Raw genomic sequence first — 48228 nt, 5'->3', positions numbered from 1 at the left:
ACGCTGAGGCAAGGCGGAGCCCGGGGCGGCACGAGGGAGCATACTGAAGTATGTGACTGAGAGACGGGAGGGTGACAACGCTGCATCAGTGAAAAAGATTCGTTTCATGCACAAAGAATTTGCCTGGCGGCTTTAGCGCGGTGGTCCCACCTGACCCCATGCCGAACTCAGAAGTGAAACGCCGTAGCGCCGATGGTAGTGTGGGGTCTCCCCATGCGAGAGTAGGGAACTGCCAGGCATCAAATAAGCAGACAAGCCTCATACGAAAGTATGAGGCTTTTTTGTGCTTTGAATCTGGCGATAATCGTCGATCTGACACGAAATAGTCTGAAGCTGTCACTACTGACCCAGGTTCCATAATGCATAGCCGGTGGCAGCACCGGCGACATCCCAGCTAAAATCCTTCCAGCTCCAGCCGCTTCCACCCTCTCTGCTATCGTACAGCTCTTTTACCGCGCCGAGGCTAATTGCAAGCATCACCCCGAAGCTGCCGCTATGGCCTTCACGCCAGTTTTGATGTTCTCCATAGGCGTTTCCGGCGGCTGAAAGAAAAGCGGATGAGAGAAAATGCTGGGCTTTATCACGCCCGGTCCACTCATCCTGGGCCATATGAGTACAGCCACTGCAAAATAATACAGCAGCCAGCAGGCAGATACGCATACATCCTCCCATAAAAAAGCCCCGGCTGAGCGGGGCGCGAAAACAGAGGCAGATTACAGAATACGGCTGATTAACCGATCGATACGAATACGTCGTAAGCGGCGGATAAGCTTACGAACTTTCACCGGATAATCCGCAATGCTTTCCAGATCGTGGAAATGCTGCACGGTGGTGGTATGTTGACGGATCAGGTTTAGCTCGTGATCGCGCTGCGCGGTCAGTTGTTGGAGGGGATCGTGGATCAGTACAGCATTTTCCAGATCCAGGCGCCAGGCGCGCGGATTCAGGTTATTCCCCGTGACCATCATCCATTCGTCATCAACCCACAGCCCTTTAAGGTGGTAGCTATTCTCACCATCTTTCCACAAGCGTACGGTGAGTTGCCCACTGTTGACATAGTACTGTAAGCGGCTGAGGAAACGACGCAGGTTAATCTCATAAAGATAAGGCAGCGCGCCGATGATCTTGAATGGCTGATCTTCCGGGATATAGAAATCGTTCGCTGTTTTGTCGCCAACAATAATCTCGACATCCTTACCCTGTCGCAACAGATAGATAATGTTACGCACCAGAATAGCGGGGAGATTGAAGTAGGGCGTACAGATCGTCAGCTTCTGCTCGGCGCAGGGCATCAGATGATAGATGGTTTTGTTCAACAGGCTACGTTTACCGAGGCCAACCAGAGGCGTAACCGCCAGCTCTTCGTTGTTGGCATCCCCGTTAAACTGGTAGTCGAAGCCACGCAAATCCTGACGGAATTGCCGGGTTTCGTTTTTTATTTCCGGGCTTTTTGGCCGCTCATACTGATCAAGACGATTGACCGCTTCCGCCTGAATCAGATTGTTTTCAATCCAGTCAAACATGGTATCTGCCAGCGTGCGATTACCGATCAACTGGTAGCGGTCATAGCGATATCTGTCTTGCTGATGCAGATAAACATCGTTAAAACTGGCCCCGGTATACAGCACGGTATCATCAATGATGGAGCCTTTCAGGTGTAAAACACCGAGTGCTTCACGCGTATTCACCGGAATGCCATAGACTGGAATCGCCAGACCGGGGTGCTGGGCCGCCATGTCACAATACCAGTCGGCATTGGTTGCTCCAGCCGCCGCGCCGATGCGCCCACGCTGGGCACGATGCCAGTCGACCAGAACGCGAATATCCAGTTCAGGGCGCTGCTGTTTTGCTGCATAAAGTGCAGACAGGATGGCGCGACCACCCTCATCATTTTCCAGATAGAGGGCCACGATGCAGATACGCCGTGTGGCAGACGCAATTTTTTCCAGCAGCGTTTCGCGAAATTCTGCGGGTGAATACAGCGTGGTGAAATCAGCAACTGACTGAGCTATTTTAGGCAGTTGCGCAAGGTGCTGTTGGTGTTTATTGCGTTTAAATTTTGACAACATCACAGTGCGTTTCTTCTCTGTTCATAGAATGGCCTTTTGCCATAAAATCATGACCCTAACCGCGAATAATACCACTAGTTGGTCATGATGCTATCAGATTTACTTTTCGTCGCCTGTGTGAGTGTTTTGCAACAGCAGTGACAGGCCGACAATGCCATCTTCCAGTTGGATGTCGATGGCAAAACCCAGCTTACGTGCCAGAGTGACCATACCTCTGTTACCCGGCATGGTAATGCCGTTCAACTGCTGTAAGCCATGCTGCCGGGTATAGATGATCATCTTTTCCAGCAGACGCCTGCCGAGGCCAAGTCCTTTCAAATCTGAGCGTACCAATACCGAAAATTCGGCATCAATGTTATCGGCATCAGAGATGGCACGGGTCACCCCGATGATCTCATCCTGCCCCTGATGCTGGCGTACTGCGACAATCGCCATTTCACGATCGTAGTCGATCTGCGTCATGTTAGCCAAATCGTCATGGGTGAACTCGTTGATCTCACTAAAATAGCGGTAGTAGAGATCTTCTTTCGTTACCTGAGCAATAAACTGCTGCAGCAGCGGTTCATCCTCTGGCAGAATAGGCCGGAACAGACACTGCTGGCCATTTTTTAACTGCACGGCCTCTTCCAGTTCATGAGGATAAGGGCGGATCGCCAGCCTGGCTTCGGCATCTCCGTTGAACTCAGCCAGCTGGAGCGTCACATCCAGCAGAGTAAATTCATCATGACTGGCCAGTAACGGATGAATATCCAGCCGCACGATTTCCGGGCAGTCAACCACCATGTTGGATACCCTGACCAGCACCTGGCTCAGGCCCACAATATCCAGTGGATGAAGCGCGCTGCGGCCACGTATTTTTCCCTTCTTAATGGCCTGAATCACCAGATAGCGCGCCAGGGTCATATTCAGCGGCGGCAGGGCGATAACCGCTTGCTTGTCGGCATGCCAGGTCACTCCGCCTTCTCCCAGCATAATCACCGGCCCGAACAGCGGGTCCTGCTCCACCACGATGCGCAGTTCCTGCGCTCCGGCACGGTTCGCCATGCTTTGTACCAGCAATCCCTGGATGCGAGCCTGCGGCCAGGCGAGCTGCACGCGATCGATAATGGCTTCGGCAGCCTGTTGTACCTCGTCCGGGGTACGCAGATATAACATCACCCCCTGCACCTCAGATTTATGCGGAATATCCGGCGAGCGCAGTTTCAGCGCTACCGGATAGCCAATCTGCCCGGCGATCTGCACGGCTTCTGCGCTGTCGCTGGCAATCCAGGTGGGAAGTGTGGTCAGGCCGAAGGCTTGCAGAATAGGCTGAACTTCATGCGTATCCAGCGAGGTGGCACCGTCTTTTAATGCCTGATGGATCAAACGATGTGCATCGGTGGTATTTGCGGTCAGGTTGGCGGGCAATGCAGGCGTTTCACGTAGCTGTTTCTGGTTACGGCGGTACTCTACCATATGCATAAAGGCCGTCACCGTCCCTTCGGGGGTGCGATACGTTGGAATACCGGCATCATTAAACAGACGACGTGCGTCCAGTGATGAATACTCACCACACCAGTTGGTCAGCAAGGTGAGCTGTTTACCGCGCGGATGCTGTTTCACCAGGGCGATAATCTTCTGGGCTGTCAGTGTGGGCGGTGCGACTGCGCTGGGCGCATGAATGATCAAAATGGCATCCAGGTCATGGCTGGAGAGCAGCAGGGACAATGCCTGTAAATAGTGCTCCGGGGTGGCATCATCTTTCAGATCGAGCGGGTTACCTGGCGTGACACCTTCCGGGAGCAGTGAGGCCATTTCAGTGAGTAAAGACTCACTCAGCGTAGCAAGCTTACCGTTACGGGCATAGAGTGCATCCAGTGCCAGTGCCGCCGGTGCCGCACCGTTACTGATGATCATCAACCGCTCCCCACGTAGTGGGCGCATATGGCTGAGTGTCTCCACCGCGGAGAACAGTTCATGGGTATCCTGCACACGCAATAGACCCGCACGTTGAATGGCGGCATCCCAGGCGGCGTCCATCCCACCGTGGGTTTTCAGTAACTTTTGGGCATGGGGGCTGCGGCCACTTTTAATCACCAGAATCGGCTTATTACGCGAAGCGCTACGGGCGGCTGAAACAAAACGACGGGCATCGCTGAGATGCTCAAGGTACAACAAAATGGCGCTGGTTTTCCCGTCTCTCGCCAGGAAGTCCAGCAGATCATCGGCATCAATATCCAGGCTGTCACCTAACGCGATAAACCAGGAGAAACCCAGTTGTCGTTGTTGCGCCCAATCAAGAATGGTATTGGACACCGCCGCAGACTGGGAAATAAAGGCCAGCTTGCCAGGGGTAATAGGCACCGGGGAGAAGCTGGCATTCAGCCCCTGCCACGGCGCAAGCAAACCCAGGCTATTAGGGCCAAGGAGTCGAATTTGCCAGCGGCTGGCACAGGCTTTCAGTTCAGCAAGCTGCTCGGCAGGAGCAGAGAGAATGATACAGGCTTTACAGCCACGTTCGCCCAGTGCCGTGAGCAGCTCAAGATTGCGTTTTGCATGGGTGCAGATAATGGCGAGATCGGGAGAGAGTGGCAGGCTGGGAATATCAGGCCATGCCAGCACACCACAAACCGCCTGATATTTGGGCGTTACCGGGAGTACCGGCCCGCTGAATCCCCCGGCCAGCAGGTTACGCATCATCAGATAGCCGGCACGTTCAGGCCGGGTGGAGGCACCGATCACCGCAATGGATTTCGGTTTAAGCAGGGCTTCTAATCCTCGTTGACTCATCTCCGCTCCCTTCGAGAATGACCCGCTATGCTGCCGGGCAAAGTAGCTTGAGTTTACTCCGGGTCTGACGAAGATGCTGGATTGCGTATCAGTTAATTGATCGCAGCCAGAATTTATTCATCATTTTCAGCCATCTGCTGTGGGTGATGGGGTTTTCCAGCGAGGTAACGTTGGCGGAACAGATCAAAGTGGCGAAACAGAGCCTCACCCGCAGCGGTGTCGCCCGCCTGTAACAGCAACTCGGCGGCGACTTCTGCCGTGCAGTGCTGGCCTTCGGCGTGGGCGACGCGTAACTGATAGTTAGAAGGGCGGGTCAGGGTCAACGACATCACCGGGAGAGTGTCCAGCCACGGGCTTTTGCGAAACATTTTACGCGCTTCGGTCCAGGTGCCGTCCAGCATGATAAACAGCGGTGGTTTTCCGCTGGTGGGTGGGCTGTTCAGTACTGCACGGCCAGCGTCGGCATAGGATTCCGGGAAAACGACAACGGGCTGATAACGCGGGTCGCGTACGGCTTCAAGCAGGGCGGCATCGGGTGCGGTCCGCGACCAGCCAAACGCCAGCGTATCCGGCAGAATATCTGCGATCAGCCGTCCGGTGTTACTGGGTTTCAGGGGTTCGCTGTCAAACATTACCAGACAAAAGCGGCTGCGTGCCTGCTGGCTATCAATGGTGTCGCACAGGCAATTTTTTTGCGGCAGCAGACAACGCTGGCAGCGCGTAATGCGATTACCTCGGGCAAGGAAAGGACGGGTGGCTCGGGCAAGGCGTGCAGCGCGCAGCAACAGAACGGCGTTATCGGTCATGATCGGTCATCAAGGAAAAACGCTATTCTAACGGATTCTGGCCGGGCGTGCCCGGCCAGATGGTTACAGATTTTCGTCCAGCCAGGCTTCGAAAGGCGCTTTTGGCATCGCACCGTTTAACATATCCGCCATCTGGCCCTGTTTAAACACCATAATGGTCGGAATGCTGCGGATGCGAAAGCGTGCACTCAGTTCTGGCTCAGCTTCGGTATTTACTTTCAGGAAACGAATCTTACCGTTACGTTCCTGCGCCACCGATTCATACACCGGGGCAAAATTAACGCACGGGCCGCACCAGGGGGCCCAGAAGTCGATCACTACCGGCAGGTCATCCTGCAGGTATTTGTCCAGAGTTGCGGCGGTGGCATTGACCACATGGCCGTCAAATAGCACGTGACCACAGCGGCCGCATTTGGCGCCGTCAGTCAGCCGTTCAGCCGGTACGCGGTTGGTCGCCTGGCAGGATGCACAAACCGTATTCATTATTCACCTCAGTTCAGGAGTAAGTGATTACTTACTGCGATTCTTAGTAAATCAGCCAACATTATGCTGTCGGGTGAAGAGGCTAACAACGAGATTTGTTCAATGGGTATAATAGGTAATGTCTCATAACAATGATGCGGATTAGCGGCTACTGGCTTTTATTGGAAGTTGATAGCTAAGTGCTGCCACATCAGGTAATCTGCGCGCTTCGCGCTCAGGCCAGGTGGAGGAAAAATGAACGACGAATTTAAAGGTAAGAGCGGCAAGGTCAAAGTGATGTATGTCCGCGGTGATGACGAGAGCAGCAACAAGGGCGGGAATCCCCGTACCGGTAAAGGCGGCCCACGTCAGCAGGATGGCGCACGCCGTCCTTCACGTAATGCAGACAGCAAGCCACGTGGCGGGCGCGATCGCGACGAAGGGCACTCTGACTCTCCGTGGCGTACCGTTTCCCGTGCGCCAAATGCTGCGCCCGCTGTTGATGATAAACCGGACCATGGTGGCATCAGCGGTAAAAGTTATATCGATCCCGAGCAGATACGCCGTCAGCGTATGGAAGAGACGCGTGTGTATGGCGAAAATGCCTGCCAGGCCCTGTTCCAGAGCCGTCCGGAAAGTATTGTGCGTGCCTGGTTTATCCAGAGCGTCACACCGCGTTTCCGTGAAGCGTTAAAATATATGGCGGCCAACCGCAAGGCTTACCACACTGTGGATGAAGCCGAGCTGCAGAAAGCTTCCGGCACTGAACACCACGGCGGTGTTTGCTTCCTGATCAAAAAACGCGTGGGCATGCCCGTTAGCGAATGGCTGGCAACAGCCGGTGAGAAAGATTGCGTGCTGGCATTGGAAGATATCGGCAACCCGCACAACCTCGGCGGCATTATGCGTAGCTGCGCACACTTTGGTGTGAAAGGTTTGCTGGTGGATGATGCTTCCCTGCTGGAGTCGGGCGCCGCTGTGCGTACTGCTGAAGGCGGCGCAGAGCATGTTCAGGCAATTAGCGGCGAGAACTTTGCCGCAGGTCTGAGCGCGTTCCGCAAAGCAGGCTATACCATTGTTACCACGTCCAGCCATAAAGGTGTGCCGCTCTCACGAGCTGAATTGCCGGCAAAAATGGTCCTGGTACTGGGTCAGGAACGTGATGGTCTGTCTGACAGCACCTTCGATCAGGGCGACCTGAGCGTTTCTATCGGCGGGACCGGGAAAGTAGAAAGTCTGAACGTTTCCGTCGCAACCGGTGTACTGCTGGCCGAATGGTGGCGTCAGAACGTCTGATCCAGGCATGAACGAACGGCAATAAAAAAGGGGGGGGCCTTCAAACGGGCCACCCCCTGATTCCAGGGGCAGATCAATGATCTGCCCCTTTTTTAATGGGCGCCGCCCCCGCCCCCGCCAGCACCAAACGGTGGACGGGCAAACCACACCAGCACCAGCAGCAGGATAAACACCCCCGCAGAAGCCCAGAAGATCTCATTGGCTGAGATGATGAGCCCCTGATTGGTGATCTGCTGTGCAAGGTAGGCTGATGCCTGGTCATGGGTCATACCCATTTGTTCCAGCTTCGCGTACATCTGTTGCGAGTTTGTACTGTATGGCGTTACCGACTCTGTCAGATGGGCATGATGCAGCGACTCACGATCGGTCCACATGGTCGTGGTAATCGAGGTGCCAATCGAACCGGCCAGCGTTCGGGTAAAGTTCGACAGGCTGGATGCCGCCGCCAGCCTTTCCGGTGGCAGCCCGGAAAGGGTAATGGTTGTCAGTGGCATAAAGAAGCAGGCCACCGCAAACCCCTGGATAAACTGCGGCCAGGCGGAGGCAGCAAAGTCCATGCCCGGTTCAAAGGTATAGGCGCGCCAGTAGAAGCACACCGCATACATAATGAAGCTGAACGTCACCAGCCGTCGCATATCCAGCTTATGCGCAAAACGGCCGATAATCGGTGACAGTATGACCGGAATAATCCCCACCGGTGCCGAGGCCAGCCCCGCCCAGGTGGCCGTATAGCCGTAGACCTCCTGTAGCAATTGCGGCAGCAGAACGATTGAACCGAAATAGAGCATATAGGCAAGGCTGATCGACAGACAGCCGATGGTGAAGTTGCGCGATTTAAACAGCGACAAATCCACGATCGGGTGATCGTCGGTCAACTCCCACACCAGTAGCACCACCAGGGCTACGACGGCGATGACCGTTAATGTGATGATTTCAGGGGAACTGAACCAGTCCAGCTCTTTACCGCGATCCAGCATGACCTGCAGACAGCCGATACCGACCACCAGTAGCACCAGACCGACGGTATCTATCGGACGGATGACCGTTTCCGTTTCGCGATGACGTAATGTCTGTAAAGCCAGGATCACCACCACCACGCCGATAGGCACGTTGATAAAGAAGATCCATCCCCAGTGATAGTTATCACTGATCCAGCCGCCCAGAATAGGGCCGCAGATCGGCGCGACGATCACGGTCATTGCCCACAGCGACAGTGCGACACTACGTTTCGCGGGGGGATAATTGCTTAACAGCAGGCTTTGTGACAGCGGGATCAAGGGACCCGCGACGATCCCCTGGATCACGCGGAAGAAGATCAGCATGCTCAGGCTTTCGGACATGCCGCATAGCCAGGAGGCGATGACGAAGGCCACCGTCGACCACAGGAACAGTTTCACTTCCCCGAAACGCTTGGCCAGCCAGCCGGTGATCGGAATCGAAATTGCGTTAGCTACGCCAAACGAGGTGATCACCCAGGTCCCCTGGGAGTTCGAGGCCCCCAGGTTCCCGGCAATGGTGGGGATCGCCACGTTAGCAATCGTGGAATCCAGCACCTGCATAAAAGTAGCCAGCGACAGCGCAATGGTCATCAGAACCAGTTGCGCGCCTTCAAGCGGTTTACGCGCCATAACAGTCTCCCGCCGTTTTAGCCGGCATTGGCACGGATAATATCGCTAATCAGCTGATTCGCTGGCGTCAGGTCCAGTGCCAGTGCATCACTTTCGTAGGCAGGCTTGCTGCGTACGCTGGTGGCGAGTACGGCACCTTCACTGTTGCTGGTATCGATTTTGACCAGCGTCGACAGGCCAATGCGCAGTGGATGTTTCGCCACTTCCTGTGGGTCAAGTTCGATACGTACAGGCAGACGCTGAACGACTTTGATCCAGTTGCCGGTGGCATTTTGCGCCGGTAACAGGGAGAACACGCTGCCCGTTCCCATATCAAGGCCGACCACTTTGCCCTTATACACCACGTCATCACCGTAGATATCACTGACCACCGTGGCTGGCTGGCCGATACGAACGCCTGCCAGCTGCGTCTCTTTGAAGTTAGCATCCACCCACAGATTATTGGCCGGAACAATCGCCAGCAGCGGCGTGGTTGTACCGATTTGTGAACCTACCTGCACGCTGCGACGCGACACATAGCCATCAATGGGGCTGATGATGTTGGTACGTTGCAGTGCCAGCCAGGCATCACGCAGGGCGGCGGCGTTCTGTTTCACTGCGGGTTGGTTTTCCAGTGACGTATCCAGAATCATCGCCTGGTTCGCGTTGTACTGCTGCATGGCCACATCAAGCTGAGCTTTCGCTGTGGCAACCGCATCGCGGGCATGTTGCAGATCTTCTTTGCCAATCAGGTTGGATGCACCCAGTGGTTCGCGACGACGTAAATCCGCCTGAGCCTGTTCGAGGGCCGTTTTCTGCAAGCCGATAGTGGCCTGATACTGTCGGCCATTGATAATCAGCTGGTGTGTCTGACGTACGCTGGTTGCCAGTGCCGTCTGTGCTTTCTCGAAAGCCTGTTCAGCATCGGTACGATCCAGCGTGACCAGCACATCACCTTTTTTCACGAAGTCAGTATCGTCAAACCAGACTTTATTGACGCTGCCGGAGACTTGCGCCATCACCTGTGCCTGATTTCCGGCAATATAGGCGTCATCTGTTTCCTGAAAATGACGTAATACCAGGAACCAGTACGTCAGATAAGCCACCCCGATAATGACGAACAGTACAGCCAGAAAAATCAGTGCATTTTTGCGCGTCTTTTTCTTATTGCGTGGCTGTTGCGGGTCTTGTGTCACCGCGCTTGCACTCATGATGTTCTCCTGATTCTCTGCCATTCGGGGCCGCTATCATCAATACGTGCGATCGCCCGAGTCTAAAATGCCAGCGGGGTAAGCGCTGGCATGAATGTGTTCTAAAGGGGCTTAAAGTAGCGATTTCCAATAAATGGTGTGTCGCACATTATGCTATTAGTGGATCAATTATCTGGAAAGGGAGGCGACAACTTCCTCTTCATCCATTTTATCGAGACGGTTCAACAGTTTGCGGGTGATTTCCTCAAGCTGTGATTTTTCTGATGAGCTCAGTGCTGACCACAATAGTTGCAGGCACTGATGCTGTGGTGGCAGAAGTTGACGCAGGAACTCGTGTCCTTTTGGCGTCAGATGCAGATGCAGACAACGGCGGTCGTTATCGCTTTCACGACGCTCAATCCAGCCGCGTTTTTCCAGCTCATCGGCAATACGCGTGGCGTTAGTGCGGGATGAACCTAGCGCAGAACTCAGTTCTGACGGTTGAATGCTGTGATCTTCCTGCGCATCCAGCGTAATTAATGCCATAAACAGCGTTTCGTTGATCCCCTGTGCCTTCAGCATTTTGTTGCGGTTTTCCAGCAACTTACTCTGCATGTGCATACACAGACGGGTCAGCATAATTTCCTGTAACGGGAAATCTTTCTGACGATTAGCACGAAAATTCAGCATCTGTTCAATGGGAGTAAACGAACTTTCCATTATGTAGGAACCTCACTAGTTGCAACTGGTATAATAACAATGATGATTAATAAAGTAATTCCACTTCTCTGCAGACGGTGATTCACTCACGTTTATGCTGCCATCATCAGTAGTTTCCAGGTCACTCCGTAACCCAGGGCGCTCAACAGCATTGAATAAACAATGCTGCGCGAAAAATAGAAGGTAATACTCAGCAAGCCGAAACCCACAAGGGTTGGCAAAATCGCTAAAATATCGGTCAGTGACGAAGATGAAACAGAAGCTTCAGATGGAGTAAAACCAGGACGGGAGGCATTCAGACCAAAGGCAAATGCGACAGGCAGGTAGCCAATCACCCTCGGCAGGCTGTCTGTTTCGCCTTCACACCCACTGGCGCGGGGAAGATTTTCATCTGTAACCAGGTTCTGATGCTCAGCCATGAGCTAATGTTACTCTACTGTTACTGAATAATTTCATCTGAAAACATCACCAGCCTGAATAAATTGCGCCTAACCTTACCAGAGTACGAAATGTCTTAACAGGCAGCAGGCATTGAAAAAACTTCATTTTCACCGCAAAAAATCAATGCAATTCAGCCTCATAATGATGACTTCGCCACCAGTTAAATAGATTAACTAAGGTTAACAGAGCACCGACTGTGCAGACACCATACCAGCCTGCCGTCTGAAAAGCGGATGCGGAAAGCAGTGAGCCGGCGGCACCGCCGATAAAATAGCTGGTCATATAGCCGGAGGTCAGTCGGTTACGTGCTTCCGGCATATGACGATAAATCACGCTCTGATTGGTAATATGCACGCCCTGTACGGCCAGGTCGAGTAGGATAATCCCGATAATCAGAGCGATTAATGAGTGTGCACCAAACGCGATAATGCCCCATGAAGCCAGCAGGATCAGCAGGCCTGCGCTGGTGGTAAGGCGGGCTTTGCCTTTATCGGCCAGTGACCCTGCTTGCCGTGCTGCCAGAGCTCCCGCTGCGCCAACCAGACCCAGAAGACCAATCTCACCTTCGGAATAATTCCATTCTGGCGATGACAGCAGAAACGCCATCGAGGTCCAGAGCACGCTGAAGTTAGCAAACGCCAGGCAGCCAGTAATGGCACGGGTACGCAATATCGGATGCTGTGCGAACAGGGTGAAAATAGATCCCAGCAGCTGGCCATAATTTAACGGAACCGATTGCTTATAACGAGGCAGCCAGCGCCACAAGGCCAGTGCCATCATTACCATCAATACACTCGCCACCCAGTAAACCAGTCTCCATCCGCCTAACTGCGCCAGCCCCCCTGCAACGGTGCGTGCCAGCAGGATGCCCAGTAACAGGCCGCTCATGACGGTACCGACGACTTTTCCCCGTTTTTCCGGTGCCGCGAGACTGGCAGCCAGCGGTACCAGAAGCTGCGCGACCACAGAAAACAGCCCGGTCAGAACGGTACCCAGTAGCATCATCATCAGCGAACCTGACAGCGCAGTGATTACCATACCGCCGGCAGCCAGCAGGCTCATGATGACGATCAGCCCCCGGCGCTCAAGCATATCGCCGAGCGGCACCAGCAGAAGCAGCCCGGCGGCATAGCCTAACTGAGCGGTGGTGACGATAAATCCTGCCTGATGGAATGAGAGATCGAAGGTCTGAGCGATGGTTGCCAGCAAAGGCTGCACGTAATAGTTACAGGCAACGGATAGGCCTGTAGCGATGGACATCAGGGCGACAAGTGCAGAATTCAGGCCGGGACGTGGGGATGTCATAACAACCAGTATGAGTGTGAGAATTATCTGAGTGGCTAATAATAACCTAAAAAACTATTTCACTCACATGATAATTGACAGGACAAACCAGTACGGCAGCAGGGTTACCCTGTTTTGCCTGATAAGAAAAGGGTCGGCCCAATAAAAGAGCCGACCCTTACGCAAGTCTTACGGTGACTCAAGCTCAGGGCGGAACCGTTGTTCCGGTCGCCCCTGTCGAGTGATTATTTACCGGCAGCCAGCGCGTCCTTCACCCAGCCATCAAACTGTGCCTGATGGGCTTTGATCCAGCCGTCAACGTGTGCGTTGATATCGGCTTCAGAAGACTGCCCCTGATGCATACGTGAGTTCTGCGCATTGATATCAGCAATCGGCAGCTTCATCTCAGCAAACAGTTTTGCCGCAGCCGGGTTTTTCTCAGCCCAGGCTTTATTGGCCACGATGTGCATGGTGTTCACCGGGAAACCGTAGTTCGCACCGTTAGGCAGCTTGGTATCTACGTCTTTCTGTTCGCCAGGCATCGAAGAGAAAGGCACCTGTAACCAGACGACATCACGGCCTGGCACCAGCACATCACTCACCCAGTATGGCGTCCAGGTGTAATAGAAGATGGGCTTGCCTTCTTTAAAGCGGGTGATGGTATCGGCGATCATCGCCGAGTAGTTACCCTGGTTATGCTCAACGGTCTTCGTCAAATCAAAGGCCTTGATCTGGTGATTAATCACCGCTTCACAGCCCCAGCCTGGCGTACAGCCGGTCATATCGGCTTTACCGTCATCATTGGTATCGAACAGTTTCGCCAGCTTCGGATCTTTCAACTGATCGATACGCGTGATGTGGTATTTTTCGGCAGTTTTTTTGTCAATCAGGTAGCCCTGGGCTGCCCCTTGCACATAGGTTCCCTGACGATAGAATTTAGCGTCACCGCCTGCCGCTTTATACATATCGTCATGCAGCGGTTTCCAGTTAGTGGCAATAAAAGTGGTATCGCCGGAAGCAATCGAGGTGTATGCCACGTTGTAGTCGACTTCACTCGGCGCTTCAACGGTGTAGCCCAGCTTTGTGAGTGCACGACTGACCAGCAGCGTCTGGAAAGTCTCTTCGGTGATGGTGCTCTGTGCGGGCTTAACGGTAATACCCTTACCCGGCAGATCGGCGGCGGATACCTGGGCGGCGGCCAGCGTGGTGAATGCGGCGGCCAGCAGTGTTATTTTTCGCATAGTCATCAGTACCTTCTTGTTATTTAGTTTTGCAGAAAGGGCGAGTCAGCAGACCCAGAGGGCCACTGGCGTACCAGCGACGGTTGCCACGACTGCGGCTGTCGCGTCCCAGCGACTGCGTCAGGCGGTCGAGAATAATCGCCAGAATCACAATGCCGACGCCACCGACGGTGGCCAGCCCCATATCCAGGCGGCCGATGCCGCGCAGCACCATCTGGCCGAGACCACCGACGGCGATCATCGAGGCTATCACTACCATCGACAGTGCCAGCATCAGCGTCTGATTGACCCCCGCCATAATGGTGGGCATCGCCAGCGGCAGCTGTACCTTGAACAACATCTGACGTGGGCTGGCACCGAATGACTCTGCCGCTTCGATCAGGTCAGCGGGCACCTGTTTAATGCCCAAAATGGTCAGACGTACAATCGGTGGCAGGGCGAAGATAATCGTCACCACCACACCCGGAACATTACCGATGCCGAACAGCATGACGATCGGCACCAGGTAGACAAACGCAGGCGTGGTCTGCATCGCATCCAGCAGTGGGCGGATAATCTTGCCCGCTCGTTCGCTGCGTGCCAGCCAGATCCCCATCGGCAGACCGATAATGATGCAGAACAGCAGAGCGGTCAGCACCAGCGCCAGTGTTACCATCGCCTGTGACCAGGCACCTATCGCGCCAATGGCCACCAGAGAGACCAGCGTGGCCACCCCCATACTGAAGCTGGAAAGCTGCCAGGCGATCAGCGCAAACACGATAATCGCCACCGGCGCGGGCATGCCCAGCAGCAGGTTCTGGAAGGCGCTGAGGATGTAATCCACCGGCAGGCGAATACCCTGAAACAGCGGGCGGAAGTGGACAACAATCCAGTCAATAGCGGTGGTCACCCAGCTGTCGAGCGGGATCAGGGTTTTATGGAACGGATCGAGAATATTAAAATGTTCCACCTGCGGGGTCGGGGCACTGTTCAGCCAGTCGCCGCTGGCTGCGGCGTCATGACCACCGGCTGGGGCGGTTCCCCAGGCATCACCACTGCTGGTGGCGGCATCCGGTGTGGGCTGAGTGGTCGCCGCGTCAGTGGGTGAACCCCAGGGATCGCTGCTGCTGGCGGCGGCCTGGCTATTGTCCGTTGGCGCCTGGGTAGCCGGTGCGGCATTTTGCGTGGTGCCGGACTCCCACGGGTTACTGGTTTGTTCACTCATGGCTGGCCTCCATCACGGTCTAATGCCTGCAACAACATTCCTTTGGAAATAATCCCTACATACTGACCTTCTTCGCCCACGATAGGCACGGCACAAGGGGCCTGCGCAACGTGTGAGAGGAGATCGCTTAATGACGTCTCGGCGGGCAGGGCCGCCGGGCTCTCCAGCAGCGCCTGATCAAGGCCTTCGCCGGCGGCCAGTGCCACTTTCAGAGAATCAATCGATACGGTGCCAACGAATCGTTGTTTCTCAAGGACATAACCGTATTCGCGATCATTATCCTGAAGCAGTTTGATCGCTGAACGAGGGCCAAAACCGGGGGCTTTACGGATCAGTGCTGCGGCACTGCGGCGGGCAATATCTTTGGCGCTGAACACGTGGCTGATATCCACGCCGCGGAAGAAGGTACGTACGTAGTCATTCGCGGGATTATTGAGGATTTCATCCGGCGTACCGACCTGAATCACTTCCCCGCCTTGCATGATCGCAATGCGGTCACCGATGCGCATTGCTTCATCAAGATCGTGGGAAATAAAGACGATAGTACGCTGGTGGCGAGACTGTAATTTCACCAGCTCATCCTGCATCTCGGTACGAATTAATGGATCGAGTGCAGAGAAGGCTTCATCCATCAATAATATGTCGGGATTGATGGCGAGGGCGCGGGCTAATCCGACACGCTGACGCATCCCACCGGAGAGTTCATCCGGGTAGGCATGAGCATAATTATCCAGCCCCACTTGACGCAATGCATCTAGTGCTTTTTCCTGACGTTCTTGTAAAGGAATTCCGGCTAATTCCATTCCAAAGGCAGCATTATTTAATACCGTCATATGAGGCATCAAAGCAAAGGATTGGAATACCATGCTGATCTTATTTCTGCGAACCTGGCGTAATTCACTGTCAGATATTTTGGCAATATCTTCGCCATCAATGATGACCTGGCCGCGGGTGGGTTCTATCAGACGATTGAGAAGGCGAACCATGGTGGATTTCCCTGAGCCGGATAACCCCATGATGACAAAAATCTCGCCTTCTTCAATGGCCAGACTGGCGTCTTTCACGCCGAGAGACAGTCCGGTTTTCTCCAGAAGTGCCTCTTTACTGATCCCTTTTTCAATGTGCTTAAATGCGCGCTCGGGGTTTTCCCCAAAAACTTTATATAAATTTTTAACTTCAAGTTTAATAGCCATGCATTAATTAATTTCCTGGTTATTGGTTGGTTTTATATATTTGCTCTTCTGTGTGGTTAAATATTAACGGCCTATACCGTAGCACACTGAGAATCTGAGACAACCCTAAAAGGGCGGTTCGTAAATGAGGAGTGAGATGCCAGTCCTGGCTAATGCCAGAGCAGGTAAGGGATGAGAGCGAATTGAGTTGGTCTGAAAAAAATGAATATTTCGCTAAGAAACATCGCAGTGACTGCTGAATTAGCCCGCTATCCGGCGTTATGACAAGGGAAATAATTGTCAGAAAACTGCCATATTGGTGTCACTGAAAAGGGGGAGAAGGTCTGAAAATTAATAACTAATTAAAATGGAAAGGGGAGAAAGATGGCTGTGAGTCGCAGCCATCTCTGAAAGGATTAAAAGTCCCAGTCGGTATCTTCGGTATCGACGGCTTTGCCCATCACATAAGAGGAGCCGGAACCGGAGAAGAAATCGTGATTTTCATCGGCATTCGGTGACAACGCAGAGAGGATCGCCGGGTTCACGTCAGTCATTTCAGACGGGAACAGCGCCTCATAGCCGAGGTTCATCAGGGCTTTGTTGGCATTGTAATGCAGGAACTTCTTCACATCTTCCTGCCAGCCTACACCTTCATACAGGGCATCGGTGTACTCCAGCTCGTTCTCATACAGCGCCAGCAGGAGGTCAACGGCGAACTGTTGCAGCTCCTCTTTACGCTGCGCACTCTGCGTCTCCAGCGCCTTCTGATACTTGTAGCCAATATAGTAGCCGTGAACCGCTTCATCTTTAATAATCAGGCGGATAAGGTCAGCGGTGTTCGTCAGCTTGCCGCGACTTGACCAGTACATCGGCAGATAGAAACCGGAATAAAACAGGAAGGATTCAAGGAACACGCTGGCGATTTTTTTCTTCAGCGGATCGTTCTCATAATAGTGCTGAAGAATGATCTCGGCTTTGCGCTGCAACGGACCGTTCTCTTCGCTCCAGGCGTAAGCGGCATCAACATCGCTGGTGTGGCACAGCGTGGAGAAGATCGAGCTGTAGGAACGCGCATGGACCGCTTCCATAAAGCTGATATTCGACATCACCGCTTCTTCATGCGGCGTCAGTGCGTCAGCCATCAGCGCGGGTGCGCCCAGGGTGTTCTGAATGGTATCCAGCAGCGTCAGGCCGGTGAACACGCGGATCGTCAGCTGTTGTTCATCGTGATTCAGGGAGTTCCACGCGGGAATATCGTTAGAAAGTGGCACTTTCTCGGGCAGCCAGAAATTGCTGGTGAGGCGATTCCACACTTCCAGATCTTTGTCGTCTTCGATTTTGTTCCAGTTAATGGCGTGAACTTTTTTTAATTTCATGTTGTTGTTCCTGGGGCGGATCTTAACGGGTCAGGCATGCCTGACCCCTACGCGATACGGTGCTGTACATGTGGGGCACGATTTGTCGGTTCAGGCATGCCTGCCCCCCCTACGCAATACGGTGCGGGGCACGAATTTGTCGGGACGAGGCATGTAACCCCCCAACGCAAGGTTGTGCACGGTGTAGGGGCGAGGCATGCCTCGCCCTCCCGCTGCGATGTTTTACAGCGAGCAGGACACGCAGCCTTCAACTTCGGTGCCTTGCAGCGCCATCTGGCGCAGACGAATGTAGTACAGCGTCTTGATGCCTTTCTTCCAGGCGTAAATCTGTGCCTTATTGATATCACGTGTGGTGGCGGTATCACGGAAGAACAGCGTCAGTGACAGACCCTGATCGACGTGGCGCGTAGCTTCCGCGTAAGTATCAATAATCGCTTCCGGACCAATGTCATAGGCATCACGATAGAACGCCTGGTTATCGTTGTTCATAAACGGCGCAGGGTAATAGACACGGCCCGTTTTTCCTTCCTTACGGATTTCAATACGCGACACAATCGGATGAATGCTTGATGTGGCGTGGTTGATATAAGAAATCGAACCGGTCGGTGGAATCGCCTGTAAATTCTGGTTGTACAGCCCGTACTGCATCACCGATTCTTTAAGTACCTGCCATTGTGCCTGCGTAGGGATGGCGATCCCCGCTTTGGCAAACAGTGCGGCGACGGGAGCCGTGCGCGGCTGCCAGCTCTGCTCAACATACTGATTGAAGTATTCACCGCTGGCATAGCGTGAGTTGGCAAAGCCACTAAAGCTGGTACCGCGTTCGCGTGCCAGCAGGTTTGAGGTGCGCAAGGCGTGATAGGTGACGGTATAGAAGTAGATATTGGTGAAATCCAGCCCTTCTTCGGAACCGTACTGAATGCTTTCACGCGCCAGATAGCCATGCAGGTTCATCTGTCCCAGGCCGATAGCGTGCGACTGCGCATTCCCCTGTTCAATGGAGGGCACGGAATGGATATGGCTTTGATCGGACACCGCCGTCAGGCCACGTACAGCAATTTCAACCGTGCGTGCGAAATCGACAGAATCCATCGCATGGGCGATATTCAGCGATCCGAGGTTACAGGAAATATCCTTACCGATGCGCTTATAGCTGAGGTCATCGTTATATTCCGTCGGGGTATTGACCTGCAAGATCTCCGAACACAGGTTGCTCATATTGATGCGACCATGAATCGGATTGGCGCGGTTAACCGTATCTTCGAACATGATGTACGGGTAGCCGGACTCAAACTGGATTTCGGCCAGCGTCTGGAAAAACTCGCGCGGGTTAATAAAGGTGCGACGGATGCGCTCGTCGGCCAGCATTTCGTCATATTTCTCGCTGATGCTGATATCGGCAAAGGGCAGGCCGTAAATGCGTTCGACATCGTACGGTGAGAACAGCGCCATCGGCTGGTTGTCTTTCGCCAGCTGGAAGGTGACATCCGGGATCACCACGCCAAGCGACAGCGTTTTGATACGAATTTTTTCATCGGCGTTTTCGCGCTTGGTATCAAGGAAACGCAGGATATCGGGGTGGTGCGCATTGAGATAGACAGCGCCCGCGCCCTGGCGTGCGCCCAGCTGATTGGCGTAGGAGAACGCATCTTCCAGCATCTTCATCACCGGGATCACCCCGGAAGACTGATTTTCGATACGCTTGATGGGCGCACCGGATTCACGCAGGTTTGAGAGCAGGAAAGCGACACCACCACCGCGTTTGGAGAGCTGCAGCGCGGAGTTCACCGCACGGCCAATCGACTCCATATTGTCTTCGATGCGCAGCAGGAAGCAGGAAACCAGCTCACCGCGTTGCTGCTTACCGCAGTTCAGGAAGGTTGGCGTGGCAGGCTGGAAACGGCCAGCGAGAATCTCATCGGTCAAGGAGAGAGCCAGCGACTGATCGCCTTTTGCCAGCGTCAGGGCCACCATGCAGACGCGCTCAGTGAAGCCTTCCAGATAGCGTTTGCCGTCGAAGGTTTTCAGCGTATAGCTGGTATAAAACTTCCATGCACCAAGAAACGTCTGGAAGCGGAAACGACGGTCGTAAGCCTGTTGAAACAGCGAACAGACGAACTCAAACGGATAAGCATTCAGAACGTCAGCTTCGTAATAGCCTTCTGAAACCAGATACTGTAAACGATCAGCAATGGAATCGAACTGAACGCTATTGGGGATCACGTGCTGGATAAAATACTGGCGCGTGGCCTCACGATCTTTCTCGAACTGAATATGACCTTCAGCATCGTACAGATTAAGCATGGCATTAAGCGCATGGTAATCCGGCGTTGCTGCGGTGGCCTCTATGAGTGTGCTGTCTGTCGCTGCCAAAATTGGGTTACTCCCTTGTGTACGTTAGCGATATCGTCAGAGGTGCCCATTAGCTCAAAGCGATAGAGATAAGGCACCTGACATTTTCGCGCAATAATATCGCCAGCCAGGCAATAAGCCTCGCCAAAATTGCGGTTGCCAGCAGCGATAACGCCGCGGATCAACTGACGATTATTGGTATCATTCAAAAACTGAATCACCTGTTTAGGGACCGCACCCTGAGCCGTGCCGCCGCCGTAGCTGGGCACCACCAGAATGTAGGGCTGATCAACCTGCAAGCACTGTGCGTAGTCCAGTGGAATACGCACAGCAGGCAGATTTAAACGGGTGATAAATCGATGGGTATTTTCAGACAGGCTGGAAAAGTATACCAGCGTGGTCATGATCTCATCCCCGCGCCGCAGCCAGGTGGCTCAGCGCATGGATTTTGTCCGGGCGAAAACCGCTCCAGTGATCCTGTTCAGCCATCACCACCGGCACCTGGCGGTAACCGAGAGACTTCAGGGTCTCCACATGTGCGGGTTCGCTGTCCAGATTGATCAGCTGATAATCAATGCCTTTCTTGTCCATGGCATTTTTTGTTGCATTGCACTGGACACAGTTATCTTTAGTGTAAATAATAATGCGCATGATTCGTATTTACCTTGCGGGCCGGTTATCTTGAGTATCTGGCGCCAATTTACTGCCCCAGGAAGCGCCACCACTGCCACACCATGTAGTGTGGTCTTGATGGAGTAAATACTAGATATAGTGTCGTCGAAATGCAACCACACAACATATAGGATTTTAGTATTTGTTAAGTCAGCTCACACTGAAGCCTTGTGCCACAAGGATTGCGCCCGAATAAAAAGTTTTGATGACAAAAAAGCCCGCAGCTTTCGCCACGGGCTTCTCTTACTGACGCAAATTTTTTCGACTATCTGCTGGATGTGGTGGTGGCAATAAGTGCCCCAACGAGAATACCCAGCGCGGCACCGATACCTACACCATGCCAGGGCTTATCATTGACGTAGTTGTCGACATGATTTCCGGCGTTTTTCGCAGCCTGGGTCACACGGTTGTGGCCATGAAGTTTGGCCCGCGTCTCTTTCAGCAGGGATTCGGCCCGCGAGCGTGCCTCATCCGCTTCCTCTTTTGATTTGCTTCCCCAGGATTTCAATAAATCATCCAGGCTGTCAGCCAGCAGAGAAACATCCTGATTCAGGTCGATATCGTTATTTTTTGTTGTCCGGTTGAACATTTTTTGCTCCCTTACTCTGAAAACGTACTATTAAGTATAGAACACACACCGAGAACGCTATGCACGACAGGGCGTTTATGGACTATTCCGAAAGCGCTGACTGTGCAGCCTGTTGTAAGGTTGCGGGGTTAGCAGACTTAGAGGAGCAAGTATGTATTTACGACCGGATGAGGTAGCTCGCGTACTGGAAAAAGCGGGATTTGAGATGGATGCGGTCACCGCAAAAACTTACGGTTACTGTCGCGGTGAAGACTATGTGTACGTCAACCGTGAGGCTCGTTTAGGGCGAACCGCACTGGTCATTCACCCAACGCTCAAGGAGCGAAGCCAGGCGATCGTCGCGGCATCATCGGATATTAAAACCTGCGACCATTACGTCCGTTTCCCGATGTATCTGGTCGGGGAATCAAACGATCACTACGGCATCCCTCATGGTTTCAGCTCACGCGTTGCGCTGGAACGCTATCTGGAAAGAATGTTTGGTTAACCCCAGCGTGCCAATGGCTGAATAAACCACCAATTCGTCGCGCTATTAGCGCGCTAGCTTGCCTTATCTGACGCGTAGACTGTTAGTATGATGGATTCAGGCAGGATGAATGATGAAACGGCTGATAGCAGCGCTGGCAGCAGCGTGGATGTTAAGTGGTTGCGCCACGATTGTCGGTAGTGAAACCCAGGATGTGACGCTTCAGACTCAGCCCCCAGGGGTGAAGTTTGTGGTACAGGACGAAACGGGTAAAGCGGTAGCTGAAGGCTACACGCCAAAAACCGTTACGCTGCAGAAGTCTAACGGCAACTACTTCGGGAAGAAAAAGTATCTGGTGATGCTGGAGCGTACAGGCTATGTGCCGCAAACGCTCCCACTGAAAGAGAGCCCGAACCTGTGGTATCTGCTGGGCAACATTCCGCTGCTTGGCTTCCCGGGCTGGCTGGTGGTCGACCCGTTCTACGGGGGCATGTACAAGATTGAACCGGAACGCTTGCAGACCATCATGAATCCGGTCGGCGCGCGAGGCGGCTAAACGAATTACGGCAGGTCGAGCTATCCCACCTGCCGTTGTTGTTTATTGCGCCGTGGTTTTGACCATACCCTGCGCAGGTTTGAATTTTTCCAGATACTGATGCTGGAAAATGCACATGCGGATGGTGTTGCGATATTCACCGTTGATAAAGAATTCGTGGATCAACTCGCCTTCAATTTCAAAGCCCAGCTTACGGTAAATATGGATAGCCTTTTCGTTCTCTTTATCGACGATCAGGTAAAGTTTGTAGAGATTAAGGACCGAAAATCCGTAATCCATCGCCAGTTTCGCGGCTTTGCTGGCCAGCCCTTTTCCCTGATGGCTGGGGGCAATAATAATCTGAAACTCTGCACGACGGTGGATATGATTAATCTCCACCAGTTCAACCAGCCCGGCATTACTTCCATCGTGTTCAACCACAAACCGACGTTCGCTCTGATCGTGGATATGCTTGTCGTAAAGATCGGACAGCTCAACAAACGCCTCGTACGGCTCTTCAAACCAGTAGCGCATCACACTGGCGTTGTTATCCAGCTGATGAACAAAACGCAGATCCTCGCGTTCGAGCGGGCGCAGTTTCACACTGTGATCAACAGACTTGGCAGACATAAAAATTCCTTTTAGCGGACGCAATATTGCCGGAGGAGTATAGCGGTTTATTGCAGCAAAAAAAACGCGCCCGAAGGCGCGTTATGTCAGCATTGGGGATATCCCCGGGTGATCAGAAGTTGTAACCGACAACCAGGTAGTAACCGAAACCGTTTGATTTCACGTTAAAATCACCTTTACCGAAGTTGAGCTCGGTGCCGTCATTCCACTGGCCGCCGTTGTGGAAGTAACGCGCCACAACAGAGTAGTGCCAGTGATCGTAGCCCAGCGAGAGAATATGGCTGGACGCGATAGAGTTGCTGGTGCGTGACGGGCCGGCTTTATCGGCGAGGTCAGAACCCCAGTCAAAGTTGGTAAAGCCGATGTAGGTCAGGTTGCCGCCCCACAGCTGAGTCAGTGGAACGAAGTATTTCACCTTGAAGCGGTAGCCGTCCCAGCTGTCTTCATTGGCTGCACCGTAGTTTTCCCACTGGTATTTGGCATACACGTTCAGTGACAGGCCCACATCAGAGTGGGTGTCGATGTCTGTGCCCAGACCCATATACCAGGTATTCTGGCGGCTCGCCTTGTTGTCGCCCATATCGTAGATATAGTTGTTGGCGAAATACCACTCTTTGAACGGACCAAAACCAAGGTTGGTGCCGGTCAGTTTATCAATGGAGAAGCGCGGTTCGATCTCCATGAAGAACGGAGAACCATCATCCCATGCACCGACATCGTTACCGTTACCCACGCCGAAGAATTTAGGAACGTCGATGTAGCCGTAGAAATCGAACCAGTCCTTTTTCGCAAACGCTTCATATTCCAGATAGACGTCGTTGTTCAGCTGCGGCCCGAAGCGGGTGTGATAGCTTCCTACGACGTTCACGCTCTGGTGCCACCAGTCAGAAACATATTCCGGACTGTTGGTTTCAGCGAGAGAAACATTGGTATAGGAAAGTGCTGCCAGTGCGCCAGCCATCATAATTTTATATTTCATTATTATTACCACATGCTCTGAGACCCTGCTCGGCAGCCAGCGCGCTGGTCGGGTCAAGTTATCTACGGGCGACAAATGGGTGTTTGTCACTGCAACAAAAACACCCGCCATGAATACTGCGGCAGTGTGCCGCTATCAGGGCATTAGGAAATAGAGATTGCTCACACTTGTCAAATTCAGTTTCATTTTAATTCAGTTAAAGTGTGACAGGTATCACATTAAAGTGCCGTGTGAGGGGAACTTTTCCCGTAATGGGGTTTAGGGCAGTTTGTGGCAAGGCGAAAACGGTTGCCTGCCGGAAATGGCAGAAATACGGGGAGAGTGGACATACTGAAACATCCGGAGTGTGCTTTACGCTTTCTGGTTATTAATAATATTTTCTTATATTACGGTGAGTTGGCGAGGGGAGATTAATCACACTGATTACCGATTTTTGCCAGGGTGTGGTGGTCATTTTTTGCTGCCTGTTGTGCCAGAGTGGCAAAATCATCATCGCTATACATCAATCGCGGCGAAGGCAGGTTAGCCATATGGTCACCGTGCCATATTTCAAGTCGTGCAAATTGTGACAGCGGAAGATGGTCAAAATGATCGGGTAATGTCAGCCACAGTTCCGGGACGGTATCCGCAGGACGTGACGGCAGCCGCTGGTGACTGACACTGTAGCTGCGCAGACGCACCAGGAATTTGTCGGGCAGGCGACAATGGCTGTTCCACCAGATGCCATCCAGCATATCAAAGTGAAAGCGGGTCATTTGCGGGCTGACGGCTTGTAACTGTGCGAGCGCCTGCGGGAGCATCTGTGCCATCGAATGCTGATACTGCGGCAATGATGATGCTCCGCCCGCATTAAGTATATCTGTAGCCATGCGCGCACCGAGCAGATTGGAATAGAGATCTTCCGGTGAAAATGCGGAAGCGGTTTCAGGATAGCCGGGCACGGACTCGAAGCCATACCACTGAGCGACCTCATGCCAGGCTGCGAGCTGGAAGGCAAGGTAAGCCGCCAGACTGACACTCAAATTGTAACGCGCCAGCGTATTTTCAGGGGGCGAAAACTGCCGTAGACGGATAATGCGTTGTCCGAGTTCATCGCTCATCTTTATCGTGGTAGCACGACCCAGCACTGGCCAAATCTGGCTGAACAGCCATAACGTGTTGTCAGCAGTATCACGCACATGGGCAAGGTCAATAAATCCGCCCCGTCGGGTATAGATAATACCGTTGAGCTCACTGTTTATTCCCGTCAGTGTCGTAAAGATGCTTTTCCAGCTGTCGTTATAGTGATGCTTTCCCGTGTTATCAGGATCGACGACATTACGTAATTGAAAAAAGGGGACAGGAACCCCTAAAAGCTTAGCCCGAATGTTATAGCCAAAAGCACAACAAGGGCGCAGACCATCAGGAGGAGGGAGTGGCAGGATCGCTGGCCAGACGTGTTGCGCGGGTGGGGGCGGAAGCTGAAAATCACCCGGCGTTATCGGCTTATCAGTCAGGGGAATGCTGGCATGGCAGGCGTTAAGGAACAGGCATAACAGGAGCAGTACTTTTTTCATCAGAAGGCTTCTCCTACCTGAAAATAGAAGCCTGAGCTTTTCTGTCCTACACCGTAATCCAGACGCAAATTCATTCTTTTCTTAATTTCAAAACGATAGCCGATACCGACAGAAGGGAGCCAATGCCCGTCCACAACCTCACTGGGATGGGGAGACATACTGCCTGCGCCAGCCCAGGCAACCATTCCATGTCGCCAGCTGAGTTTTTTACGCAGTTCAATCTGCGTAGTGAGCACATTGCGATCGCGATATCGTCCCTGGTAGTAACCGCGCAGGTGATGGCTGTCGCCGAGTGTGCCGTCCATCGTCCAGGGCACATTGCCGCCGGCAAAACGGCCGTACAGATCCCATGCCAGCAGCGTGGTTGGGTTGACGGCGTGGTAAAGGTTGTATTGCATATCCCAGATGGAGAGTCGGTTATCTCCGCCTAATTCCGGGAGGTAATCGGTGTAGCGGAGATTCAACAACTGTCCCTTAGAGGGGTTAATGGTGACATCTCGTGTGTCGTAGCTGAATAGCAAACTGACACCGGTGTTAAGCTCGTTTAGCGGTACCGGATGCTGGAAGAAACTGCCTGCCGCCTTATTCTGTAGTCCGGTTGCCTTCTCATAGGCGAGGGCCCCCCCCATACCGACATAGGTATGCGCCTGTAATCGATACAGGATCTCTGGATTGAACGACAGGGTGCGCGAGTTATAGGACTGTTTCCCTCGCTGGTGATGGCCCTCCGCATATCCCTGGCCCCAATAATCCAGTGGGCGATAGCTGACATCGCCGCTCAGAATAAAACGCCACTGGTCATTACGCAGAAATGTGTTGTTTTCGTAACCAACACCAAAGGCGCCTGTGGAGCTAACAAATCCGGTCAGCGAGAGCGACGAGAGCGGTGCCCGCTGCTGTTCTTCATCCGGACGATAAAAGCCGACAGCCGCTACCCCGATACCAATGCCCAGCTCGGGGGTATAAAAGGGGCCAGGCACAACGCCCCAGTCGATGCTTTTGTGCAACTCAACAGGATCTGAGCTGAATCTGGCAAGATAGCCGTCGACTGTCTCTTTGCTGGGTAATAATGTTGCCTCAGATAAAGGGGACATAAAAAATAACCCCACCAACAGCGTGCGGCAATAGCGCATACTCAGAAGCGGAACTCGCCGCCAACCATAATGCTGTTACGTTTCTCAAAGCCTACTTCAGTAATGACATTAAAATTACGGGTTAACTCGTACTGACCACCAACCAGTATATTCCAGGGAGACTGGAGGTGCTGTTTGACACGAAAGCGCCCCTCCTTGTCTTTATTAACGAAGTTAACCAGGCTAACCAAATTAGCAGGCATATGTAGGTTATTCAGATTACCGCCGAAATCCTGAGAAACATTCTGGTACATGCTGCCAACCCATAAGCTGGCGTGAGACACGGGAATAGAATATTTCGATGAACCAGGAACGGTAAAACGATAACCAACGCGCGGTGTAAACGTATAGGCGGTCGTATTACCGTCAAGGATATCGAAGTTCGTGCGGGTATAATTGAAATCCATGGTACCAAACCAGTTATGGTAGCCATAAGCCAGCGTTGTACCGGCACCATAAGTGGTTCCTTTGAATTTCAGGATAAAATCGATATCTGACATTTTTCCAATGACGGGAGCATCCACGGAAACAGTAGAGTTTGAACTCCCCCGGGTATGCCCGACAACCGCGTAAACATTTAAGAAAGGGAATAACCAGGTATCCAGTTTTGCTGTGTCAGTGAGGGATCTTTCCCGCGTGTGGCCGACATTGATTTTAAAAATATTCTGAGGGAGAGGGAAACCGAAAATTTTAAGTCCGGAAAAGTCGATACTATTAACTTTAATGTTCTGACGCATATTCATATGGTTATAGCCAATGCCATAAGGGTCAGGCAATTCATAGCCACGCTTGCGTATTTCCTCACCGAAAAAAGGCAACGGTCCTGTCGATGGGCCAAATAAGTCTGGGGATTTTGTCGCTTCTGCCTCTTTTTCTTTCTTCAAGTCGACATTATTATCTTTATAGTCGAGTGAAAGCGGCGTGCGTATTGCATTTGGGACGCCCGCAAGGGCACATGTTATTGGGGCTGTACAAAAAAAAAGGCCAAAGAGCAGTCTCGCTGTAGCGTGAGGATAATTCATCATCATAACAATCCATGTAATTTAAGAAATGAGAGCCTGCAGCATAACGACAGCGAGGGGAGCTTTCATTTCAGAAAATGCGATGTCTTAAGGAGGAGCATTTTGTAGCGGCTGTTGGGGGAAGGGGAGCGTCTATTGGATTTTATAACATGACAAAGTGTCAAATTTTCCAGGCTATCGGTTCAGTGTTGAATCAGCCCACCAGTCTTTACCTTGTGGGCTGTCATCATTCTGCTGTTGTAACCTGGCGCACCCTCTTATTAATCTTCGCGTTCCTGGGCGGCTCGCTGACGGTCGTAAAACTCATCTTCTGCTGAGATGATTTCATCCATCAGGGAATCCATATCCACATCATGGACCTCTTCAACGAACAGACCGGTGAGCGGGGCTTCTGGGGTTAATTTGCCGTCTTCATACAGCAACCAGATTTCTTTCGCATAACGTGTTTGCAGAAGCTGTGGTGCGAACTGGCCGTAGTAAGTGGTGATGTTATTTACATCACGTTCAAACATGGATTCAGCATGGTTATTGGCAGCGGCATCTACTGCCTGCGGCAAGTCGATAATGACCGGCCCTTGTGCATCCAGCAGCACGTTAAACTCCGATAAATCACCATGCACAATCCCTGCACACAACATGCGCACGATATTGCGGATCATCTCGTGGAAATCATTAACGGCCATTTCTTCCGTTAAGGTCACATCACTGAGACGTGGGGCAACTCCACCGTCTGCATCAGTGACCAGTTCCATCAACAACACCCCGTCCATACAAAGATAGGGCTGTGGCACGCGAACTCCGGCATTCGCCAGGCGGAACAAGGCATCGACCTCTGCCGTTTGCCAGGTCTCTTCCTGTTGCTTACGGCCGAACTTTGAGCCTTTTTGCATGGCACGGGCATTACGGGTATTACGGACTTTACGTCCTTCCTGGTACTGCACGGCTTGCTTGAAGCTACGCTGGGTTGCTTCTTTATAAACTTTGGCGCAGCGGATGTTGTCACCGCATAAAACGGTGTAAACGTCTGCTTCTTTACCGCTTTTTAGTCGCTGAAGCACATCGTCTATCAGGCCATCATCAACCAGAGGCTGGAGTCTGTTGGGAATTTTCATGCGGCTTTATACCTTATTTCAGCCGATTTTCGTATCAATAACAAAGACGGCGGTACTGGAAAAAATGGCAAAATTTGAATCAATATTGTACAAGGCCGAACCGGTGCCAGGAGCGTAGCGATGATACCTGTAGACTGGCCCGGCAGAAAGCGAAACTGTGACGCCATAAGATGCCCGCAATGCACCACGGCTGCCCCTGTGCGTAGTAGTGCACATCAATGTGGGAGGGGCTAAAACCGGGGGGTGGCGCCATCCTGCTAACGGATTGTACATGATGACGGTACAGCCTGGCACCATACCATGAAACCGTGGAGGATGTCAGATGAACCCGGGTAAGAAAGGCCTCTGCGGCTTCGGGGGGATGGGGGATGAAGACTGGGCGAGAATTGCTACAAGTAACAGCAGGCAAAGATGGCGCTGATTGCCATCGACTATCTGCGCCTGATTCAGCTGAAGGAAACAGCCGTCACGATCTGGCCGTTGGTGAGGTGTCCAAAGGACTTACATCACTGGCTAAAACCATCCGCACACCTGTGGTCGCACTCAGCCTGCTGTCCCGCAGCGTTGAGTAGCGGGCTTCATATTTATTCGTCACGCTTTTGCTTCAGGTAAGCTGAGAGCCAGGTCAGGAAGTCGATTAACGTTGGGGGAAACCCGGCGCAATCGCCAACTCTGTTTTCAGTAATTAGGTTCATGGCTGGTCCAGCCAGCTCATTTGTTGGATATTCAGCAAGAAATTTATCGATTTCATCAATAAGATCATTATCTATTGCACCAATAACGTCTATCGAAGAGTCCACAACTTCAGGGTAAGTTTCTCCATACGCATCGATATCATTACCGAGAAATACAGAGAAGTATGTTCTGATATTTTTGTAATCAATCATGATTTCACTTCCCATCCAGACTGTGTGCCCCCACAATAATGCATCCCGCTTTTGTCACTCCGGTAGGTTCCGGGACCAGGCAAAGGGCGGTGGCACCGGCCAGCTCCAGCACACTCCCGAGAAACCCGATGCCACCCCAGATACGCTCAGTGAGCACAGATTCATCAGCCATGACGGCTGCCAGCTGGACCGGGGTCATTGCAATACTAAAACCGTTTTCCATAACCTTTCCTTGTTATCAAGCTATCCAGAATGGATAGTAATGGCGCGGAGTGAACGGGTAAACGTTATCCTGTACGCCATCATCTTTTTCGTAAAAACACTTATTTTCATAAAGCTGGTATATTCTTCTTTTGAGTTTTCTCAAAGGCCTTACCGATATTAACGCTATAAACAACGCCAATAAGCCCGGTATTTTTGGCGTATACCATCACCTCATTAACACGCTTGCTTGAACCGGCTGTATGGCTTTGAGCAGAGCATTGGCTTCGATGTCGGTAATGCAGATTTCACCAATAACAGGAAAAAAATCTCTCTCCAAAGACCGCCAGATATCTTCAGCATAATTTTCAGTTACGCTTGTTTTCTTCACGTTCCCCCAACATTCGGCAATCAATTTGAAAGTTTTGATTTTGGCTTCTTGTGAAGATCGAAGCTGCTCTTTCTGATGTTCAAGAGGATCGATCTGCTTTGCAAGTAACGCACGCGATTCTGCTCTCAGCTTCCATGCGTCGGAAAGTGTGACCTAGGGGGGGGAGGTTCCAAAACTCTGCCGGTTGCCTGGATATGCAGCCAACATGAAGTGATCTCTTCCCTTTGTTCTTTGTTCAGTACCGGCATTAATTGGTATACATTATTGGCATTCATCTTTCTGTATACCAATAATCACCGGATTTGGCTGAATCTCTATGGACAGCTATAAATACAAAAAAGCCCGCAGGGCTTACGCCTTTGGACTGAACCCATATAGCGGGCTTTATATTTATTCGTCACGCTTTTGCTTCAGATATGCTGATAGCCAGGTCAGGAAGTCGATTAACGTTGGGGGAAATGATGCAGTATCTCCAACGGAACCCATTGTAATTTCGTTCAACACCTGTGACGCTTTCTCGTTGGTTGGGTGCTCACTAATAAATCTGTCAATGTCGGAAATTAGTACATCGTCTACTCCATCCTGAAACTCAATAGCACTATCGACAATCTCAGGGTAAGAATTTCCCCAATGATCAGCATCCTGCCCAAAAAAAATCAGAAAAAACATTTTAATAGAACGGTAATTTTTCATTTTTCACTCAGATAGGGTAAGCAGTAAGAAGGTAATAGGGTTTACCATTATAACTTTTCTTATATAAAACGAATTCAAATTTATTTGTTTCAGTAACCGTTTCCGACCCATTTTTGAGCACTATTCCCACAGGTTTGCTAAATGTATGCCTGAGCTGCAAAGAGTAATCCGACCGAACTACAGAGGTGCTTCTGGCCCATTGTCTTATTACAGCCCTGTTCGCTCTGACGGCCTGGCTTAATGCCTTTTCTGCAATTGCCTGTGATATGAATGAACTGGATGCGCTATTTGCTCTATATGTACCTGATTGAATGCCTCTGGCGCGTTTATCCAGTAAATCCTGCTGAGTTTTACCAACATGCTTTTTCAAAGTATGCCCACCGCCCGAAAAACCTTTCACGGCCTCATGTTTCATCAGGTTAACCTGACCCATTCTGACCGAAGCAACCCGCGCAGCGCCAGCTACAGAGAACGGAAGGATCACATCCACGGCGATACCAATCTGGTCAGCAGTGGACTTATCTGCTCCCAGCTCTCTTGCGATACCCGCCGTAGCGCGAGCGGTCACTGAGGCTGTTGGTCTGCCGGAATACACCTGCCAGGCCGAAGCACTCATCCCATCCAGACTGTGCGCCCCCACAATAATGCATCCCGCTTTCGTCACTCCGGTAGGTTCCGGGACCAGGCAAAGGGTAGTGGCACCGGCCAGCTCCAGCACAGTCCCGAGAAACCCGATGCCACCCCAGATACGCTCAGTGAGCACAGATTCATCAGCCATGACGGCTGCCAGCTGGACCGGGGTCATTGCAATACTAAAACCGTTTTCCATAACCTTTCCTTGTTATCAAGCTATCCAGAATTGATAGTAATGGCGCGGAGTGAACGGGTAAACGTTATCCTGTACACCATCGTCTTTTTCGTAAAAACACTTGTTTGCATAAATCTGGCATATTTTTCTTTTGAGTTTTCTCAAAGGCCTTACCAATATTAACGCCCGGAACAGCGTCAATAAGCCCGGTATTTTTGGCGTATACCATCACCTCATTAATGCGCTGGCTTGAACCTGCTGTATGGCTTTGAGCAGAGTATGGGTTTCGATGTCGGTAATGCAGATTTCACGAATAACAGGAAAAACATCTCTCTCCAAATACCGCCAGATATCTTCAGCATAATTTTCAGTTACGCTTTTTTTCTTCACGTTCCCCCAACGTTCGGCAATCAATTTGAAAGTATTGATTTTGGCTTCTTGTGAAGATTGAAGCTGCTCTTTCTGATGTTCAAGAGGATCGATCTGCTTTGCAAATAACGCACGCGGTTCTGCTCTCCGCTTCCGTGCGTCGGAAAGTGTCACCGGGGGGGAGGTTCCAAAACTCTGCTTGGTGCGCTGTCTGATGAAGGGGGGATAGTAGCGAAATTGCCAGAGTTTGCTTCCACTGGATTTCATTAAGAGTGTAAGTATCCCACCAAAACGGCCCATTCATTTTTAGAGATCTTCCGACATACTGATTATGTCCCCTGAGGAGATCGCTATGCGTAAGATCCGATTCACTGAACACCAGATTATCGCCGTTCTGAAGTCCGTCGAAGCCGGACGAACCGTCAAAGATGTCTGCCGTGAGGCCGCGATATCTGAAGCCAGCTATTACAACTGGAAGGCCAAGTATGGCGGGATGGAAGCGGCCGATATTAAAAAGATCAAAGATCTGGAAGATGAGAACCGGCGGCTCAAACAGATGTTTGCCGATCTCAGTCTGGAATGCCGGGCGTTGAAAGATGTTATCGAAAAAAAGCTTTAAAACCAGCGATAAAGCGTGAACTCGTCCGCTATCTGACGGCGCATTTTGCCATGAGTTTACGCCAGGCCTGCAGGACGTTATCGCTGAGCAGGACGGTATATTTTTATCAGCCTGATACCCGGCGTGATGAACCGGTGATCCAGGCGCTGACTGAACTGGCAGAACGCTATCCGCGCTACGGTTTTAAGAAGCTTTTTCAGGTGCTTCGCAGGCACGGTAATGCCTGGAACCATAAACGCGTTCACCGGATTTACTGCCTGCTGAAACTGAATTTTCGTCGTAAGGGTAAACAACGTCTGCCGGTGCGCAACCCGACCCCGCTGGCAACACCGCAAGCGTTAAACCAGAGCTGGTCGATTGATTTTATGCACGATGCACTCGTCTGCGGCAGACGCTTTCGAACCTTCAACGTGGTGGATGATTTTAACCGTGAGGTGCTGGCGATAGAAATCGACCTGAATATTCCAGCTCAGCGTGTCGTCCGGGTACTGGACAGGATAGTAGCAAACCGCGGATATCCTCTGAAGATGCGGATGGATAACGGGCCAGAACTGGTCTCACTGGCACTGGCGCAGTGGGCGGAAGAACACGGGGTGATGCTGGACTTTATCAAACCGGGTAAGCCGACCCAGAATGCCTTTATCGAACGGTTTAACCGGACGTACCGGACAGAAATACTGGATTTTTACCTGTTCAGAACCCTGAATGAAGCACGGGAAATTACAGAGCGCTGGCTGGCTGAATATAACAGTGAGCGACCTCATGAATCCCTGAATAACCTGACGCCGGAAGAATACAGATTGATGGCCGAAAACACGGAAATCTCAAAAAGTGCGTGGAACTAAAACGGGTGTGCTTACAGCTGAAGCGCTCAGCATGTTCCCCCCTATGACCACCGGGTCAGTTTTATGGTGAGTTCCAGGTTTCAACGCGTATAGAACAACTCCAGCGAAGCTCTTACCTCTTCTGATCTTCTGCATGCCCTTCATGGGAATGACTACTCCAAAGATCGGTTGTGAGGAGGCGAGAGCGAAGTTCACTGATTTGCCGCTTTACAGCGAACAGTTCTGTCTTGGTTAGAGGGTTACATGACTGCTTTGCATTTAGGTGGTTAACAATCAAATTGAGCCTGTGATTTATCTCACCAAACATTTTCCATGCCACTCTGTTGATCTCAGGAACGACAACAGGTTGGTTTTTCATGAAGCACATGCGAAGCCATTCGCCTTTGGCATGCTTATGACGCTCTTTGTCTAACTTTGAGAGTTCACTGCTATTGAGTCTCACACTTACACAGCTGAGGCGTAGCGCCCGAGATTTATTCTAGTAATTTGGATTAAGACAAATTTTGTCTTCATTTTGATTAGTTCTACTTGATCTTTCCATGGCAACTCCTTTTGCCGTAAAAGATTAAAAAAACGTAACTTATTGATTGTGATGATAAATAACAATTATCAAATAAATTGATTTTGTCAATGCCGTCACTATAATGAAAAGTATTATTAATGATGCTTGGCATTGAAGCTGATCGCTATGACCACAAGTTGCATGTATACTGTGTTTTTATACAGTTATAGTAGGTGGTGTATGCTAAATGGATTCGCACGTTACGCTTTAACTGCTAGTTCGGTGGCACCCGTATGCCTGACATTGGCATTTTTGGCATTCATTAATGATAATAATAAAATACTTATATGTTCTGTTTCGTTAGCTGTGATAAGCATAATTTTTTGTGCGTTTATTATTAATCAGGCTAAAAAGTATAACCCTGTAACTACTAAAAATCTGGAATCAGCTTCTCCTGCAGATAAAGAGATAACGAATTACTTTTTAACTTATCTCTTCCCATTGATTTCAGGACCAACAACCTTTATGGATTGGAGACTTGCTTTATTTTTCTATTTAAGTCTATTTTTCTACATAAAACACTCGTCTTCTTATAGTTTCAATCCGATATTATCCATTATTTTCGGATTCAAATTTTATGAAGCTGAAGACGATACTGGAGTGAGTTTTGTTCTTTTGTCAACCAAACCACTTACCAATGCCAAAATAAAGGGTTTGAAGGTTAAAAAACTCACTGAGCATACTTACCTCATAGTCTAAGGACCATAGATGGAACTTTTTGCGATTACAGACAGCGAGATACCTACAAGAATTGTTAAAATTGATTTGGACGCTCCAGCTCAAACGCTTGTTGAAAGTTTGTTCAGAACACAAAAAAGCGAGCTGTATAACGATGAGTCAGAAGAAATTGATTTTTGTGCTTCATATAATGTGCAGGATAGTGAAATTTTTTCAATAAACCCGTTCGATGACGAAATGGGGTTGATAAACGCTATTGAGCGGCCAGACGCTGTGCCTATTTGGGATCCAGATGATATCTCTGTTCATTATTTTAAGGCTCTGTTTACTGGTGAACCTGCTTCAAATGGTAATCCTGCTGAAGTATTGATTCAATGCTTCGATAGAAGGCAAATAATCAATAATGAAAAGTCATTTTTTAAGATGGCAACTCAACCTGGAAATAGATTCTCAGTTTCAACACGTCCTGGCTTTTCTCTTAGTGATAGATTGACGGCTATTCTTATTGGAGACAAGTTGGTCTTCAAAAGCTTCTTTATGCTTCGCCGCTTCTTTAATATGGAAGAGTACTTTAATGAAGCAACAAAAGAAGATTTAGGTAATTTTATAGCTAAGGAAATCTTTCATGTGGAGAATAATGAAAGTTTCATGGCATTTGCAGATTCTGCAATTAAGAAAAAAGTATCCCTGATAATGAGCTCTGGTATTCTAAATGATCAGCCTATACAAAATTTAATAGAATGCGCACAGAAAATAGGATACCAGTTAGGTATAACAAATGTTGATGGCGCTGATAAAATCACCATGCCCAACTCTAAAAAAGAAGTGAAGCAACTATTATACTTTTTAGATCAAGGCTACTTTAATTCTATTATTACTAACGAACTAATGTTGACGAACTCTAAGCGTCCAATAAGAATTTGAATTTTGAGTTCCCCTTTACCAATCGAAGAGCAAGTAAAGCAAGGCTACTCAGCTTCGCTGAGTTAGCCCTTGCTTTTAAAAAATACTTAATATCAAAATGCAACCTAAAATTAAAGAGAATTCATAACCCATGAGAATAGAAGAGATAAAAATCAAAAACCTTAACGGTTTCAATAACTACAGTATAAGTATTGAAGATAATAGCTTTATTATAGTTGGTGAGAATGGGACTGGTAAGAGTACCATTCTCTCAATGATTTACTACTTACTAAAGGCTGAGTGGGCAAAACTTATTGAATACGATTATGAAGATATTAATATAAGTATCGATGGTGAAACGAAGTCATTTCCTAAACAGGATATCATTGATTATTTTGACAGGAAAGACAATAGAAGAAATCGAGAACCTAGTAGAAATAGTCTTGCTTATAAACTTAAGTTGTATATTCATGAGTATATTCAGAGTAATTTTGATGGGAATTTTACGAAGTTTAAGAATAGAGATGTAATATTTAAAATAAGAAATGAATTTAAGGAATTAGGTAACCCGATTCCCCCCTCTTCTTTAGTGAGCGACTATATAAATGATTACATTTTGGATATTAATAGTTTCTCCGAAGATAATTTGGATGCGGAATCAGATGACATTGCTAAAGCTATCGCCTTCATAAATGACAAAGTGAATTGCTCATTAATGTATTTGCCAACATATCGTAGAATAGAACAGGATCTTGAAATCATATTTCCTAAATCAACTAAACTATCGAGTTACATAGAAGAAAATGTTGAAGCAGATGGTATTGTTCAGTTTGGGATGAAAGATGTCGAAAGCTTACTCAATAAAGCAATGGATGAATTAAGCTCAGATTTCAGAAATAAATTACGCGAACTCATTGCTCAATCTTTACAAGATATTTTAGGAAACCGCTACGAAGATTTTGTACCCAATGAACATTTATCCTCAGTTTCTGAAAAGGAATTTGAAGAGATCTTAGCTCGTGTTGATAGCGAAACACTATCATCACAAATTAAAGAAGAAATAAGAAAAAACACTAAAAATTATGGAAGAGGAAGAGGTGAAAAAAAACCTGATAAAGTAATTTTTTATTTCATAGGTAAACTTATTGAGCTTCACAAGCTTCAATTAGAAAATGAGTCAAATTTAATTAATTTTATTGATGTTTGCAACAAATATTTGGTTAATAAAGAACTGTATTTTGATCGGGTGAAGTTTGTAATAAGTATAACTCCTACAAAGAACAATGATGATAAAACAAAGACGATAAAATGGGAGACTCTTTCTTCAGGCGAAAAGCAAATAATTTCGCTATTCTCAAAGATATACCTTGGCGATGGAAATGAATTCATAATGATAATTGATGAGCCTGAACTATCGCTATCTTTAGAATGGCAAAGTACTTTCCTTGAAGATGTGAAGAATACAGGTTTGTGTGAAGGGGTATTCGCAGTAACGCACTCGCCATTTATTTATAATAACAGCCTTAAGAAATATGCAAAAGGTATTGGTACACTTTTGGAGGATTTATGAGTTTTTTAGATATCATGGATGCAGCAATTGAATCTCCTCAGACAGCTTTACATACATTGTTAACTAAAATGAGCAATTCGATCAATACCTTGCATGTATATTACGAAGGGAAATGCGATAATAAACTCTATTATGGTATGATAAGGCGTTTAGTTGGTGATACAGTCAATATTAGAACGGTCGTATGCGGGAATAAGAAAAAAGTATTTGCTTTTAAAAATGAATTAGCAGGAAAAAGTAATAAAAAAAACAAAATCATATTCTTTGTAGATAAGGATATTGATAACTTTTTCAATGATAACGACTTTTTTATTACCAATGATATGCATCAATCATTTTATTATTCAATTGAAAACTATGTCGTTTGTGAGCAAGTATTGATTTCAATATGTCGTGAATGTTTCGATATATCAAATCTTGAAGATCAAAACAACGATTTATATATAAAATTGGTGCAGACATTTAAAAGTGCGCAAGAATTTTTCTTTGAAAGAATAAAAGAAATTATGATTTTTGCTTTTATAGCCAGAGAGAATTTCCCAAGACCAGTACTGAGTAGTATGAAGTTCGGCGATCTATTTTATTTTGATGAAAAATGTAATATTAACTTTCATATAAAAGGAGACTATGAGAGTCTGTTAGATTATTTTATCGCTAAAACAGGTTGTGATATTTCAGGATTCTTAAATAGGTATAATTACTTTGAAGAAATGCTGAATAGTATTGATGAGCGTTGTTATGTTAGAGGCAAGTATCAACTAGAAATGTTTTGCTCATTTTTATTATCAGTACAAAAAGCAGTAGGAGTTATTTTGCCTTATAAGCAGAAATTTCAGATAAATGATGAAAGTATTTTTCTTTTTTCTGGTCCTCGGATAATTATACCATCAACAATAAATGAATTTATTAAGGAAAAATCAGAAGCTTTTGTGATTTGATTTTTTAGTGTTTTCTGTGTGAATATATATCAAGGGTGCAGGGTATGGAATTCATTAATAGAATAAAAAAGGAAATGTCCGAAGGGATTGTTAAAGCAATTCTTGAGAATTATAATTATAGAGTTATTGATACTGGCATTGAAAAGGTAATAAGGGAGGTTTCATTTTTACCTATCGAAGCTTATAACGCATTAGGATTTCCTGACGCCTTAAGAAAACTTCCTGATTTTGTCGTTATGGACTCAGAACAAAAGCTTAAATTGCTTGTTGATGTAAAGTATAGAAGTGTTTGGAGTAGCAATCTATTATTAGATAGAAACATAATAAAGCAAGTCGAGCTTTTCAGAGAGCTTGTGCTTATTGTAATAAATGCAGCGCCGCCGAACGTTTCTCCAAAACGTGTTAATCATAATCCTGTAGCATATATAAGATGCGTTATATTATCCCTAAAAGACGGGGTTTATAAAGTAAAGAAAAGAAATTATAGTCATAAAGATGAATGGATTGTAGTTGATGAAAACAGTGTAAAAAAATTCAGTTGGTTTTCTACACATACTTTGGCACAAGTGTTTCCTAAGATAAAGGATGAATATAATAACGAAATTATAAAATCTGCTGTGAATGCTTTGTCAGGAGTAATTAATCATCAGAAATCATAGAAATATTTTTTTATAATCTATTTTACTTCTTTGTAAAAATAACCATGATGAGAACTTTTTTTCAACGCTCCTATCCATGGTTATCTCTCCTTTGCTCATCAAATAATTGGGGAAGCCTTCAACTCTATGCGAATAGATTGATAATTCCTCCTCTTTAAAATCCCCATCATAGTATTTCTTCAGTGCTTCATCCATTTCACGCATATATTGTTCATACAGTTTTATTGCTTCCTTAACGGATTTTATTTTTTTGGTTTTCATGCTTACCTCTTTTATTATAAATAAATAATATTTTTTAATGATTGTCAAGTTTGGTCATTAATGGTTCTAATTTGATTTTTTTCATCTTATCACGGTGAAAAAATTTGAAATTGAAAAAAGTTAATTTGATTATCTTGGTTTTTTTACAATTACTGCAACTCAAAGAGTTTTTTGAAATGTTTTTTTAAAACAATGTGATTTTATAGCAAACCTATGTTGAATTATAAGATTCATAACTTTCTATATTGCGAGAGCCTATTCAGACCATGGAGATATTTTTATACGATCCATTTCATACGCCCAGCATGAATGGGCTCTTCCTTCCTCATCAGAAGAGAGAATTATCATGGGGAAAGGGGATAGTGGTAATTTAATTTAAGGTGTCAGATTCAGTTAATTGACTGTGAAATTGTTTCAAGCCACTCTCACATGGCTTATACGCGCTAATGACCTCTGATTTCAACAGCGCCCAAGTAATATTGAAATGTAACCATTTTGACTTTTATTTAAAACAGTTAGTTAATTTTTGATTCTGCTGCATTATTCGTAAATGTGACTTCATGCAGCTATTGCTTTTAATTTTAGAGATTGCACAAGATTACCCCACCACTGCATTAGTGCCACTCTTTCGGCAAGGTACTCAGCGCGGTTGTATGCTGCTACGATCTCGTCCTTCTTTGAGTGGGCAAGTGCTGCTTCGAGAACTTCAATTCTGAACTTGCCGGATTCCTCTGCTGCTGTCCTCGCTATTGATCGCATGCCGTGGGCTACAAGCTCACCTCCGAATCCCATTCGAATGATAGCGGCATTGGCTGTCTGCTCATGCATATGGCTTAAAGGGGCCTTTATACTTGGGAAAATCCACTCTCTGTGCCCACTCACTGGTTTCATTGCTTCGAGAATTCGCAATGCTTCTCTACTTAATGGAACTTTGTGGATTTTTCTCATTTTCATGAAATCTGCCGGAATGGTCCAAATGCCATTGGTTGTATCAATGTCAGACCACCTCGCTTTAACGGCTTCACCTGGACGGACCCAGGTTAACAATTGCCATTCAATCAGCAGCCGTGTCTCCAGTCGAACGGAAGCATTGCTTAATGTAGCCAGAAAGCGTGGTAATTCTGAAGGAGGTAGTGCTGACATATTTTGCTTTTTGGGTTTTCTAAAGCGTTGTGCAAGGTTATCAGCGGGATTGAACTCAATCAGTTCCTCAGTAGCTGCCCAACGAAAAATTTCATTTAGTCGCGAAATAATGCGCCTTAAAGTTTCGAGAACCCCACGCTGTTCAATTGGGTCAAGCTGTAGCTTCAGGAGTTTGGGGCGAATCTCTTTTATCGGAACATTACCCAATCCAGGGAAGACGTTACGTTCAAGGCTACGCCAGATATCTGCTGCATGATCTTCTGAAATCCCTGACGTTCTTTTCTTCTCTTCCAGCCACTTTTTTGCAACTACCTGCAATGTGTGTTCAGTGGCCGCTTTTAGTGCATTCGCTTTATCGGCTTTATGGGTTTGCGGATCAATCTGCTGGGCGAGTAGGGCGAGGTACTGATCTCTGAGAGCGCGAGCTTGCGCGAGGGTAAGGTGAGGATAAGTTCCCAAACTCATTTTCGTTCGTTTCTTAGTCACGGGAACCGCATACCTGAAGTACCAGTTTTTCTTGCCACCTTTCAAGATTGGCGATATGCGCAAAAACAAGCCGTCACCATCGAAGAGGTTCACTTCCTTCTCGCCAGGCTTAGTGCTTTTGATTTGAGTATCATTGAGTTTAGTGACGACTTTCGGCATGTATGGACCCTCAGATTTTGGACCCATGGGCATTGGGTCCAAAACAGGGTGTCATATGGCGTGGATTCTAGCAACTCTCGGTGGACTACTATGGACACAAAAAAGCCCGCAGGGCTTGTGCCGTGCGGGCTTTCAGGACTTCAGCGGACAATTCTGGTATCGCCGCGAAAGAATTTTGGTGGAGCTGGCGGGAGTTGAACCCGCGTCCAGAATTACTACACCGTCGGCACTACATGCTTAGTCCATCTTTACATTCGCCGGTCAGCTGCGAACGGACACGCCACTGACAAACTAGCCTGATTAGATTTTAGCGCTTCAACCCCAGGCAAGGTATTCACGCGAGTTCTTTTAGGTTTGACCTCTCTTGATCCCCGTCTTAAGAACGGAAGCTAGGGAGAGAGGGCTCTAAGCAGGTTATTAAGCTGCTAGTGCGTAGTTTTCGTCGTTTGCAACTATTTTTTTGCGGCTTTTTACGAGGCAAACCGCCCCTCGGCATGCTCCTAGGGCTTTGCAAATCCTGTCGAATCCAGAATCAGCCCCAAGTACTGTTTAGCAGTATATCAGAAAAACCTGTCGTTGTACCAGTAGGTTAGCGATTAGCGTGCTTCATGATACGTGCTTTGTCTTGTTTCCACTCACGATCTTTAATGTCATCGCGCTTATCGTGCTCTTTCTTACCTTTCGCCACGCCGATCTTCAGCTTGGCCCAGGCATTCTTCCAGTACATCGACAGTGCAACGATAGTAAAACCATCACGATTGGCTTTACCAATCAGGCTATCCAGCTCGCGCTTTTTCAGCAGCAGCTTACGGCTGCGCGTGGGATCGCAAACATAATGCGATGAGGCGACGCTCAGAGGCTGGAAAGTTGACCCGAACAGGTAGGCTTCGCCATCGCGTAGCATGATGTAGCTATCACTGATGTTGGCCTTACCGGCGCGGAGAGATTTGACTTCCCATCCCTGGAGCGAAAGCCCGGCTTCGAACTCTTCTTCAATGAAGTATTCGTGGCGGGCGCGCTTGTTCATGGCAATGGTCGCGGAACCGGGTTTGTGTGCTTTTTTCTTTGTCATAGTGCCACTTAGTGTACATGAAGCAGTGATTAATGGCATCCCCTGTAGCGCCAGGCATGGGGGAAAAGCCTATTCTAGCAGATGGTTAGCAGGAGAGAATTTTTGTTTGATTGCCGGCGATGGTATTATTGTTATGTTTAGAAAATGACAGGAATCGATATGTCCCAGATTAGTCGTTCGGCGCTGGTGCCGTACAGTGCGGAACAAATGTACCGCTTAGTGAATGATGTTGACAGTTATCCGCAGTTTTTGCCGGGTTGCACCGGTAGCCGGGTGCTGGATGCCAGTTCCGATCAAATGACGGCCTCGGTGGATGTCTCTAAAGCTGGAATCAGTAAGACTTTTGTCACGCGTAACACGCTGACGGATAACCAAAGCATCCATATGCAACTCGTTGACGGTCCGTTCCGCAAACTCAGCGGCGGCTGGCGCTTTACGGCGTTGAGCGATGAAGCCTGCAAAGTGGAGTTAAATCTGGATTTCGAGTTCACCAATATGCTGGTCGAACTGGCTTTTGGCCGAATCTTTAAAGAGCTGGCCAGCAGCATGGTACAGGCTTTCACCCAGCGCGCGAAAGAGGTGTACAGTGCCTGATATCGCTGTTGAAGTGGTGTATGCATTGCCAGATAAACAGTACCTTTACAGCGTAAAGGTCGAAGAGGGCAGCACCGTTGAGCAGGCCATTGTCGCTTCTGGTCTGCTGGCTCTGCGCAGCGATATTGATTTGCAGGAAAACAAAGTAGGCATCTTCAGTCGCGCGGTGAAACTGCATGATGTGGTACAGAGCGGCGATCGTATTGAAATTTATCGTCCGCTGATCGCCGACCCTAAAGATCTTCGTCGTCAGCGTGCTGAACGCGCGGCAAAAAAATAAGGCGCAATCTGCGCCTTATCTTGTTAGCTCACAACCTGCTTTTAGCCTGCGTTAGCAGACAGAGCAGCTTTGTTATCAATGTTAGTCAGTGTGCCGCTCTGATCGAAAGTCAGGGTCAGTGTCTGCTGCTTCACCACCTCGTGGCCTGGCTGCTGGCGGAACACGTAATACCAGACGTTGCTGCCAAACGGATCATGCATCATCGGTGTACCCAGGGTATAGGCAACCTGCTGCTGGGTCATCCCCGTGTGAATTTTAGCAACATCGTTCGCAACCAGGTAGTTGCCCTGGTTGATATCCGGGCGGTAAACCACGCGCTCCAGAGTGGAACAACCCGCGGTCATCATCAGAAGAACCACCGCAGCAGCAGTCAGCGTTTTACAGCGCATAATCAATGTTTATTCCTTTGTGGCTATATTCGTTTCCCCTGAAACCGCAGCTCCGGGTCTTTCGGGTTTATCAGTGTGCAATGATGATACCAGCGTAACTTGCCGATGATAATAAACCTTTCCGCAGTTTAAAACCTCTGCGAAGCAACGATATGACCACAAACCGGTAAAAAAGTGCAATCTTCACGCGGCTAAAAGTTCTTTTGCGTTCGCCAACGTGTTGCGTGTAACTTCGCTACCACCCAGCAGGCGCGCCAGTTCTTGCAGGCGTGCACGCTTGTCCAGGGGCTTCATATGCGTCTCTGTCATCGCGCCATCGGTCTCTTTGCTGACATAGAAATGCTGATGACCACAGCCAGCGACCTGCGGCAGATGCGTCACGCACATAACCTGCGTGGATTCGCCCAACTGACGCAGCATTTTACCCACTACCGCGGCGGTGGGTCCGCTGATACCGACATCCACTTCATCGAAAATCAACGCCGGCGTGTCCATCTTACGTGCAGTAATGACCTGAATCGCTAACGCAATACGTGACAGTTCCCCGCCGGAAGCGACCTTCGCTAACGGTTGAACCGGCTGGCCTGGGTTGGTGCTGACGCGGAAATCAATGCGGTCAGCGCCTTCCGCAGTCAGATGCTCGGGATTGAACTGGATATCAATCGTAAAGCGCCCGTGGGGCATTGAGAGCATATGCATGCTTTCGGTAATTAACCCGGTAAGCTCATCGGCAAAGTGAACCCGGCGCTCATGCAACTGCCGTGCGCAGTTGAGGGCCGCATCGTAATGAAGGCTAACGGCCTGGCTCAATTCATCCTGGTCGCTTTCCTGCTGATCCAACAACAACTGTTCTGCGAGTAGCTGCTGATAGAAGGTCGGCAGTTCTTCAGGGGCGATGTGGTGCTTACGCCCGAGGCCGATCTGGCGTGACAGACGTTGCTCCAGTTCATGCAGACGGTTGGGATCGAGATCCAGCCGATCGCAATAATGGCGCAGTTCATCACTGGCCTCGCTGATCTGGATTGCGGCTTCTTCCAGCATGGCAAAGACGCCGCTGAGCTTATCATCCATCTCAATCAGCTCTGCCATCAGCTGGCGTGCGTTATACAGCTGACTTTGCAGATTGTTATCGTCGCCATCAGCCAGCATCAGCAGAGTCTGCTGGCTGGTGGAGAGGAGCTGTCCGCTGTTCGCCAGACGTTTGTACTCTTCATCAATCTGCTCATATTCACCGCTGATCGGGGCGAACTCATTCAGCTCTTTGAGCTGATACTGCAACAGTTCACGACGGGCTTCACGCTCCTGTGACTGCTGCTGATGCTGGGCAAGGGTGCGACAGCTCTGATGCCACTGGCGATAGTGTTGCGCCATGTTTTGCATCAGCAACGGTTCGCCCGCATAGGCATCCAGCAGATTTTTTTGATGTTCAGGTTTGAGCAGGAGCTGGTGAGCATGCTGGCCGTGGATCTGAATCAGCGCCTGGCCGAGATCGCGCAGCTGTGAAAGAGGCACGGCGGTGCCGTTGATAAAGCCACGCGAACGCCCATCGCTGCTGATCACCCGGCGCAGCAGACATTCATTGCCGTCGTCGAGTTGATTGTCGGTTAACCAGCGCTGGGCTGAGGGGGTATCTTTCAGCGAGAATCGCGCACAGATGTCGGCGCGTGCCGCACCCTGGCGCACCATATCTGCATCGGCCCGGCCACCCAGGCATAAACCCAGCGCATCGATAGCGATGGATTTACCTGCGCCGGTCTCACCGGTAATGGCCGTCATTCCACGCTGAAAGTCGATCTCCAGCTCACGTACAATCGCGAAGTTACTGATGGTCAGTTGTGCCAGCATGATGGTATTCCTGTATGAAAACACAGATATGGTTTTTCATACAGTATATACTGGTTTTATAAACAGTAAACCCGCTGGCAGCAGTTTTAGAATAATTTTTTTGACCAACCTAACTTTGAGCTTAGCGTGTTGAAATAATTGTAATTTTTAGGGTGTATCAGGTTGAGGTGGTAATCACTTCGCCGGATTAATACATCTTCACCCTGTTGAATGGGGAGTGCTATCTGGCTGTCACAACTGATCTCCAGATCGCTACGCATATGAGAAAAACGCAGACGAATGGTACTGCTGCTGTTGATCACCAGAGGGCGAGCCGAGAGGGTATGGGGGAACATCGGTACCACAGCGATAGCATCCAGCGATGGCGTCAGAATGGGGCCACCTGCCGACAATGAATAAGCCGTCGACCCGGTCGGCGTGGAGATGATCAAGCCATCCGAACGCTGTGAAAACGCGAAGTTTTCATCAATGTACACTTCGAATTCGATCATATGTGCCACTTTACCCGGGTGCAGCACCACTTCATTGATAGCCGTACCAATACGCGGGCTGCCGGACTGGCGGCAGACCTGAGCTTCCAGCAGGAAACGGCTCTCGACGAAGTATTCTCCTTCCAGCACGTCAGCGAGTTGCTGCTGAGCATTATCAGGATCGAGATCGGTGAGAAATCCGAGATTGCCGCGATTAATCCCGATGACCTTAATATCGTAACGTGCCAGCACCCTTGCTGCGCCCAGCATATTCCCGTCACCGCCTACCACCACCGCCAGGTCGGCCTTGCGGCCAATCTCTGCCAGCGTTCCGGTCTGCACGCCTTCCAGTTTTAACTCACGCGCAATCTGCTGCTCAATAATCACCTGATAGCCTCTCGCTGTCAGCCAGCGATAGAGCATCTCGTGGGTGGTTAATGCAGTGGGGTGGCGTGGATGGCCGACGATCCCGATGCAGTTGAAGTGGTTATTCATGTTTCTGGCATTCCTCACGAGGTAAACTCCCCCGACAATGTGACTGGTTCCCTTGAAACCGCGATTCTGATCCCCATAATAAGCGAACCAGCGAGATGAATATGCACAAACGCGGAGAAATTCATGAGTAGTAAAGAACAGAACACACCTAACGAGCAAGTCTCAGACGAAATTGAGATGGAGCAGGCGCAAACCCAGGACGCGGAGACAGCAGAAGTGGTGGACCCGCGGGATGAGCGTATTGCACAACTGGAAGCCCAACTGGCTGAGTCACTGGGCGGTGTGCGTGACGCACAGCTTCGTGCTCAGGCTGAGATCGAAAACATCCGTCGCCGTACTGAACTGGATGTGGAAAAAGCGCACAAATTTGCGCTGGAAAAATTTGCCAACGAGCTGCTGCCAGTGATTGATAGCCTGGAACGCGCGCTGGAAGTGGCGGATAAATCCAATCCTGAATTGGCCGCTATGATTGAAGGCATCGAACTGACCATGAAATCCCTGCTGGGCGCTGTGCGCAAGTTTGGCGTGGAAGTGGTGGGGGATATCAACGTGCCGTTCAACCCGGAAGTTCATCAGGCAATGTCTATGATGGAATCTGAAGACGTTGCGCCAAATCACGTGATGATGGTGATGCAGCGTGGCTATACCCTGAACGGTCGCCTGCTGCGCCCGGCGATGGTTGCAGTATCGAAAGCTAAAAATTAATTGTCGAGGGCGGCCTTTGTTTCGGTCGCCCTGAGTATACCTGTTTAAAATAGCCGCCCTGTGTGGCTATTTTTTTGCCCATAAATTAGTGCTAAGCGGGTTCATTCACCTTAAATACGCGTATTGCCAGAGAGAGCTGTTCTGCCTGTTCCTGCATTGACTGGGCTGCCGCTGCGGACTGATTCACCAGCGCCGCATTCTGTTGAGTCACCTGATCCATCTGGGTGATGGCCATGTTGATCTCATCAATACCGCTGCTTTGCTCAGCGCTGGCGATAGTAATCTCACTAATAATTCCGGTCACGTTTTTCACGCTGCTGAGCACTTCGTCCATGGTTAACCCGGCTTTGGCGACCTGGCGGCCACCTTCATCCACCCGTGCAACGGAATCCTGGATCAGCTGTGCAATCTCTTTGGCAGCAGAGGCAGAGCGCTGTGCCAGGCTGCGAACCTCAGAAGCCACGACGGCAAAACCCCGGCCCTGTTCACCCGCACGGGCGGCTTCTACCGCCGCATTCAGTGCGAGGATATTGGTCTGGAAGGCAATACCGTCAATCACACTGATAATATCGACGATTTTCTTCGATGATCCGTTGATCATTTCCATCGTGCTGACCACTTGCTTCACCGCATCGCCGCTCTGTACCGCTACCTGAGAAGCCTGAGCGGCTAACTGGTTGGCCTGGCGGGCGTTATCCGCATTCTGTTTCACCGTGGCGGTGATCTGCTCCATCGCAGAGGCTGTTTCTTCGAGCGAGCTGGCCTGTTGCTCGGTGCGGGAGGAGAGATCCATATTACCCGCTGAAATCTCACTGGAGGCTGTGGTAATAAGGTCAGTACCGGAACGGACTTCGTTAACAATTTTCAGCAGATTGTCATTCATGTTTTTCAGCGCCAACATTAACTGACCGGTTTCATCCGTCGAGCTGACATGAATGGTGGTGCGCAGATCGCCAGCGGCAACGTTTTCAGCAATGCCGACGGCTTCACGCAGCGGTCGCACAATTGAACGGGTCAGGAAGAAGCCGAGCAGCATCGCCGCAGCGATAGCCAGTAGTGAGAAGATCAGCGTGATGTGAATGGCGGTGGTGCCATCACTGACGGCGCTGGCTCCTTCAGCCTGCAACTGCGAGGACTGTGAATCAGCAAAACTCACCACTATATCGAGAAACGCATTCTGCGACGTGGTGATTTTTCGCAGTACATATTCGGTGGCCGGCGCAACATCTCCTGCGCGGATGAGCGTCAGCAGTTCTTTTTTATCGCTTTCAAAACGCTGGGCGGCCTGTTTAACGTCCTGGATTTTTTTAATCCCCATCCCTGTGCTTTGCAACTGCGCGATTTTCTCAATCGCCGCATTGGTTTTCTGCGTCGCGCTATCGAGTTGGCTAAAACGTTTAACGTTACTGTCCGGACGGGCAATATCCAGAACCATACCGCGCATATATTTAATCTGTTCGTTGACACCATCGCGTACATCAAATGCCAGCCTGACTTTGATGTAACGATCGCTGACGATACTG

General features: G+C 49.5%; 46 protein-coding genes, 1 rRNA gene, 1 other RNA gene and 5 pseudogenes (1 of these 53 only partly in view). 14 read left to right on the top strand and 39 right to left on the bottom strand.

What is annotated here, in order from left to right; genetic code table 11:
- Positions 1-122 precede the first annotated feature (122 nt).
- Positions 123-238 (top strand): 5S ribosomal RNA (gene rrf / locus WH279_RS21835).
- A 101-nt stretch (positions 239-339) separates the two neighbouring features.
- Here the strand turns inward: rrf and WH279_RS21830 are convergent.
- The 5 genes from WH279_RS21830 to trxC form a co-directional block, all read right to left on the bottom strand.
- Positions 340-660, bottom strand: coding sequence for a YfiM family lipoprotein (locus tag WH279_RS21830; RefSeq protein ID WP_339458673.1), 321 nt, complete (start codon positions 658-660; stop codon positions 340-342).
- A gap of 53 nt (positions 661-713) precedes the next feature.
- The gene (pssA, locus tag WH279_RS21825) at positions 714-2069 is read right to left on the bottom strand and encodes a CDP-diacylglycerol--serine O-phosphatidyltransferase (RefSeq protein ID WP_159338589.1); all 1356 of its coding nucleotides are present in this window, start codon (positions 2067-2069) and stop codon (positions 714-716) included.
- Positions 2070-2168: 99 nt separating this feature from the next.
- On the bottom strand, positions 2169-4838 hold the full coding sequence (locus WH279_RS21815) for a bifunctional acetate--CoA ligase family protein/GNAT family N-acetyltransferase (RefSeq protein WP_159338587.1): 2670 nt from the start codon (positions 4836-4838) through the stop codon (positions 2169-2171).
- Between the two features lie 113 nt (positions 4839-4951).
- The gene (locus tag WH279_RS21810) at positions 4952-5644 is read right to left on the bottom strand and encodes a tRNA-uridine aminocarboxypropyltransferase (protein WP_339458669.1); all 693 of its coding nucleotides are present in this window, start codon (positions 5642-5644) and stop codon (positions 4952-4954) included.
- Between the two features lie 63 nt (positions 5645-5707).
- Entirely contained in the window at positions 5708-6127 is a 420-nt protein-coding gene (gene trxC, locus WH279_RS21805; protein ID WP_133845790.1) for a thioredoxin TrxC, read from the bottom strand.
- A 234-nt stretch (positions 6128-6361) separates the two neighbouring features.
- On the opposite strand from trxC, the gene WH279_RS21800 reads away from it, so the two are divergent.
- A complete protein-coding gene (locus WH279_RS21800) occupies positions 6362-7402 on the top strand; it encodes a tRNA/rRNA methyltransferase (RefSeq protein ID WP_133845791.1) in 1041 nt (346 codons plus the stop codon).
- A gap of 92 nt (positions 7403-7494) precedes the next feature.
- Here WH279_RS21800 and emrB read toward each other — a convergent pair whose 3' ends face one another.
- The 13 genes and pseudogenes from emrB to WH279_RS21735 all read right to left on the bottom strand — a co-directional run bounded on the left by emrB (position 7495) and on the right by WH279_RS21735 (position 21250).
- The gene (gene emrB, locus WH279_RS21795) at positions 7495-9030 is read right to left on the bottom strand and encodes a multidrug efflux MFS transporter permease subunit EmrB (protein WP_339458665.1); all 1536 of its coding nucleotides are present in this window, start codon (positions 9028-9030) and stop codon (positions 7495-7497) included.
- A gap of 17 nt (positions 9031-9047) precedes the next feature.
- Positions 9048-10220: a multidrug efflux MFS transporter periplasmic adaptor subunit EmrA gene (gene emrA, locus WH279_RS21790; RefSeq protein ID WP_133845793.1), complete on the bottom strand. Its 1173-nt coding sequence runs from the start codon at positions 10218-10220 to the stop codon at positions 9048-9050.
- Positions 10221-10388: 168 nt separating this feature from the next.
- Complete coding sequence (gene mprA, locus WH279_RS21785) at positions 10389-10919, bottom strand: transcriptional repressor MprA (RefSeq protein ID WP_339458661.1); 531 nt, start codon at positions 10917-10919, stop codon at positions 10389-10391.
- Between the two features lie 260 nt (positions 10920-11179).
- Positions 11180-11338 (bottom strand): annotated as a pseudogene (locus WH279_RS21780) (branched-chain amino acid ABC transporter permease); the annotation flags it as partial.
- Positions 11339-11480: 142 nt separating this feature from the next.
- Complete coding sequence (locus WH279_RS21775; protein ID WP_339458658.1) at positions 11481-12665, bottom strand: MFS transporter; 1185 nt, start codon at positions 12663-12665, stop codon at positions 11481-11483.
- 224 nt (positions 12666-12889) lie between these two features.
- Positions 12890-13885, bottom strand: coding sequence for a glycine betaine/L-proline ABC transporter substrate-binding protein ProX (proX, locus tag WH279_RS21770; RefSeq protein WP_159338584.1), 996 nt, complete (start codon positions 13883-13885; stop codon positions 12890-12892).
- A 19-nt stretch (positions 13886-13904) separates the two neighbouring features.
- Positions 13905-15089 carry a glycine betaine/L-proline ABC transporter permease ProW gene (proW, locus tag WH279_RS21765; RefSeq protein ID WP_339458653.1) on the bottom strand — a complete coding sequence of 395 codons (1185 nt, stop codon included), beginning with the start codon at positions 15087-15089 and terminating at the stop codon, positions 13905-13907.
- Positions 15086-16282, bottom strand: coding sequence for a glycine betaine/L-proline ABC transporter ATP-binding protein ProV (gene proV, locus WH279_RS21760; protein ID WP_339458651.1), 1197 nt, complete (start codon positions 16280-16282; stop codon positions 15086-15088). The genes proW and proV overlap by 4 nt, the downstream gene beginning before the upstream one ends.
- Before the next feature lie 395 nt (positions 16283-16677).
- Complete coding sequence (gene nrdF / locus WH279_RS21755) at positions 16678-17637, bottom strand: class 1b ribonucleoside-diphosphate reductase subunit beta (protein ID WP_200643671.1); 960 nt, start codon at positions 17635-17637, stop codon at positions 16678-16680.
- A gap of 222 nt (positions 17638-17859) precedes the next feature.
- Entirely contained in the window at positions 17860-20010 is a 2151-nt protein-coding gene (gene nrdE, locus WH279_RS21750) for a class 1b ribonucleoside-diphosphate reductase subunit alpha (protein ID WP_339458648.1), read from the bottom strand.
- Positions 19983-20393: a class Ib ribonucleoside-diphosphate reductase assembly flavoprotein NrdI gene (nrdI, locus tag WH279_RS21745; protein ID WP_133845801.1), complete on the bottom strand. Its 411-nt coding sequence runs from the start codon at positions 20391-20393 to the stop codon at positions 19983-19985. The genes nrdE and nrdI overlap by 28 nt, the downstream gene beginning before the upstream one ends.
- 4 nt (positions 20394-20397) lie before the next feature.
- Positions 20398-20640, bottom strand: a complete 243-nt coding sequence (gene nrdH / locus WH279_RS21740; protein WP_133845802.1) for a glutaredoxin-like protein NrdH — start codon at positions 20638-20640, stop codon at positions 20398-20400.
- A gap of 286 nt (positions 20641-20926) precedes the next feature.
- Positions 20927-21250, bottom strand: coding sequence for a DUF883 family protein (locus tag WH279_RS21735; protein WP_200643668.1), 324 nt, complete (start codon positions 21248-21250; stop codon positions 20927-20929).
- Positions 21251-21401: 151 nt separating this feature from the next.
- Between WH279_RS21735 and WH279_RS21730 the strand changes: the two genes are divergently transcribed.
- Both WH279_RS21730 and WH279_RS21725 read left to right on the top strand, forming a co-directional pair.
- Positions 21402-21737 (top strand): DUF2002 family protein, encoded by a 336-nt coding sequence (locus tag WH279_RS21730; protein WP_200643667.1) that lies wholly within the window; start codon positions 21402-21404, stop codon positions 21735-21737.
- 112 nt (positions 21738-21849) lie between these two features.
- The gene (locus tag WH279_RS21725) at positions 21850-22272 is read left to right on the top strand and encodes a hypothetical protein (RefSeq protein ID WP_339458819.1); all 423 of its coding nucleotides are present in this window, start codon (positions 21850-21852) and stop codon (positions 22270-22272) included.
- Positions 22273-22314: 42 nt separating this feature from the next.
- Here the strand turns inward: WH279_RS21725 and speG are convergent, their stop codons facing one another.
- From speG to WH279_RS21695, 6 genes are all read right to left on the bottom strand, one after another.
- A complete protein-coding gene (speG, locus tag WH279_RS21720; protein WP_133845806.1) occupies positions 22315-22881 on the bottom strand; it encodes a spermidine N1-acetyltransferase in 567 nt (188 codons plus the stop codon).
- Positions 22882-22993: 112 nt separating this feature from the next.
- On the bottom strand, positions 22994-23860 hold the full coding sequence (locus WH279_RS21715; RefSeq protein ID WP_133845807.1) for a nucleoside-specific channel-forming protein Tsx: 867 nt from the start codon (positions 23858-23860) through the stop codon (positions 22994-22996).
- 410 nt (positions 23861-24270) lie between these two features.
- The gene (locus WH279_RS21710; RefSeq protein ID WP_339458640.1) at positions 24271-25416 is read right to left on the bottom strand and encodes a DUF4056 domain-containing protein; all 1146 of its coding nucleotides are present in this window, start codon (positions 25414-25416) and stop codon (positions 24271-24273) included.
- Positions 25416-26510: a BamA/TamA family outer membrane protein gene (locus WH279_RS21705; protein ID WP_339458637.1), complete on the bottom strand. Its 1095-nt coding sequence runs from the start codon at positions 26508-26510 to the stop codon at positions 25416-25418. Before WH279_RS21705 ends, WH279_RS21710 begins: the two co-directional genes overlap by 1 nt.
- Before the next feature lie 41 nt (positions 26511-26551).
- Positions 26552-27577, bottom strand: a complete 1026-nt coding sequence (locus WH279_RS21700) for a hypothetical protein (RefSeq protein WP_339458634.1) — start codon at positions 27575-27577, stop codon at positions 26552-26554.
- Between the two features lie 254 nt (positions 27578-27831).
- Positions 27832-28683 carry a PA4780 family RIO1-like protein kinase gene (locus WH279_RS21695; protein ID WP_133845811.1) on the bottom strand — a complete coding sequence of 284 codons (852 nt, stop codon included), beginning with the start codon at positions 28681-28683 and terminating at the stop codon, positions 27832-27834.
- 414 nt (positions 28684-29097) lie between these two features.
- Here WH279_RS21695 and WH279_RS22800 point away from each other — a divergent pair.
- Positions 29098-29252 (top strand): annotated as a pseudogene (locus WH279_RS22800) (DnaB-like helicase C-terminal domain-containing protein); the annotation flags it as partial.
- A 15-nt stretch (positions 29253-29267) separates the two neighbouring features.
- On the opposite strand, the gene WH279_RS21690 reads toward WH279_RS22800, so the two are convergent.
- From WH279_RS21690 to WH279_RS21665, 6 genes and pseudogenes are all read right to left on the bottom strand, one after another.
- On the bottom strand, positions 29268-29570 hold the full coding sequence (locus WH279_RS21690; protein WP_159338577.1) for a hypothetical protein: 303 nt from the start codon (positions 29568-29570) through the stop codon (positions 29268-29270).
- 4 nt (positions 29571-29574) lie between these two features.
- Positions 29575-29793, bottom strand: coding sequence for a hypothetical protein (locus WH279_RS21685; protein WP_159338576.1), 219 nt, complete (start codon positions 29791-29793; stop codon positions 29575-29577).
- 109 nt (positions 29794-29902) lie between these two features.
- Positions 29903-30315: pseudogene (locus tag WH279_RS21680) on the bottom strand (phage integrase central domain-containing protein); the annotation flags it as partial.
- A 237-nt stretch (positions 30316-30552) separates the two neighbouring features.
- Positions 30553-30855, bottom strand: a complete 303-nt coding sequence (locus tag WH279_RS21675; protein WP_339458628.1) for a hypothetical protein — start codon at positions 30853-30855, stop codon at positions 30553-30555.
- A gap of 7 nt (positions 30856-30862) precedes the next feature.
- Positions 30863-31684, bottom strand: a complete 822-nt coding sequence (locus WH279_RS21670; protein ID WP_339458625.1) for an RNase A-like domain-containing protein — start codon at positions 31682-31684, stop codon at positions 30863-30865.
- Positions 31685-31793: 109 nt separating this feature from the next.
- A pseudogene (locus WH279_RS21665) lies at positions 31794-32320 on the bottom strand (integrase arm-type DNA-binding domain-containing protein); the annotation flags it as partial.
- A 64-nt stretch (positions 32321-32384) separates the two neighbouring features.
- On the opposite strand from WH279_RS21665, the gene WH279_RS21660 reads away from it, so the two are divergent.
- Positions 32385-33496 (top strand): IS3 family transposase gene (locus tag WH279_RS21660; protein ID WP_150099640.1). Its coding sequence is split into 2 segments (ribosomal slippage): positions 32385-32646 and positions 32646-33496, totalling 1113 coding nucleotides; the frame shifts between segments, so codons are not numbered across the junction.
- 12 nt (positions 33497-33508) lie between these two features.
- Here WH279_RS21660 and WH279_RS21655 read toward each other — a convergent pair.
- Positions 33509-33640, bottom strand: a pseudogene (locus tag WH279_RS21655) (relaxase/mobilization nuclease domain-containing protein); the annotation flags it as partial.
- Positions 33641-34238: 598 nt separating this feature from the next.
- Here WH279_RS21655 and WH279_RS21650 point away from each other — a divergent pair.
- The 5 genes from WH279_RS21650 to WH279_RS21630 all read left to right on the top strand — a co-directional run bounded on the left by WH279_RS21650 (position 34239) and on the right by WH279_RS21630 (position 38806).
- Positions 34239-34757 (top strand): hypothetical protein, encoded by a 519-nt coding sequence (locus WH279_RS21650; RefSeq protein ID WP_339458617.1) that lies wholly within the window; start codon positions 34239-34241, stop codon positions 34755-34757.
- Positions 34758-34766: 9 nt separating this feature from the next.
- Positions 34767-35660 (top strand): Kiwa anti-phage protein KwaB-like domain-containing protein, encoded by an 894-nt coding sequence (locus WH279_RS21645; RefSeq protein ID WP_339458615.1) that lies wholly within the window; start codon positions 34767-34769, stop codon positions 35658-35660.
- 130 nt (positions 35661-35790) lie between these two features.
- Complete coding sequence (locus WH279_RS21640; RefSeq protein ID WP_339458612.1) at positions 35791-37209, top strand: AAA family ATPase; 1419 nt, start codon at positions 35791-35793, stop codon at positions 37207-37209.
- Complete coding sequence (locus tag WH279_RS21635; protein WP_339458609.1) at positions 37206-38147, top strand: DUF4435 domain-containing protein; 942 nt, start codon at positions 37206-37208, stop codon at positions 38145-38147. The genes WH279_RS21640 and WH279_RS21635 overlap by 4 nt, the downstream gene beginning before the upstream one ends.
- 44 nt (positions 38148-38191) lie before the next feature.
- A complete protein-coding gene (locus WH279_RS21630) occupies positions 38192-38806 on the top strand; it encodes a hypothetical protein (RefSeq protein WP_339458607.1) in 615 nt (204 codons plus the stop codon).
- On the opposite strand, the gene WH279_RS21625 is transcribed toward WH279_RS21630, so the two are convergent.
- The 4 genes from WH279_RS21625 to smpB form a co-directional block, all read right to left on the bottom strand.
- Positions 38801-39067: a hypothetical protein gene (locus WH279_RS21625; RefSeq protein ID WP_339458604.1), complete on the bottom strand. Its 267-nt coding sequence runs from the start codon at positions 39065-39067 to the stop codon at positions 38801-38803. The two genes, WH279_RS21630 and WH279_RS21625, sit on opposite strands and share 6 nt — an antisense overlap.
- Before the next feature lie 558 nt (positions 39068-39625).
- Entirely contained in the window at positions 39626-40855 is a 1230-nt protein-coding gene (locus WH279_RS21620) for an integrase arm-type DNA-binding domain-containing protein (protein ID WP_339458601.1), read from the bottom strand.
- A gap of 176 nt (positions 40856-41031) precedes the next feature.
- Positions 41032-41395: a transfer-messenger RNA gene (gene ssrA, locus WH279_RS21615) on the bottom strand.
- Between the two features lie 49 nt (positions 41396-41444).
- On the bottom strand, positions 41445-41927 hold the full coding sequence (smpB, locus tag WH279_RS21610) for an SsrA-binding protein SmpB (RefSeq protein ID WP_133845816.1): 483 nt from the start codon (positions 41925-41927) through the stop codon (positions 41445-41447).
- Positions 41928-42086: 159 nt separating this feature from the next.
- Between smpB and WH279_RS21605 the strand changes: the two genes are divergently transcribed.
- Together WH279_RS21605 and WH279_RS21600 are read left to right on the top strand one after the other, a co-directional pair.
- Complete coding sequence (locus WH279_RS21605) at positions 42087-42521, top strand: type II toxin-antitoxin system RatA family toxin (RefSeq protein ID WP_133845817.1); 435 nt, start codon at positions 42087-42089, stop codon at positions 42519-42521.
- A complete protein-coding gene (locus WH279_RS21600; protein WP_159338559.1) occupies positions 42514-42801 on the top strand; it encodes an RnfH family protein in 288 nt (95 codons plus the stop codon). The genes WH279_RS21605 and WH279_RS21600 overlap by 8 nt, the downstream gene beginning before the upstream one ends.
- A 41-nt stretch (positions 42802-42842) precedes the next feature.
- Here WH279_RS21600 and bamE read toward each other — a convergent pair whose 3' ends face one another.
- The 3 genes from bamE to nadK form a co-directional block, all read right to left on the bottom strand.
- On the bottom strand, positions 42843-43190 hold the full coding sequence (gene bamE / locus WH279_RS21595) for an outer membrane protein assembly factor BamE (protein ID WP_227534951.1): 348 nt from the start codon (positions 43188-43190) through the stop codon (positions 42843-42845).
- 183 nt (positions 43191-43373) lie between these two features.
- Positions 43374-45035 (bottom strand): DNA repair protein RecN, encoded by a 1662-nt coding sequence (gene recN / locus WH279_RS21590; protein ID WP_171148966.1) that lies wholly within the window; start codon positions 45033-45035, stop codon positions 43374-43376.
- A gap of 86 nt (positions 45036-45121) precedes the next feature.
- Positions 45122-46000, bottom strand: a complete 879-nt coding sequence (gene nadK, locus WH279_RS21585) for an NAD(+) kinase (protein ID WP_167863448.1) — start codon at positions 45998-46000, stop codon at positions 45122-45124.
- 123 nt (positions 46001-46123) lie between these two features.
- Between nadK and grpE the strand changes: the two genes are divergently transcribed.
- Positions 46124-46705 (top strand): nucleotide exchange factor GrpE, encoded by a 582-nt coding sequence (gene grpE, locus WH279_RS21580; RefSeq protein WP_200643660.1) that lies wholly within the window; start codon positions 46124-46126, stop codon positions 46703-46705.
- A gap of 91 nt (positions 46706-46796) precedes the next feature.
- Here grpE and WH279_RS21575 read toward each other — a convergent pair whose 3' ends face one another.
- Positions 46797-48228 carry the 3' portion of a methyl-accepting chemotaxis protein gene (locus WH279_RS21575; protein ID WP_339458595.1) on the bottom strand. Its footprint extends 128 nt past the window's final position, so 1432 of the gene's 1560 nt are visible here — the last part of the coding sequence; its start codon lies beyond the right edge, outside the window — the gene reads right to left on this strand; it ends in the stop codon at positions 46797-46799.

This window comes from Erwinia sp. MYb375 (assembly GCF_037479175.1).
Taxonomy (GTDB): domain Bacteria; phylum Pseudomonadota; class Gammaproteobacteria; order Enterobacterales; family Enterobacteriaceae; genus Erwinia; species Erwinia rhapontici.
The sequence above is the reverse complement of the archived record's forward strand: the minus strand, read 5'-3'. Positions and strand labels throughout refer to the sequence as shown.

Coding starts and splice junctions, on each gene's coding strand:
- WH279_RS21830 (WP_339458673.1), bottom strand. CDS start 660: ATGCGTATCTGCCTGCTGGCTGCTGTATTATTTTGCAGTGGCTGTACT.
- pssA (WP_159338589.1), bottom strand. CDS start 2,069: ATGTTGTCAAAATTTAAACGCAATAAACACCAACAGCACCTTGCGCAA.
- WH279_RS21815 (WP_159338587.1), bottom strand. CDS start 4,838: ATGAGTCAACGAGGATTAGAAGCCCTGCTTAAACCGAAATCCATTGCG.
- WH279_RS21810 (WP_339458669.1), bottom strand. CDS start 5,644: ATGACCGATAACGCCGTTCTGTTGCTGCGCGCTGCACGCCTTGCCCGA.
- trxC (WP_133845790.1), bottom strand. CDS start 6,127: ATGAATACGGTTTGTGCATCCTGCCAGGCGACCAACCGCGTACCGGCT.
- WH279_RS21800 (WP_133845791.1), top strand. CDS start 6,362: ATGAACGACGAATTTAAAGGTAAGAGCGGCAAGGTCAAAGTGATGTAT.
- emrB (WP_339458665.1), bottom strand. CDS start 9,030: ATGGCGCGTAAACCGCTTGAAGGCGCGCAACTGGTTCTGATGACCATT.
- emrA (WP_133845793.1), bottom strand. CDS start 10,220: ATGAGTGCAAGCGCGGTGACACAAGACCCGCAACAGCCACGCAATAAG.
- mprA (WP_339458661.1), bottom strand. CDS start 10,919: ATGGAAAGTTCGTTTACTCCCATTGAACAGATGCTGAATTTTCGTGCT.
- WH279_RS21775 (WP_339458658.1), bottom strand. CDS start 12,665: ATGACATCCCCACGTCCCGGCCTGAATTCTGCACTTGTCGCCCTGATG.
- proX (WP_159338584.1), bottom strand. CDS start 13,885: ATGCGAAAAATAACACTGCTGGCCGCCGCATTCACCACGCTGGCCGCC.
- proW (WP_339458653.1), bottom strand. CDS start 15,089: ATGAGTGAACAAACCAGTAACCCGTGGGAGTCCGGCACCACGCAAAAT.
- proV (WP_339458651.1), bottom strand. CDS start 16,282: ATGGCTATTAAACTTGAAGTTAAAAATTTATATAAAGTTTTTGGGGAA.
- nrdF (WP_200643671.1), bottom strand. CDS start 17,637: ATGAAATTAAAAAAAGTTCACGCCATTAACTGGAACAAAATCGAAGAC.
- nrdI (WP_133845801.1), bottom strand. CDS start 20,393: ATGACCACGCTGGTATACTTTTCCAGCCTGTCTGAAAATACCCATCGA.
- nrdH (WP_133845802.1), bottom strand. CDS start 20,640: ATGCGCATTATTATTTACACTAAAGATAACTGTGTCCAGTGCAATGCA.
- WH279_RS21735 (WP_200643668.1), bottom strand. CDS start 21,250: ATGTTCAACCGGACAACAAAAAATAACGATATCGACCTGAATCAGGAT.
- WH279_RS21730 (WP_200643667.1), top strand. CDS start 21,402: ATGTATTTACGACCGGATGAGGTAGCTCGCGTACTGGAAAAAGCGGGA.
- WH279_RS21725 (WP_339458819.1), top strand. CDS start 21,850: ATGAAACGGCTGATAGCAGCGCTGGCAGCAGCGTGGATGTTAAGTGGT.
- speG (WP_133845806.1), bottom strand. CDS start 22,881: ATGTCTGCCAAGTCTGTTGATCACAGTGTGAAACTGCGCCCGCTCGAA.
- WH279_RS21715 (WP_133845807.1), bottom strand. CDS start 23,860: ATGAAATATAAAATTATGATGGCTGGCGCACTGGCAGCACTTTCCTAT.
- WH279_RS21710 (WP_339458640.1), bottom strand. CDS start 25,416: ATGAAAAAAGTACTGCTCCTGTTATGCCTGTTCCTTAACGCCTGCCAT.
- WH279_RS21705 (WP_339458637.1), bottom strand. CDS start 26,510: ATGTCCCCTTTATCTGAGGCAACATTATTACCCAGCAAAGAGACAGTC.
- WH279_RS21700 (WP_339458634.1), bottom strand. CDS start 27,577: ATGATGATGAATTATCCTCACGCTACAGCGAGACTGCTCTTTGGCCTT.
- WH279_RS21695 (WP_133845811.1), bottom strand. CDS start 28,683: ATGAAAATTCCCAACAGACTCCAGCCTCTGGTTGATGATGGCCTGATA.
- WH279_RS21690 (WP_159338577.1), bottom strand. CDS start 29,570: ATGATTGATTACAAAAATATCAGAACATACTTCTCTGTATTTCTCGGT.
- WH279_RS21685 (WP_159338576.1), bottom strand. CDS start 29,793: ATGGAAAACGGTTTTAGTATTGCAATGACCCCGGTCCAGCTGGCAGCC.
- WH279_RS21675 (WP_339458628.1), bottom strand. CDS start 30,855: ATGAAAAATTACCGTTCTATTAAAATGTTTTTTCTGATTTTTTTTGGG.
- WH279_RS21670 (WP_339458625.1), bottom strand. CDS start 31,684: ATGGAAAACGGTTTTAGTATTGCAATGACCCCGGTCCAGCTGGCAGCC.
- WH279_RS21650 (WP_339458617.1), top strand. CDS start 34,239: ATGCTAAATGGATTCGCACGTTACGCTTTAACTGCTAGTTCGGTGGCA.
- WH279_RS21645 (WP_339458615.1), top strand. CDS start 34,767: ATGGAACTTTTTGCGATTACAGACAGCGAGATACCTACAAGAATTGTT.
- WH279_RS21640 (WP_339458612.1), top strand. CDS start 35,791: ATGAGAATAGAAGAGATAAAAATCAAAAACCTTAACGGTTTCAATAAC.
- WH279_RS21635 (WP_339458609.1), top strand. CDS start 37,206: ATGAGTTTTTTAGATATCATGGATGCAGCAATTGAATCTCCTCAGACA.
- WH279_RS21630 (WP_339458607.1), top strand. CDS start 38,192: ATGGAATTCATTAATAGAATAAAAAAGGAAATGTCCGAAGGGATTGTT.
- WH279_RS21625 (WP_339458604.1), bottom strand. CDS start 39,067: ATGAAAACCAAAAAAATAAAATCCGTTAAGGAAGCAATAAAACTGTAT.
- WH279_RS21620 (WP_339458601.1), bottom strand. CDS start 40,855: ATGCCGAAAGTCGTCACTAAACTCAATGATACTCAAATCAAAAGCACT.
- smpB (WP_133845816.1), bottom strand. CDS start 41,927: ATGACAAAGAAAAAAGCACACAAACCCGGTTCCGCGACCATTGCCATG.
- WH279_RS21605 (WP_133845817.1), top strand. CDS start 42,087: ATGTCCCAGATTAGTCGTTCGGCGCTGGTGCCGTACAGTGCGGAACAA.
- bamE (WP_227534951.1), bottom strand. CDS start 43,190: ATGCGCTGTAAAACGCTGACTGCTGCTGCGGTGGTTCTTCTGATGATG.
- recN (WP_171148966.1), bottom strand. CDS start 45,035: ATGCTGGCACAACTGACCATCAGTAACTTCGCGATTGTACGTGAGCTG.
- nadK (WP_167863448.1), bottom strand. CDS start 46,000: ATGAATAACCACTTCAACTGCATCGGGATCGTCGGCCATCCACGCCAC.
- grpE (WP_200643660.1), top strand. CDS start 46,124: ATGAGTAGTAAAGAACAGAACACACCTAACGAGCAAGTCTCAGACGAA.